General features: G+C 40.5%; 55 protein-coding genes and 1 tRNA gene (1 of these 56 running past the window's edge). 42 read left to right on the top strand and 14 right to left on the bottom strand.

Annotated features, from left to right (window positions below; genetic code table 11):
* Together CWB60_RS12190 and CWB60_RS12185 are read left to right on the top strand one after the other, a co-directional pair.
* Positions 1–648, top strand: partial view of a response regulator transcription factor gene (locus CWB60_RS12190; RefSeq protein WP_004586197.1) — the 3' portion only. Its footprint begins 3 nt before the window's first position; 648 of the gene's 651 nt are visible here — the last part of the coding sequence; its start codon lies off the left edge, out of view; it ends in the stop codon at positions 646–648.
* A 308-nt stretch (positions 649–956) separates the two neighbouring features.
* A complete protein-coding gene (locus CWB60_RS12185) occupies positions 957–2,552 on the top strand; it encodes an AbgT family transporter (RefSeq protein WP_138579014.1) in 1,596 nt (531 codons plus the stop codon).
* Between the two features lie 323 nt (positions 2,553–2,875).
* On the opposite strand, the gene purU is transcribed toward CWB60_RS12185, so the two are convergent.
* Both purU and CWB60_RS12175 read right to left on the bottom strand, forming a co-directional pair.
* Positions 2,876–3,706, bottom strand: coding sequence for a formyltetrahydrofolate deformylase (gene purU, locus CWB60_RS12180; RefSeq protein WP_138579016.1), 831 nt, complete (start codon positions 3,704–3,706; stop codon positions 2,876–2,878).
* Between the two features lie 297 nt (positions 3,707–4,003).
* A complete protein-coding gene (locus CWB60_RS12175; protein WP_138579018.1) occupies positions 4,004–5,890 on the bottom strand; it encodes a hypothetical protein in 1,887 nt (628 codons plus the stop codon).
* A 344-nt stretch (positions 5,891–6,234) separates the two neighbouring features.
* Between CWB60_RS12175 and CWB60_RS12170 the strand changes: the two genes are divergently transcribed.
* The 3 genes from CWB60_RS12170 to CWB60_RS12160 all read left to right on the top strand — a co-directional run bounded on the left by CWB60_RS12170 (position 6,235) and on the right by CWB60_RS12160 (position 9,757).
* Complete coding sequence (locus CWB60_RS12170; RefSeq protein ID WP_138579020.1) at positions 6,235–7,212, top strand: DNA topoisomerase IB; 978 nt, start codon at positions 6,235–6,237, stop codon at positions 7,210–7,212.
* Between the two features lie 211 nt (positions 7,213–7,423).
* Positions 7,424–8,740, top strand: a complete 1,317-nt coding sequence (locus CWB60_RS12165; protein WP_138579022.1) for a L,D-transpeptidase family protein — start codon at positions 7,424–7,426, stop codon at positions 8,738–8,740.
* 15 nt (positions 8,741–8,755) lie between these two features.
* Positions 8,756–9,757 carry a D-Ala-D-Ala carboxypeptidase family metallohydrolase gene (locus tag CWB60_RS12160; RefSeq protein WP_138579024.1) on the top strand — a complete coding sequence of 334 codons (1,002 nt, stop codon included), beginning with the start codon at positions 8,756–8,758 and terminating at the stop codon, positions 9,755–9,757.
* 103 nt (positions 9,758–9,860) lie between these two features.
* Here CWB60_RS12160 and CWB60_RS12155 read toward each other — a convergent pair whose 3' ends face one another.
* Entirely contained in the window at positions 9,861–10,178 is a 318-nt protein-coding gene (locus CWB60_RS12155; RefSeq protein WP_138579026.1) for a hypothetical protein, read from the bottom strand.
* Between the two features lie 385 nt (positions 10,179–10,563).
* Between CWB60_RS12155 and CWB60_RS12150 the strand changes: the two genes are divergently transcribed.
* From CWB60_RS12150 to CWB60_RS12135, 4 genes are all read left to right on the top strand, one after another.
* A complete protein-coding gene (locus CWB60_RS12150) occupies positions 10,564–12,231 on the top strand; it encodes a methyl-accepting chemotaxis protein (RefSeq protein WP_138579028.1) in 1,668 nt (555 codons plus the stop codon).
* Between the two features lie 306 nt (positions 12,232–12,537).
* Positions 12,538–13,011, top strand: coding sequence for a MarR family winged helix-turn-helix transcriptional regulator (locus tag CWB60_RS12145; protein WP_052026274.1), 474 nt, complete (start codon positions 12,538–12,540; stop codon positions 13,009–13,011).
* Between the two features lie 146 nt (positions 13,012–13,157).
* Positions 13,158–13,907, top strand: a complete 750-nt coding sequence (locus CWB60_RS12140) for a serine/threonine-protein kinase (protein ID WP_138579030.1) — start codon at positions 13,158–13,160, stop codon at positions 13,905–13,907.
* Between the two features lie 269 nt (positions 13,908–14,176).
* Positions 14,177–15,529, top strand: coding sequence for a magnesium transporter (locus tag CWB60_RS12135; RefSeq protein WP_024033089.1), 1,353 nt, complete (start codon positions 14,177–14,179; stop codon positions 15,527–15,529).
* Between the two features lie 42 nt (positions 15,530–15,571).
* Here CWB60_RS12135 and CWB60_RS12130 read toward each other — a convergent pair whose 3' ends face one another.
* The 4 genes from CWB60_RS12130 to CWB60_RS12115 all read right to left on the bottom strand — a co-directional run bounded on the left by CWB60_RS12130 (position 15,572) and on the right by CWB60_RS12115 (position 18,372).
* Positions 15,572–16,405, bottom strand: a complete 834-nt coding sequence (locus CWB60_RS12130; protein ID WP_004586209.1) for a mechanosensitive ion channel family protein — start codon at positions 16,403–16,405, stop codon at positions 15,572–15,574.
* A 37-nt stretch (positions 16,406–16,442) separates the two neighbouring features.
* Positions 16,443–17,162, bottom strand: coding sequence for an LrgB family protein (locus CWB60_RS12125; protein WP_138579032.1), 720 nt, complete (start codon positions 17,160–17,162; stop codon positions 16,443–16,445).
* Positions 17,155–17,508, bottom strand: coding sequence for a CidA/LrgA family protein (locus tag CWB60_RS12120; protein WP_138579034.1), 354 nt, complete (start codon positions 17,506–17,508; stop codon positions 17,155–17,157). Before CWB60_RS12120 ends, CWB60_RS12125 begins: the two co-directional genes overlap by 8 nt.
* A 72-nt stretch (positions 17,509–17,580) precedes the next feature.
* Positions 17,581–18,372 carry a crotonase/enoyl-CoA hydratase family protein gene (locus CWB60_RS12115; protein WP_054982702.1) on the bottom strand — a complete coding sequence of 264 codons (792 nt, stop codon included), beginning with the start codon at positions 18,370–18,372 and terminating at the stop codon, positions 17,581–17,583.
* A 249-nt stretch (positions 18,373–18,621) separates the two neighbouring features.
* On the opposite strand from CWB60_RS12115, the gene CWB60_RS12110 reads away from it, so the two are divergent.
* The 3 genes from CWB60_RS12110 (at position 18,622) to CWB60_RS12100 (ending at position 20,302) form a co-directional block, all read left to right on the top strand.
* Positions 18,622–18,951, top strand: a complete 330-nt coding sequence (locus CWB60_RS12110; protein WP_029771932.1) for an HI1450 family dsDNA-mimic protein — start codon at positions 18,622–18,624, stop codon at positions 18,949–18,951.
* A gap of 66 nt (positions 18,952–19,017) precedes the next feature.
* On the top strand, positions 19,018–19,797 hold the full coding sequence (locus CWB60_RS12105) for a DUF481 domain-containing protein (RefSeq protein WP_276537847.1): 780 nt from the start codon (positions 19,018–19,020) through the stop codon (positions 19,795–19,797).
* A 16-nt stretch (positions 19,798–19,813) separates the two neighbouring features.
* Positions 19,814–20,302: a hypothetical protein gene (locus CWB60_RS12100; RefSeq protein ID WP_138579036.1), complete on the top strand. Its 489-nt coding sequence runs from the start codon at positions 19,814–19,816 to the stop codon at positions 20,300–20,302.
* A gap of 41 nt (positions 20,303–20,343) precedes the next feature.
* Here the strand turns inward: CWB60_RS12100 and CWB60_RS12095 are convergent, their stop codons facing one another.
* Together CWB60_RS12095 and ygfZ are read right to left on the bottom strand one after the other, a co-directional pair.
* On the bottom strand, positions 20,344–20,829 hold the full coding sequence (locus tag CWB60_RS12095) for an FKBP-type peptidyl-prolyl cis-trans isomerase (protein WP_004586217.1): 486 nt from the start codon (positions 20,827–20,829) through the stop codon (positions 20,344–20,346).
* Between the two features lie 12 nt (positions 20,830–20,841).
* Complete coding sequence (gene ygfZ / locus CWB60_RS12090) at positions 20,842–21,753, bottom strand: CAF17-like 4Fe-4S cluster assembly/insertion protein YgfZ (RefSeq protein WP_004586218.1); 912 nt, start codon at positions 21,751–21,753, stop codon at positions 20,842–20,844.
* Positions 21,754–21,915: 162 nt separating this feature from the next.
* Here ygfZ and CWB60_RS12085 point away from each other — a divergent pair, with 162 nt between their 5' ends.
* Positions 21,916–22,167, top strand: a complete 252-nt coding sequence (locus tag CWB60_RS12085; protein WP_004586219.1) for an FAD assembly factor SdhE — start codon at positions 21,916–21,918, stop codon at positions 22,165–22,167.
* A complete protein-coding gene (locus CWB60_RS12080; RefSeq protein ID WP_138579038.1) occupies positions 22,160–22,579 on the top strand; it encodes a hypothetical protein in 420 nt (139 codons plus the stop codon). The genes CWB60_RS12085 and CWB60_RS12080 overlap by 8 nt, the downstream gene beginning before the upstream one ends.
* On the opposite strand, the gene nadB is transcribed toward CWB60_RS12080, so the two are convergent.
* A complete protein-coding gene (gene nadB / locus CWB60_RS12075) occupies positions 22,554–24,164 on the bottom strand; it encodes an L-aspartate oxidase (RefSeq protein WP_024033085.1) in 1,611 nt (536 codons plus the stop codon). The two genes, CWB60_RS12080 and nadB, sit on opposite strands and share 26 nt — an antisense overlap.
* Before the next feature lie 245 nt (positions 24,165–24,409).
* Between nadB and rpoE the strand changes: the two genes are divergently transcribed.
* The 10 genes from rpoE (at position 24,410) to pdxJ (ending at position 33,040) form a co-directional block, all read left to right on the top strand.
* Positions 24,410–24,991 carry an RNA polymerase sigma factor RpoE gene (gene rpoE, locus CWB60_RS12070; RefSeq protein ID WP_004586222.1) on the top strand — a complete coding sequence of 194 codons (582 nt, stop codon included), beginning with the start codon at positions 24,410–24,412 and terminating at the stop codon, positions 24,989–24,991.
* A gap of 1 nt (position 24,992) precedes the next feature.
* Positions 24,993–25,619, top strand: a complete 627-nt coding sequence (locus tag CWB60_RS12065; protein WP_138579040.1) for a sigma-E factor negative regulatory protein — start codon at positions 24,993–24,995, stop codon at positions 25,617–25,619.
* 4 nt (positions 25,620–25,623) lie between these two features.
* Positions 25,624–26,574: a MucB/RseB C-terminal domain-containing protein gene (locus CWB60_RS12060; protein WP_054982697.1), complete on the top strand. Its 951-nt coding sequence runs from the start codon at positions 25,624–25,626 to the stop codon at positions 26,572–26,574.
* 19 nt (positions 26,575–26,593) lie between these two features.
* Positions 26,594–27,043, top strand: a complete 450-nt coding sequence (locus tag CWB60_RS12055; protein WP_004586225.1) for a SoxR reducing system RseC family protein — start codon at positions 26,594–26,596, stop codon at positions 27,041–27,043.
* A gap of 189 nt (positions 27,044–27,232) precedes the next feature.
* A complete protein-coding gene (lepA, locus tag CWB60_RS12050; protein ID WP_029771928.1) occupies positions 27,233–29,020 on the top strand; it encodes a translation elongation factor 4 in 1,788 nt (595 codons plus the stop codon).
* Positions 29,021–29,036: 16 nt separating this feature from the next.
* Positions 29,037–29,972 (top strand): signal peptidase I, encoded by a 936-nt coding sequence (lepB, locus tag CWB60_RS12045; RefSeq protein ID WP_004586227.1) that lies wholly within the window; start codon positions 29,037–29,039, stop codon positions 29,970–29,972.
* A gap of 2 nt (positions 29,973–29,974) precedes the next feature.
* The gene (rnc, locus tag CWB60_RS12040) at positions 29,975–30,652 is read left to right on the top strand and encodes a ribonuclease III (protein ID WP_004586228.1); all 678 of its coding nucleotides are present in this window, start codon (positions 29,975–29,977) and stop codon (positions 30,650–30,652) included.
* Entirely contained in the window at positions 30,642–31,574 is a 933-nt protein-coding gene (gene era / locus CWB60_RS12035; protein ID WP_004586229.1) for a GTPase Era, read from the top strand. The genes rnc and era overlap by 11 nt, the downstream gene beginning before the upstream one ends.
* A gap of 20 nt (positions 31,575–31,594) precedes the next feature.
* The gene (recO, locus tag CWB60_RS12030) at positions 31,595–32,287 is read left to right on the top strand and encodes a DNA repair protein RecO (RefSeq protein WP_138579042.1); all 693 of its coding nucleotides are present in this window, start codon (positions 31,595–31,597) and stop codon (positions 32,285–32,287) included.
* 21 nt (positions 32,288–32,308) lie between these two features.
* On the top strand, positions 32,309–33,040 hold the full coding sequence (gene pdxJ, locus CWB60_RS12025; protein WP_004586231.1) for a pyridoxine 5'-phosphate synthase: 732 nt from the start codon (positions 32,309–32,311) through the stop codon (positions 33,038–33,040).
* A gap of 105 nt (positions 33,041–33,145) precedes the next feature.
* On the opposite strand, the gene barA is transcribed toward pdxJ, so the two are convergent.
* Positions 33,146–35,920, bottom strand: coding sequence for a two-component sensor histidine kinase BarA (gene barA, locus CWB60_RS12020; RefSeq protein WP_138579044.1), 2,775 nt, complete (start codon positions 35,918–35,920; stop codon positions 33,146–33,148).
* Positions 35,921–36,031: 111 nt separating this feature from the next.
* Between barA and rlmD the strand changes: the two genes are divergently transcribed.
* The 5 genes from rlmD to eno all read left to right on the top strand — a co-directional run bounded on the left by rlmD (position 36,032) and on the right by eno (position 43,545).
* Positions 36,032–37,357: a 23S rRNA (uracil(1939)-C(5))-methyltransferase RlmD gene (gene rlmD / locus CWB60_RS12015; protein WP_138579046.1), complete on the top strand. Its 1,326-nt coding sequence runs from the start codon at positions 36,032–36,034 to the stop codon at positions 37,355–37,357.
* A gap of 8 nt (positions 37,358–37,365) precedes the next feature.
* Positions 37,366–39,522 (top strand): GTP diphosphokinase, encoded by a 2,157-nt coding sequence (gene relA / locus CWB60_RS12010; RefSeq protein WP_096041286.1) that lies wholly within the window; start codon positions 37,366–37,368, stop codon positions 39,520–39,522.
* A 1-nt stretch (position 39,523) separates the two neighbouring features.
* The gene (mazG, locus tag CWB60_RS12005; RefSeq protein ID WP_138579054.1) at positions 39,524–40,321 is read left to right on the top strand and encodes a nucleoside triphosphate pyrophosphohydrolase; all 798 of its coding nucleotides are present in this window, start codon (positions 39,524–39,526) and stop codon (positions 40,319–40,321) included.
* Between the two features lie 177 nt (positions 40,322–40,498).
* Complete coding sequence (gene pyrG / locus CWB60_RS12000; RefSeq protein WP_004586236.1) at positions 40,499–42,133, top strand: CTP synthase; 1,635 nt, start codon at positions 40,499–40,501, stop codon at positions 42,131–42,133.
* Between the two features lie 113 nt (positions 42,134–42,246).
* Positions 42,247–43,545 carry a phosphopyruvate hydratase gene (gene eno, locus CWB60_RS11995; RefSeq protein ID WP_029771921.1) on the top strand — a complete coding sequence of 433 codons (1,299 nt, stop codon included), beginning with the start codon at positions 42,247–42,249 and terminating at the stop codon, positions 43,543–43,545.
* Between the two features lie 292 nt (positions 43,546–43,837).
* On the opposite strand, the gene mutH is transcribed toward eno, so the two are convergent.
* Positions 43,838–44,509, bottom strand: coding sequence for a DNA mismatch repair endonuclease MutH (gene mutH, locus CWB60_RS11990; protein ID WP_004586238.1), 672 nt, complete (start codon positions 44,507–44,509; stop codon positions 43,838–43,840).
* A gap of 577 nt (positions 44,510–45,086) precedes the next feature.
* On the opposite strand from mutH, the gene rppH reads away from it, so the two are divergent.
* The 12 genes from rppH to CWB60_RS11930 all read left to right on the top strand — a co-directional run bounded on the left by rppH (position 45,087) and on the right by CWB60_RS11930 (position 55,589).
* A complete protein-coding gene (rppH, locus tag CWB60_RS11985) occupies positions 45,087–45,605 on the top strand; it encodes an RNA pyrophosphohydrolase (RefSeq protein ID WP_004586239.1) in 519 nt (172 codons plus the stop codon).
* A 29-nt stretch (positions 45,606–45,634) separates the two neighbouring features.
* On the top strand, positions 45,635–47,899 hold the full coding sequence (ptsP, locus tag CWB60_RS11980; RefSeq protein WP_138579048.1) for a phosphoenolpyruvate--protein phosphotransferase: 2,265 nt from the start codon (positions 45,635–45,637) through the stop codon (positions 47,897–47,899).
* Positions 47,900–47,971: 72 nt separating this feature from the next.
* Positions 47,972–48,781 carry a sulfite exporter TauE/SafE family protein gene (locus tag CWB60_RS11975; RefSeq protein ID WP_054982694.1) on the top strand — a complete coding sequence of 270 codons (810 nt, stop codon included), beginning with the start codon at positions 47,972–47,974 and terminating at the stop codon, positions 48,779–48,781.
* Between the two features lie 10 nt (positions 48,782–48,791).
* Positions 48,792–49,595, top strand: coding sequence for a prolipoprotein diacylglyceryl transferase (gene lgt / locus CWB60_RS11970; RefSeq protein WP_004586242.1), 804 nt, complete (start codon positions 48,792–48,794; stop codon positions 49,593–49,595).
* 12 nt (positions 49,596–49,607) lie between these two features.
* The gene (locus CWB60_RS11965; RefSeq protein ID WP_004586243.1) at positions 49,608–50,459 is read left to right on the top strand and encodes a thymidylate synthase; all 852 of its coding nucleotides are present in this window, start codon (positions 49,608–49,610) and stop codon (positions 50,457–50,459) included.
* A gap of 19 nt (positions 50,460–50,478) precedes the next feature.
* A complete protein-coding gene (galU, locus tag CWB60_RS11960; protein WP_004586244.1) occupies positions 50,479–51,357 on the top strand; it encodes a UTP--glucose-1-phosphate uridylyltransferase GalU in 879 nt (292 codons plus the stop codon).
* A gap of 380 nt (positions 51,358–51,737) precedes the next feature.
* Positions 51,738–52,436, top strand: a complete 699-nt coding sequence (locus tag CWB60_RS11955) for an SPOR domain-containing protein (RefSeq protein WP_138579050.1) — start codon at positions 51,738–51,740, stop codon at positions 52,434–52,436.
* 211 nt (positions 52,437–52,647) lie between these two features.
* A complete protein-coding gene (locus CWB60_RS11950; protein WP_138579052.1) occupies positions 52,648–53,226 on the top strand; it encodes an SPOR domain-containing protein in 579 nt (192 codons plus the stop codon).
* A 159-nt stretch (positions 53,227–53,385) separates the two neighbouring features.
* Positions 53,386–53,979, top strand: coding sequence for a FlgO family outer membrane protein (locus CWB60_RS11945; protein ID WP_004586247.1), 594 nt, complete (start codon positions 53,386–53,388; stop codon positions 53,977–53,979).
* Positions 53,980–53,992: 13 nt separating this feature from the next.
* The gene (locus CWB60_RS11940) at positions 53,993–54,685 is read left to right on the top strand and encodes a FlgO family outer membrane protein (protein ID WP_004586248.1); all 693 of its coding nucleotides are present in this window, start codon (positions 53,993–53,995) and stop codon (positions 54,683–54,685) included.
* Between the two features lie 8 nt (positions 54,686–54,693).
* The gene (locus CWB60_RS11935; RefSeq protein ID WP_121637832.1) at positions 54,694–55,371 is read left to right on the top strand and encodes a FlgO family outer membrane protein; all 678 of its coding nucleotides are present in this window, start codon (positions 54,694–54,696) and stop codon (positions 55,369–55,371) included.
* A 143-nt stretch (positions 55,372–55,514) separates the two neighbouring features.
* Positions 55,515–55,589 (top strand) — tRNA-Arg (locus CWB60_RS11930).
* Between the two features lie 167 nt (positions 55,590–55,756).
* Here CWB60_RS11930 and CWB60_RS11925 read toward each other — a convergent pair.
* On the bottom strand, positions 55,757–56,272 hold the full coding sequence (locus CWB60_RS11925; protein ID WP_138580057.1) for a hypothetical protein: 516 nt from the start codon (positions 56,270–56,272) through the stop codon (positions 55,757–55,759).
* Positions 56,273–56,381: 109 nt separating this feature from the next.
* On the opposite strand from CWB60_RS11925, the gene CWB60_RS11920 reads away from it, so the two are divergent.
* Complete coding sequence (locus CWB60_RS11920) at positions 56,382–56,642, top strand: hypothetical protein (protein WP_138580056.1); 261 nt, start codon at positions 56,382–56,384, stop codon at positions 56,640–56,642.
* Between the two features lie 86 nt (positions 56,643–56,728).
* Here CWB60_RS11920 and CWB60_RS11915 read toward each other — a convergent pair whose 3' ends face one another.
* Positions 56,729–57,289 carry a hypothetical protein gene (locus tag CWB60_RS11915; protein ID WP_138580055.1) on the bottom strand — a complete coding sequence of 187 codons (561 nt, stop codon included), beginning with the start codon at positions 57,287–57,289 and terminating at the stop codon, positions 56,729–56,731.
* Positions 57,290–57,671: the final 382 nt, after the last annotated feature.

The following is a 57,671-nucleotide window of genomic DNA, read 5'->3' as shown; positions in this document are numbered from 1 at the left end:
AGTCAGTTTTTAATAGCGGATGATCATCCGTTATTTCGCGAGGCACTAAAAGGAGCATTAAGTGCTAAGTTTGATGATTTAGAGGTATTTGAATCATCAGATTTTGACAGCACACTGCAAGTACTTAGCGAACAAGAAGATCTTGATATATTACTGCTAGATTTACACATGCCAGGTAATGGCGATTTATATGGCCTGATCCGCATTCGCGAAGACTACCCAAGCTTACCCATAGCGGTTGTCTCAGGAAGTGAAGACATCAACATAGTGTCTAAGGTAATGGGTTATGGCGCAATGGGCTTTATTCCTAAGTCATCATCTTCAGATGATATTGCTAATGCTATAAACCAAATACTAGAAGGCGATACGTGGCTTCCAAAAGAGTTAAAAAATAAAGTAGCCGAAATAGAAGGAGAAGACAGAGAAATTGCCGCGCAGGTTGCATCGTTAACGCCGCAGCAATATCGTGTATTGCAATACCTTCATGAAGGGTTACTAAACAAACAAATAGCCTACGAACTACATATTTCTGAGGCAACAGTCAAAGCACACATTACTGCAATTTTTAGAAAACTTGGCGTTTATAACCGTACCCAAGCCGTTCTTATTGCAGCTAAATTACAGCTAGAACCAATAGAGCAAGCTTAAAATATTAAAAGCGCTAAAATCTGTTTATCGTTTAAAAATAAATTTACAGCCGTATGTTTGGTGTTTAGGCAAAGCCGTGCCTGGCTAATGTGCTTATTGCCTGTTTATAGGTGATAAGCGCTTACAAATACCAGATATTCGCTGCTCTAGGTAATATGGCAAGACTGAATAAACTTCAATCCACAAAAGCCAATACACTCAAGCAGCGCTTTTTAAACTTAAAACCTACACGTCATTTACCTTTTATACATGATCTCTTTTGCAAACAATGCTAGGTTAGCGCAATTTTGTAATTTATAGAGCCAAGTATGACAGACTCCACACACTCACCTAATAATCAACCTAAAGACAATAACGGCTTATTTAATCGCTTTTTAGCAACCGTTGAGTTTTTAGGAAATATGCTTCCTCATCCCATTACTTTATTTGCGATATTTGCGGTTTCAATTGTGCTAATAAGTGGTATTGCCGATTGGTTTGGGCTAAGCGCAATTGACCCAAGACCGATTGGGGCAGCAGGGCGTGCGCCTGATGGAGTAATTGAAGTTGTTAGTTTACTCAGTGCTGAGGGGCTACAGCGTATTATGGCTGGCTTGGTTACTAACTTTACCGGTTTTGCGCCTTTAGGCACTGTTTTAGTGGCACTACTTGGGGTAAGTGTTGCAGAGCATTCAGGGCTACTCTCTGCTGCTATGCGAGGCATGGTTATGGGCGCGTCAAAGCGTTTAGTTACCTTTATGGTGGTGTTTGCGGCCATAATGTCTAACACAGCTTCTGAGCTTGGCTATGTGGTTTTAATTCCGCTTGCAGCCATGATATTTCATAGTTTGGGGCGCCACCCTTTAGCTGGCTTAGCGGCTGCCTTTGCCGGTGTTTCTGGCGGCTATAGCGCTAATTTACTACTTGGCACAATAGACCCATTATTAGCAGGTATAACTACGCCTGCAGCACAAATGATTGACCCAACGTACGAGGTTGGCGCCGAGGCTAACTGGTATTTCATGATGATATCAGTATTACTTATTGCCGCACTGGGTACACTCGTAACCGAAAAAATAGTAGAGCCGCGTTTAGGTAAATATAACCCTGATGAAGCCAGTATCGACTTGTCACAAAACAATATTGATACACTTACCGCGTTAGAAAAAACCGGTCTAAAATGGGCGGGTGTTGCTCTATTAGTGGTGCTGTCGTTATTTGCTTGGACGATTATTCCTGCCGATGGTATTTTACGCCACCCAGAAACAGGCCAAGTGGCAGGCTCGCCTTTTTTAAAAGGAATAGTCGCAATTATATTTGTAACTTTTAGTGTGCCAGGCTTTGTTTACGGGCGTGTTGTTGGCAGCATGAAAAACGATAAAGACGTTATTAACGCAATGAGTAAAAGCATGAGCTCAATGGGTTTATATATAGTATTAGTATTTTTTGCAGCCCAGTTTGTGGCCTTTTTTAAATGGACTAATTTAGGCACTATTTTGGCAATTAATGGTGCAGCACTATTACAAGCGTTAAACCTTACTGGCCCAGAAGTATTTGTATTGTTTATATTAATGTGTGCAATGGTTAACTTGAGTTTAGGATCGTCATCGGCGCAGTGGGCGATTACGGCCCCTATTTTTGTGCCTATGCTTATGCTTATTGGTTACGCACCAGAAACCATTCAAGCGGCGTATCGTATTGGTGACTCTGTGACTAACTTAATCACCCCAATGATGAGCTATTTTGGCTTAATTTTAGCGGTGGCAGTTAAATATAAAAAAGACATGGGTATAGGAACGTTAGTGGCCACCATGTTGCCATACAGTATTGTGTTTTTTATCGGTTGGGTCATTTTATTTTACGTATGGGTGTTTGCTTTAGGCTTGCCAGTAGGGCCTGAGTCACCTATTTATTACACACCTTAATGGTGGATGCCAATTTACAATTAATTACGGTGAATTAATTACGGTGTCGGATAAAACACAGCTACATCTAATATCTGACTCTAATTAAGCTGTTAGGCACAAAAAAGCCAGCATAAGGGGAGAGCCCTGTTGCTGGCTTTATTGTATGTAAAAAGGGGTCTTATACCAATCCGCAATAATACTTAATCATTTTCAGGGGCTAAACGTGTCGCTATCTGCGTTAAAAAATTCTCATTTAGAGCAACTAAATAGCGAATTTTTTGCCTTGCTATCAACACGTTTATCCATCCTCAAAATAGATCACTTAATTATGCGGAATGGTATTAGCTAAATACCACGGTTTTATTACCGTTAATAAATAGTTTGTGTTCAGAAGCTAGTTGTAAGGCTTTACTAAACACGGTTTTTTCTACGTCTTTACCCATTTTAGCCATCATTTCAGCGGTATTAGCGTGCGTTACGCTGGTGACGTCTTGTAAAATAATAGGGCCTTCATCTAGCTCATTATTTACAAAGTGAGCCGTAGCACCAATAATTTTTACGCCGCGCTCAAATGCTTGATGATACGGTTTAGCGCCAATAAAGGCCGGTAAAAACGAGTGGTGAATATTAATAATTTTGTTCTCAAAGCGACCCACAAACTCAGGACTTAGTATGCGCATGTATTTTGCTAAGCCAATAATGTCAGGGTTATAAGAGGCAATTAAATCACCTACTTTTTCATCATGCTCGGCGCGACTTAGGCCTACGTGCGAAACAACATGAAAAGGCACATCAAAGCCTTTTGCTAATGGCTCTAAATCTGGGTAGTTGGCAATTACAGCTAATACTTCAATATTTAACGCTTGCTCAAACTGTTTAAGTAATACAGACCCTAAGCAATGTGCTTCTTTTGTTGCAAGCAGTACCACTTTAGTTTTTGTATCATCATGTAGAGCAAGTTGTGCACCCTCAGGTAATAAAGCGCGTAATTGCGATAAAAAGTCACTTTGTGGTTCGCCGGTTAGTTCAGTGCGCATAAAAAAGCGCCTGGCGTCTTTATCTACAAATTCGTTATTACGTGTAATATTTAAATTGTGCGCGTGGCAAAGCCCTGTAATTTTGGCAATTAGGCCTACATCGTCGGCACATTGGGTGGTTAGTATATAGCTCATTTTCCTCATTCTTACCCAGTTTATAATTGCTTCATTATTTGGTTTTTAACGCATAAAGCAAGGGGTTTATGCGTAAATTTAGAATTAATCGGTCAAATAGGTATAAATGATTCAATAAAGTGAAGGACAATTAAAAATACGTTAATAATAAGGCAGGTAAACACCATAAATTTTAACAAGCGGGTATTTAAAAAAGGTTTAGTGGTGTGTATTTAGTGCGCGCACGGTTTGTAACCTAGTTGCCTAGATTACAAACCGCGGCGCAGTTTAGCTTTTACAAATATAGCAAAGCGATTATTAAGCTTTAGGCTCTGGTGTTAAGTTCTCTTCTTGCCTTAGGTAACCAGCGGCCTCTTCATCCTCTTTTGTTATTGCTTGCTGAGTAGGTATTGCACGGGTTTGTTGGTTTAATTGATGTATTTGCGATGCATTGCCTAAATCGCGCTCACTGGTAATGGAGGCTATCGATTCGCGGTCTTTTAGAAAGGCAATTACATCATTTTTAATGGCTTGTAATTGACCTTCATCTTTGTGCATTTCCATTATATGGCGAGGATGTTCAAGGTTTTTCATACCGGTGGCAGCAAACGTGCTCGTAATAACACGAGAGACAATGACCCATGGCGTGATACTGCTGCGCACTAAGGTGTTTTCTGAGCGAGTGCTGTCGTGAATACCTGTACCCGTTGAAATTTTAGATTCGGTAAATGTACCTTCGCACTTAAAGTACACAAGTAATGATTCAAACTGCATTTCGGCAAAAAATAAATGAGCACAGTTAGCCAATAAACGAGCAAAGGCTTTAATAATCACTGCTATTATTAAAATATGAACACTGCTCATTAGTAAGCTACTAAACTGTATAACGTTTTGATTATTAAACGCTTGCTGTAAATTATTAATATTAGCGCTATCTATGTAGTAATAAATATCTATTAATGAATAGGCTAACAACACTGTTAATGCTAACGCCACAATATAAAGTAAATTAGCACTTATTAGCGCGACTAACCTGGCTAGGGTAAAGTTTTTACCTAGCTCCATAGCGTGTAGTTTAGGCTGAACCTCTTGAATCATTTCGCCTTTAAAACCGCCTTTACCCTCTATTTGCTCTTGCAATTTTGGGTCTAGCTCGCGGTAAACTCTATTAGGCACTTCTTTGTAGCGTCTATTTGCCATGACAAGATTATCAAGGTTTATAAATACTTCATCAGGGTGAACAGACTCTTGCCAGTTTTCACGTAATTCTGACACTTCGGCGGTAGGGGTCACTGCGTTTAAGCGTGCTTTGATCATTGTAAATACTAATGCGCAGCTTAACGTTGCTAATATAATAATTGCAATGAAGTATATGCCAGCATGCAAGTTTGGCAGTTGTGCCATCCACGCGTCTATTTCTTGTTTGCTGATATGTTGCTCTTGCATTAGCCACGACATAGAAAGGCCAATAACAATCGGCAAAATAAATGACAACGAAATAATTTTAGCTAATGTACCGCCTCCCAGCGCTTCAATGTTTCTTTCAGCATTGCGAGAGATAGGTTTGCTACTTGAGCGCCAAGAAAAAAGCACATAAAACATTAAAATAGCACTGTAAACCGGAAAGGCTAATTCGCCAGCTTCCCCAGTAAAGCCCGACAGCGAAACAAACGCTACAAGCCCATAAGCAATTAAGGCAACAAGCGTGCTCACCCATGAGCCAAATAATCGCTGCGCAACATTTCGGATTGGGTAAGGTAAAAATAACAGTTTGGGAATTAAGCTGTGTAACAAACGAGATAAAAACCCGTTAGGCTCTTTAAAGGTACTGTTTTTACGACCAACCAACATTTCTTCGAGTGATTGGGCGTTATAGGCTACTTCTTTTTTTTCTTCTTGCGCGGTAGAGCTTTCAGACTTACTAAAATTATACGCAAGCGACGTAGGGTGGTTTCTGCCTACAAAATATTTTAAGGTGGCATAAATACCTGACGATAAAGAGCGAATACCCAGCGCTAAAATAAACATGCCAAATAGCATTAAAATCCAGCCTGCGGTGGTACTTTCTTTCACCGAGCTTGCAGCTATAACAAGTAAACTTACGCCTGCTACCGACTCAATAATACCTCTTAGCGCGGTTACTTTACCTTCCAACTTAAAGGGGTTTTTTAACCCAAGATCAATAGAACCATAATCAAATGCCATTGTATGCTCCTTGTAAACAGCACATTATTTAAGGGGGGTTACCAGTTTTGCAATAATACTTAATCATTTGCGGGCCCAAACCTAGTGTTAGCTATGTTTTTCCGGGCTCAAATAGACTAATTAATTAAGCGAGTTGGTATTATTATCCGTGTATATTTTGGCCAAAACGAGCATAGCTAAACGATACCAAAAGGTGCAGTTTATATACTTAAGCAGGTAATTAAACTAAACGGATTTTTATATTATTGTTCAATTTTTGATTATATATCAATAACGTTGTTCAGTTTAAGGTTATTTTACAGTGATACATTTATTGATGGTGGTTTAAGTTGCTAGGAGCATAAATGAAACTAATCTACGTAGATGATAATTTACCCGGTATAACCCGTAAGCGTAAAAACAAAACGTGGCTGTACTTTGACCCAATAGGAAAGCAAATTACCGATCAAAAAGTGATTGATCGTTTAAATGCGTTAGCGTTTCCTCCCGCCTACAAAAATGCTTGGTTTTGCCCTGAAGAAAATGGCCATATTTTAGCAACGGGGATAGATAGTAAAGGCCGTAAGCAATACCGTTACCATGAAAATTTTAGAGCTCAACAAGAGGCGAAAAAATACCAAGCCTGTGGGGTGTTTGGCAATAAGCTGCCATTACTGCGTGCCCGTTTAGAAAACGATTTACAAGGGGATGAGCTCAGCGTAGAGCGCACATTAGCTGCGGTAGTTAGGCTTATGGACTTAGGTGCATTGCGGGTAGGTAACGAGCGAAATGTAAAGCAAAACAAAAGTTTTGGCGCCACAACCCTGCGCAATCGCCATGCTAAGCTTACGGGTAAAAATATACAGCTACGGTATCGGGCTAAATCGGGCAAAGAGCGCGAGGTAAACATAACCGATAGAGTGCTTAGCCATGTAATTAAAGACCTACAAGATTTACCCGGTCAGCATTTGTTTCAATATATAAGCGATGGAGAGCGCACAAACGTAACCTCTAGTGAAATTAACCAGTATATTCAACAAATTATGGGTGAGGACTTTAGCGCTAAGCACTTTAGAACCTGGCGAGCCAGTGTTATTGCCTTTAAGCAACTTGTAAAAGCAAAAGGCGCACTTAGTTTAAAGAGTATGCTCGAGAGTGTGTCTGAGCAGCTAGGTAACACGCCCGCTATTGCCCGTAAATCGTATGTTCACCCGGATTTAATTGCCTTGTGTAAAGAAGATGAACAAACTCAAACAGCGTGGCGAGAGTCGCTTTCTTTACCGCGAAAAACAAAATACTTGAGTCGTTATGAGCGTGGCTTTTTAGCCTTTTTAAAAGACTAATTGCTATAGCAACTTTACACACTACAGCAACCAAATTACATAATTGCGTAGTTGAAGTGTTTTTTAATTACCATGTAAAAGTTTAAAAAGTTATTAAATTTCAGTGTGTTGTGTTTTTGTTTTATTTTGGCACCTGCATTGCACCTTCAAATTACTGTTAAGCAGTAAGTACAAAAGCATTTATCAATGATATTTAGCGAGGAGGTACAAAGTGAAGGGGTTATTTTCAAAGGCATTGTCTACAAAGGTAAAACACATTACGTTACACGCTACGCTCGCAGGCTGCGTTAGCACCTTGCTAACAGGGCAAGCGCTAGGCAGTGCAGATCTTGAAAGTGTGGCACTTGCCAACTCTTCATTGACCACTTACAACTCGCAACAACAATTGCAAAATGGCGATTATTATTTTGATCAAAATGCATCACAGTTAATAGCGCGCACCGAAAAAGCAATTAACTGGTACACAGAAATAGTTAACAGTGGCGGGTTTACCCCTTTATACACCAATGAGTTGCTTGAACTTGGCAGCACCAGCAAGGCGGTGAGTCAGTTAGCACTGCGTTTGTATCAAGAGCGTGACTTAACCAGTAATGTATGTGACAGCGCAATGTGCACATTTGATAAAACCATAGAGCAGGCTGTGCAACAGTTTCAGCGTCGCCACGGTTTAAAGGTTGATGGGCGAGTAGGAAAGCACACCTTAGCTAAGCTTAATGTACCCGCTAAGAAAAAATTGGCTAAATTAAAGCTTAACTTTTACCGCATAACTAACTTCGCAGGCTCAAGTGATTCGCAGTATGTGTATGTAAACATACCTGAGTACACCTTGCGCTATGTAAAAGCAGGCGAAGTAAAACTACAAAATAACGTTATTGTGGGTAAGCCGAGTTGGGAAACACCTGCCTTTAGTGACGAAATCGAAAAATTTGTAGTAAACCCTGAGTGGCGCATACCAACCTCTATTGCAACCAAAGAAATAGCACCAAAGGTGGCAAAAGATCCTCAGTACCTTGCTAAAAATAATATCGAAGTTAGAAAAAGCAGCTACCTAGATTCTAAAACAGTTAATCCCAGTAATATTGATTGGCAGTCTATTAAGCCCTATCAGTTTGATCACTTTTTAGTTAAGCGTGCAGGGGATGAAAACCCACTTGGCGAAGTAAAGTATTTGTTTCCAAATCCTGAAGCCATTTATGTTCACGATACGCCAGCAAAGCAGCGTTTTAACCAAGCGCAGCGTGCGTTATCACATGGTTGTATAAGGGTTGAAGAGCCATTTTCATTGGCGCGTGAAATAATTAAGCACCAAGGTGAAGAGCGCACCCTTAAGCAAGTGGATAAAGCCAGAGATACCGATACCACTCAAACTTTTTATTTAAATGAGCCCTTACCTATTCATTTAGTGTATTGGACGGCGTGGGTTGATGAAGACATGCTCGTTAATTTTAGAGACGATATTTATCAACACGACGCAAAAGCATTACTTAAAAACGAAGATCAGTCAGTCATTGCTGCATTGATTAAATAGACTATGAGAGGATTTATGCCGTTTATACCGAGTATTTTAGGCTGCATATTAGCGCTTTGCGTAAGCGTAGGTAGTTATGCCGCCGAGCCCGTGAAAAAAGCACACCCAAGCGTTGATATTCAAAATAAAGCAAATTTTGAAGATGCAGAGTTTAGCCTAAAAATTAACGACATAGTAGTGCCGTATTCGGTGTTTTCTGTATTTGTGATGCCTAATGAGGCAGTTGAATTTGAAGTGCTTTACGCACAATCAAAACGATCCTATTCATTTATTAATAACCATAGCAACGCCACCTTAACGGATACAAACCGCTGGCAGTGGCAGGCGCCTAAAAAGCCTGGCTTAACACGGGTAATTATTGAATCCCCCGACAAAAAGCAACGTATGACAATTAATGTGTTTGTTAAAGTACCTGCAGATGAAGTACAAGGTGGAAAGCTTAAATATTACCACATTGGCCATTACCCAACGCCCTCACAAATTAAAGATAGTAAGCATTACATAGTGCCCGATGGTTTTGTAAAGGTGACCCCAGAGAACGAAAATATAAAAATATCACCGCATTTTTCTCTTAAAGAATTTGTGAGTAAGCAACGAAGTAAGCACCCTAAATACTTATTTTTACAAAACAAGTTGTTACTTAAACTTGAAAAAATACGCAAAGAGCTGATTTTAGAAAACATACCGGTTAAAAATATGGTGGTAATGAGCGGTTACCGCACCCCTTATTACAACAAAGCCATTGGTAACGTAAAGCTTAGCCGCCATGTTTTTGGCGATGCTGCCGATATATTTATAGATAATGACGGCGACTACCGTATGGATGATATAAACAACGACGGCAAGCACTCTATTGGCGATGCACAAGCTATGGCTAGCATAGTGGAGTCGCTCGCTAAGCGAGAATCATTTAAAGGTTTACTTGGCGGTTTAGGTGTTTACGGGCCAAAATCGCATCGCGGTGCATTTATACATGTTGATACGCGTGGTTTTAAAGCGCGCTGGGTGAGTAAGTAATATATGTTTCATGGTTAGTAATCACGTTAGCATAAAAAGTATTGGCAATTTTTTATTGCCAATACTAAGCAGGTCACTTTACTCAAAATTAAAGTGCAAAGATTCAACTCAATAACAGCCATGTTATTAAAACACATAAGGTATAAGACTCGTTCAAACCAATTAAGCGAAGGTTGAAGATGTCTGAAATTAAACGGTTCCAAACTTCTTTAAATAGTGCCGACAAAATACAGGCGCTTATAATCCACATTGCTAGCAATAGCGCCATTTTTACTGTGAATGTTTGTATATAAATATCAATAAGGCTATTCGTTTGATATGTACTCCCTACATCAAACGTCATTAACGTACACAACAAGCTAATAGCCCACAAAGCTATGGTTGCAAAGATATTAAAGCGCGTGGTAATTCCTTTTTTCATTAAAGATATGTCCTTTTTAATTAAAGTTAGCTTTACTTTTGTAAGTTACCATTAATGGTACAACGGTTCTACTGCAGCATAAAAGTTTCGTACTCAAGCTCTTCAAATTGTTTTGATAAAACCCTAGGTTATTAAATCTGATTTTATAGATAAAAATAGTTAGCATTAGACTAATGTAGCGCATCATTAGTATGTTCAAAGATTTATATAAAATTATAATATATCTAATAACGCCATTAACTTGGCAACACTTCACTTCTATCAAAACTATATGTGGGCGTTAATATTATATCCATATAGTGGGTTTAACCTTATTAAACCTGTTCTATAAGTATTTATTAAAGTTACTAAATTTAATGCTTTACGCATTTACACCGGAGAGTTAATGAGTAATTTGAGCTTGAGAAATAAACTTTTATTACTGGCTATTTTACCGTTGAGCTTGTTATTAATTAGCTTAATGGCCAGCTCGTACTATTTAGAATCGCAAAACCAGCGACAAAATTTTGAAACAATTAAATCTAAACTCATTAAAGACAAACACACGCTACTTGCCACCGAAGTGGAAATAGCAAGCAAGTTGGTACGCCATCAGTTGGATAACGGATCAACACAAAGTGTTAAAAATGTCCTTAGGGAGCTTACTTTTGGTGACGACGGTTACTTTTTTATTTACGACACACGCGGCGTTAGTGTGTTCCATGCCTTGTTAGGAAGTGCTATTGAAGGGCAAAATAAAATAGGGATGACAGACCCAAATGGTAAAAAAATAATTGTTGGATTATTAGAGCAAGCACGTAAAGGTGGCGGGGCATTTAATTACCATTTTCAAAAGCCAAATACCAACGGGTTAGTAGAGAAAATAGGCTATGCCGTAATGATACCAGGTACCGATTGGATGATTGGTACGGGTGCCTATATGGATGATATACAAACAGAGCTTGCAAATTATAAACAAACTATGCAATCGCATACTCGCGAAAAAATAACCACCTTGTTATTAATTGCCTTATTTTGGGTTGTGGTTAGCGTAGTGGGCGCACTTTTAGCGTCTAACGCTATGGTTAAACCTATCCAAATAATGGGCCAAAGCTTAGATGATATTGCTAAAGGTGAAGGCGACTTAACAAAACGCCTAGCTATACATACGCACGATGAAATAGGGCAGTTGGGCGAATCGTTTAATGTGTTTGTTAGCAAGCTGCAAAGCATTATAAGTAATGTGGCTGATGTTACTCACGATGTAAAAAACGCCTCAAGCGATATTAATTCGCAAACAAAACTGTTTGAAAATAAACTGCTTAATCATAACCACGAAACAGACCTAGTTGCCACAGCGATTACCGAAATGTCGGCTACTTCTCACGAAGTGGCTAAAAATACCACGCAAGTTGCTGAGTCTACTCATACGGCAACGCTAGAAGTGGCAAAAGCGCAAGAGTGCGTAGATATTTCACTAAGTGAAGTTTCTGACCTTATGGGCGAGATTAACCTAGCTGCGGATCAGGTAAATTCTTTAAGTGAGCAATCTAAAAAAATAGACAGTGTACTTAGTGTAATAGGTGGCATTGCTGAGCAAACTAATTTGCTTGCACTTAACGCCGCCATAGAAGCCGCACGTGCCGGCGAGCAAGGTCGGGGTTTTGCCGTGGTGGCAGATGAAGTAAGAAGCTTAGCGAGTCGTACACAACTTAGTACCCATGAAATTAGTGAAATGCTAAGTGAATTACATAACCTAGTGGGCGCCGCGGTAAATGCCATGCAGGCGAGCCAAGCAAGTTGTAATCGCTCAGTTGAGTCATCGCGCGATATATCGCAAAGTTTAGGCGCTGTGACTACGTCGGTTACCACCATTAACGACATGAGTACGCAAATTGCAACCGCTGCAACAGAGCAAAGCTCAGTGACAGAAGAGATAAACCGTAATGTGTTTGCCATTCAAGAAATTGTTAATGAACTAACCCAAGCAAGTAAGGCCACCTCTGAGGTTAGCCAGCATTTAGCAGGGCGCGGTGAAAACTTAGGACAATTAATAGGGCAGTTTAAGGTTTAAAACGTCATTGCATAAACCACTACTAGCCGCAACTTATGTTGCGGCTTTTTATTTTAAATACAAAATGGTTTAGAGGCTGTTTGCTTTTTGAGGTTGAATTTTTAGCAACGTACTTTTATTTGGTAAAGCTGTGCTTATATTTTAAGGTTGCTGCACAGGCATAGGCGATAACGCAGTATTAACGCCAAACATGCCAGACCCTAGCTAGAGCAAATTTTTATTTTTGAAAGTACGCTAACCCTAGGGAATTTTATTAATTATGTGTAGTCTATTACACGCATTTTGAATAAACAGAGTAACCCTTATATGCAACAAAGTATGCCTTCAGTACAAAACGCCGACCCCGAAACGCTCGTAGCAGAGCAAGACCTAGGCCGGTTGATATCGTTTTTACGTTCAAAAATTGCCACACACATTGATGCCCAACTCGATTGTATGGACTTAACCTCTGCGCAATATATTGTGGTAGTGCTATTAGCGCGTGGCTCAGTAAACACATTAGCCGGACTGAGCGATCATATGGTGTACGATAAAGGGGCGATGAGCCGTTTGTTAAAGCGTTTAGAAGAAAAAGACTTAATTGAAAAAACACAATGTGAGTTTGATAAACGCTCTACACTTTTAAGTTTAAGTGATAAAGGCAAAGCGCTTTATCCGCAAATAATGCCCTTAGTAAATCAAGTGTACGAAAAAGCACTTAGCGGTTTTTCTGAAAATGAAAAACACAGCGTTATGGACTTACTAAACCGAGCAATAAACAACCTAGATACACCTTCTTAAATCTCTAAAAAAGATTATCAACATTTTAGCGATACTGTTTCAATAAAAACTTAGCCTGCTAAGTACTAGATCTAATTGTGCGGCAAATCCAACTTTGCTAATATAGTTGCCTAGGCAATTAAAGTTATCATCTTGTTAGGTTTGTTATGATTGAAAATAAGTTGTTATCACAATTACAGCAGCAGTTTCCTGAACATGTATTTATGCAACAGTATTTAAGTGTTGTTCATAAAGGGCGTTTTGCGAACGCAATTGTATACAGGTACAAAGATGATACGTTTGACTTAATAGTAAAAGACTTTAGCCAAAGCCCGTGGTTTATTCGTAAAACCTTTGCCAAGCTTTCTGTAAATCAAGAATTTAAAGGGTTGAGCCGCTTAGCACAGCTTGATGCAGTTGCTAATCGGTTTAGCCGTTTATCGCCGATAGCGGTGGCGTATGACTACATAGAAGGCACGCCGCTTAGGAGCTTAATACACCAGGGTGAGACGTTGCCTGTTGAATTTTTTATTGAGCTTGAACGCCAAGTTGCAAAAATGCACCGCCTAGGCATTGTGCATTTAGATTTACGTAATATGGGCAATATATTATGTGGTAGCGATGGCAAGCCTTATATCATTGATTTTCAGTCAACCATTAGCTTTTCGCGCTTTGCGCGTTGGTTGCAACGTTTTATGCGCGGCTCTGACATGTCGGGCGTATATAAAGCGTGGGATAAGCTAAGTAGTACACCTTTGCCGCGTGCTAAGCAGCAGTATTTACAGCGTTTTAACCATGTTCGTAAACGCTGGATATTTAAAGGCTACCCAATACAACGTGCATATGCATGGGGTGCTGCAATGGTCACGCAGTTTGTAAACTCTGACCTAATACGTAACTTAACCGATAGATTTTAATTCCCCTTTTTTCATTGTGTGACTTTGCCCATAACAGCTTAGCGTTATGGGCTTTTTTTTGGCTAAAAATAAGGCCAAAAATTTTTTTTTAATTTTTAAAATAAACAGTAGTATCGCTGGTGTTTTTACCCCTACAATGCGCAAAAATAATGAGCGCAGTTTCAACCATCAAAGCTTAAAGCGTCTTAATAAGTTTAGGTTTTTTCTGCAATTTTTTATTGTTCAAGTAAACTATAAGCAATGTGCATTTTTAAATTTAAGGTTTCAAGATGATTGAGTATCCAGTCGACCAACTACCGCAGCTAATAAACGATTTATTACAATGCGAAACACACACGCAAAAAAGCCAGCTTTTAGCCGATGCACAGCTTAATTTATCTACTGAGCACCTATCGCTACTTTTTGAAGCCATCCCAAAAGAACAGCGTCTAGAAATTTGGCAGCTATTAGATAAAGACACGCAGCATGAAATATTTGTCACCCTGAGCGATGACAGCTGCTTATGGTTACTACAAACCTTAGATGATAGCGAGGCATACGCGCTATTAGATGAAGTGAATGTTGAAGAATTACTTGAGCTTGAAGAGGTTATTCCTGAGCGCTTTGTTGATTATGCTAAAAAGCAACTCGATGAAGCACAAACGAAACAATACGATCTTGCTCAGCAGTATCCGCCTGAGCAATTAGGTCACTGGGTTGGTTTCGACTTTCTAAAAATAACTGAAAAAGCAACAATTGCAGGCGTTAAAAAATTACTGCACAAAGGTTTGCCGCAATACAGCGAAGTTGTGTATTTAGTTAGCCGCCAAGGCAGCCTAATAGGTGAACTTGCAGTAAATGATTTAATAAAAGCCGATGAAGGCGATAACCTATTGGCGCTGGCAAACTATGATTTTTCATCATTGCATGCTGATGATGATTTATACGAAGCGGCAGAAGTGGTTATTCACAGTGAAAAAATGGCCATGCCGGTGGTTAATACCGATAACAAATTAGTCGGGCGTTTAACCATTAGCTCGGCATACGAACTACGCCAAGAAATTGCCGACGAAGCTGCGGCCAAAGCTGGTGGTTTACGCGAAGACGAAGACCTGTTTGCCAGTGTAAGAAAAAGTGCTAAAAACCGGGGAATTTGGCTGGGTATAAATTTAGCCACTGCGTTTTTAGCATCTTGGTTTATTGGCTTATTTGGCGCAACAATAGAGCAGGTTGTGGCACTGGCGGTACTTATGCCTGTGGTGGCCTCTATGGGCGGAATCGCCGGGAGTCAAACTTTAACGGTAATAGTGCGCGGTTTAGCGCTTGGCCAGGTAACCGACTCTAACCGCAATGCACTTTTAAAAAAGGAGCTACGGGTGGGTGCGGTGAACGGCTTAGTGTGGGCATTAGTGATTGGCGCGCTCACCTTTGTTTGGTTTAGCGACATAATGCTAAGCATTACAATTACCGTTGCTATATTGCTTAACTTAGTGGCTGCGTCGTTAGCTGGGGTTGTTATACCGTCTATTTTAGACAAAATGAAAATAGACCCTGCGCTTTCTGGCTCGGTAATATTAACCACGGTTACCGATATAGTTGGGTTTGTGACCTTTTTAGGGTTAGGCAGTTTATTACTGCTTTAAGCTATAAAACAACAAAGCCGCATTAAGCGGCTTTGTTTTTTATTAAGAAAGGTCGCGTTCTTTAATAGTAACCACCCGCTGCGGAAAGGGTATTTCTATCTCAGCGCTATTAATGGCTTTATAAACGCCTGCGTTAATAGCAAGTTTGGTTTCTATTATTTTGGTTGTAGGCACCCAATAGCGATAACTAATGGTTACGCCGCTATCGGCAAAGCGCTCTATGCCTACTTGAGAAATAGGGTTTTGAGCCACCTGGTCATGAGCCTTTAACACTTCTTCAATAAGGCTAACAGCGGTATCAGCGCAAGCAGTATAGGCTATGTCTATTTCTCCTTTAACTAACGAGTAGCTAAACGAGTTGTGAATAATTTCACCCACTATGTGCTTGTTAGGAATAGTGATTTCTACCTTTTCTTCATCAATTAAAATGGTGTAACCCAGTTCAATTGTTTTTACTTGGCCGCTGACCCCTTTTACTTCAATGGTATCGCCTACCACAAAAGGGCGCGTGGCAATAATAGCAAGGCCTGCGCCGTAGTTTGAAAGCATCCCTTGTAAGGCCAAACCCGCACCTAGAGAAGCAGCACCTATAGCCGCTACAAAGGGGGTAACACTAATGCCTATTTTGCCAAGCGCTATCACTACAACCATCACAATAAGCAATACTTTTACCACGTTACTGACAAAGCTGGTAAGCGTGATATCGATGTTGTGACGAGCCATCAATTTAGCGACTAAATTTGAGAGTTTTTTAGCCACCCACAAACCCAGTATAAGAATAAAAACGGCACCCACAATTTGCATGCTGTAGGTAACTAAATACTCAGTGAGCATGGTGTAGTATTTTTCAAATTGTTCTATTTCAGAACTGATCATAGTGGGCTCTTTATATTGCGTAATCATTTTTTGCTAACTATAGCAAAGTGTTGACTAAAAAAGGATATAGCACGGGGACTATTATGGCGGTTAATAATGCGCTTAAAGCCATAGCAACCGAGGAAAACGCGCCTATTTTTGAGTGCTCGTCCAGTGCTGCTGCGGTGCCTATAGCATGGCACGCAGTTCCCATTGCTATTCCTTGAGCTTGGTGGTTATTAACACCTATCCACTTAATGAGCATTAACCCAAAGAGTGCACCTAGTAAGCCAATAAATATAACTAATGCTGCGGCAAGAGAACTAATCCCCCCTAAAGACTCAGTAACTATTAACGAAATAGGCGTAGTTACACTTAATGCAGCTACGGAGGCGCTTAAATTGGCGGGTACATCAAATAAAATACTTAAAATAAAAGCCACCACAGTGGCGTTAATAATGCCTAAGCTACACGTGCTTACTATTAACAGTAGATTTTTTCTGACATGTATAAACTGCTGATACAAAGGTAAGGCCAGTGCCACTATAGCAGGCTCTAATAGCCAACTAAGTAGTTGGCTATGCGTGGAAAAATCAGCATAAGGTAATTTTAAATTAACAAGCACTAAGGCAATAATCGCAATACTTAAAAACACCGGGTTGGTGAGCGACTTTACTATGCTGTGCTGCCAGTGTTTATTAAACGCTCTTAATAATAAAAACAGCAAAATAATAGCGGGAGTTGTTAAGTACCATAGCGTAAGGTGCAGCTCAGTCATTGTTATTTTTACCTTTAACATAGCCAACAACGCTGCTTACCAGTAAAAGCGTACTGGCAGGGACGAGCAAAATAACCAAAACCAAATAGGGCCAATGCAGCTTAATAAGTGCAATGTGCTCGATAAATCCTACCCCCGCGGGTATAAAAAATATTGGCATAATATTTAAAATAGGGGAGGCCGAGGGCTTAATATAGTGCTCTTTCACTACACCTAACAGTAATAAACTCAGTAAAATAACCATGCCAAGGAGCGGCGCAGGGAAGCTGCCACCAATTAAGTGCATTATTAATTTAGCACACCCTAAGCACAGTAAAATAATTGCACTGCTAAGCAAGTACTTCATGATAATGGCTCATTAATATAGAAAGAAATTAACGTTAGCAAATACGCACTATTATTAAATGCTAATTTAGTCTTACCAGCGCTTTGAATTTGCATAGCTTATATCTGTTTTCCCTTTTGCTTTGGCAATTGCTTTTTTAGTATTAGGATTGAGTAACAAGCGAATTTGGCTAAACGTTTCTTTAGCTAAAATTTGTCGTTGGTTTGTTGTGTAGCTTTGTTGAGTAACGCGCTTTATCGCTGCCAGTGTATCGGGGGAGCGTTCACGTAATATATTTAACATGCGCTGTGTGGCCTGTTCGGTATTGTCTGTAAGCTCTGTGACTAACCCCAGCTCGTAGGCCGTGTGTGCACTAATAGGATTGGCATGGCTTGCCAGCCACAGCGCTTGGTCGCGCTTTAATAAACCAGCAAGCACTACATTAGCGCCCATATCGGGGCATAGCCCCCAACGCGCTTCCATAATGGCCAGTTTTGCTTGGGTATCAACAATTCTATAGTCGGCGCCCAATGCTATTTGTAGCCCACCCCCTAAACAGTTTCCGTTTATTTGCGCAATCACAGGTACGCTTAACGATTGCCAGCCCAGTACCACTTTTTGCGCTAGGTTTTGATTGCCAGGTAGCCATTTTAGCAACAGCCTAACAATGTTTAATGGTGAGGCCATCACTGCAGCCACATCAAGCCCTGAGCAAAAATGCTCACCATCACCTTTTATTACTACGGCGCGAACACTTTTATCTTTTTTGATACGTTTAATAGTGCTGTTTAATTGCATGAACATATCAAAGCTAAGTGCATTTTGTTTTTCTGCGCGGCTTAAAATAACGTTAGCAATGCCTTGTTGTATTTCTAGTTTTATCATTGCGCTCTCCTATTATTATGTGTTTGAGCTTATGATGTACGCCTTACTAAGTAAAGTAACGGTTTGTTTTATAATAAAAAATAAATTGAATTATTTTTAACTTTTTTAGTCAAAGCACTTTGAATCTTATTTAAGCTTAACTGCGCATGAGCTGGTAACAAAAAAGTCATTATTTTTAGCTGTTTTTTCTCAAAACACAGATGAGTTTTGATATTATGTGCGCACTTAAAATGCATTGAGGTTTTACCCATGTCAGGCCCACGTTTATATAGCGAAGAAGAAGTTACCCATCAAGCGTACGATATTTTTTTAGAGCTGGCGCCAAATAATCTTAGCGAACAAGATGTTGAAGACTTTAACGAATACCGAGAAGAGCTTGGGTTTATTGAAGAAGGCGAGCCTGATGAGCAATGGCAAAACTTTGTTGCACTTGAAATAGAGCCGGAGTTATTTGTGCAAGTGCTAGTGGGGTTAGAGTTTGAAAACGAAGATGTGTTATTTGCAAAAATTTTAATTAGCCGTGATAAAGACGCGCCGTTTTGTCATATTTTGTGGAAAGAAACAGAGCACGCTGAGTAAGCAGTTTTGTTTGTATGTGCAAGAGAGTTTACCGTGCATAAGTATTTACTATTCGTGTTTTTAATAATGAGCAGCCGATGTTGGGCTGTTGATCCATTTGAAGACTTTCATGAATATGGACAACTCTCTGATGAAGAAATTCACGAGCTACATAAAGGCGAAATGCTCTATGGCGATACGGAATTTGGCTTGATTTTAAGTAAGGGTAATACTAACTCTACCAGCTTTAAGTTTAGAGGAAATTTATACCAAGACTTCGAAAATTGGCGTAACCAATTTAAATTAGACACCCTGTATAAACGAGATCAAAACGAAGATACAGGGCAAACCGATGTAACGGCAGACCGTATTTTTGTCTCTGCACAGGGTAACTACAAAGTGGGCGTTAAAAACTCTTCATTTTTTATTTACGGTGACTACGAAGAAGATAAATTTAGCGGCCTAGATTACAAAAGTACGGTGGCTACAGGCTATGGTGCCAGAGTTTACCAAGGTGTAAAAAATAAAGTAGATATTGATATTGGCCCAGGCTTATATCGCTCTGTCGCTGATGATGAATCAGAGGTAAGCGAAGAAGATGAAAACAAAACCGGTTATTTAGTACGTATTGCAATGCAGTGGGAGCGTTTGGTATCTAAGCGCACGCGCTTTAATCAAGATGTGAGTATTGAGCAGTCTTTGTCGGGGTTAAATTCGCGTTTGAAGTCAGAAACCGCTTTGATTAGCCAAGTCATAGGTGCGGTATCGTTAAAGTTTGCCTATATGTATCGTTATAATTCAAAACCTGAAGACGATAACCTTAAATACGACTCAGAATTAAGCGCCACGTTGGTGTACAGTTTTTAATAATAAAGAGAGCGTTATGTATCAGCATAAACAATATGCGATGTTTATATTTTTTGTTTTAGCATGGATAGGCGGCTTTGTAGCCCTAGCCTGGAACTTAATGGGCGCTGATGTGCCATTAATGGTATTTGCCGGTGTATTGGTTTTAGTCGGTTTTTTGTTTCATGGTTTAACTGTAAAAGTTGACGAGCAAACAATTAGTTGGGCTTTTGGCCCTGGCGTTGCGGGGCAACGTTTAGCACTTGCGGACATAGTAGAGGCTAAAGCGGTGCAAAACTCTTACCGTCATGGTATTGGTATTCGTATTACACATGATGGGTGGGTGTATTCTGTATCCGGGTTTAGTGCGCTACAGTTAACCTTAAAAGACGGTACTAAGTACCGAGTGGGAACAAACGATCAGCAAGGCTTATTACGTGCGCTTGAGGGTAAAATAACACCCTGTGAAACCCCTTTAGAGGAACCGGCGCCAATAAAAACCGCGACCTACAACAATATGTTATAAAAAAAGCGCCTTAGGCGCTTTTTTTATAAACGGCGGTATGATTAGTGATCGTGACCACAGCCGCCTTCACCGTGCACGTGGCCGTGCGCAAGCTCTTCTTCGGTTGCTTCGCGCACCTCTAAAATTTCTACATCAAAATTAAGGGTAATACCCGAAAGCGGGTGGTTGCCATCAACTATAACGTCTTCATCTTGAATCTCGATAATCATCACAGATTGATCACCATCATCAGTTGACGCTCTAAATTGCATACCTACTTCAATCTCCATGCCATCAAACATCGACTTAGGCACCGCTTGCATTAGGTTATCGTGACGTTCGCCGTAGCCTTCTTCAGGTTCTACTTTTACATTTAATGTATCACCGGCTTGCTTGCCTTGGAGTGCATTTTCAAGCCCTGGGATTAAGTAGCCTGTGCCAATAATAAAAACCAGTGGCTCGCCATCAAAAGAGTTATCAATGGTATTGCCATCGTTATCCAGTACTGAATAATGCATTTTTACTACTGTGTTTGGTGCAACGATCATAGTCATTCCTATTTATTCATCTTCAAGAGAGTAAGGTAGAGGCAGAATGCTTAGCTCTACCTGAGGGGTGTGCTTTGCACGAAGTACGTGTGTACTTGGTGTATCGTTTGGCAGCACAACAAGGCCAAATAAGGTTTGGCTATTTTCGTTATAGCTTTGGGCAATTAGTTTACCAGCGCGGCGCCAGTTTTCGCCCACTTGGGTTTCAAGCTCTGGCTCTTCAAGTAGGCCATCGCTTTTACCTGTAACAATATACATAGCGCGTTTGTTTTTACCTAGGTACTTCATACGGGCAACCGTTTCTTGGCCGGTGTAACAGCCTTTTTTAAAACTAATGCCGTTAATCGCTTGAAGGTTTACCATTTGTGGTACGTATTCGCCAATGGCGTCACTATTTAATTGTGGCTCGCCCGCTTTTATTGCGGCTTCTTGCCATAGTGCGCAGTTATCTAATGTAGAGACATCATCTGGCATACTAAATTGGCTATCAACCATTAGTAAAACGCGATTTGGCGCTAACTTAAGGGCTTTACCGCTTGGGAAATCACAGGCCGTTTGGTCATCAGAAAAACGAATATCAAGTTTTTCTAGTACAGGGGTTAAATCGTCACTGATCAACCCGATTAATCTGTTCGTAGAAACATCAATATCTACTTTGGCAAACACAGCGTATTTTTTTAGCTCACTGAGCGACTTCTCTACCTCAGGCTGTGAACCTGCTAAGTAGTAGCTATCTTGGTGAGAAAATAATTTAAACACACCCCACAACTTGCCTTTGGCGCTGCAGTGACCAGCCCATAAATAATTGCTGTTAGATAGTTTATTGAGATCTTGAGTGATTTGTCCGTGAAGATAAGACAATTTATCCGCACCGGTTAGGCTAATAAGTTGGTGAGATAACGGACATGCATAAACGCTCGACATAAAAACCTTCTGTGCAATACAAATGAGTAGACATAATAACGCAGTTATAACCAAGGGTACAGCAACGAAGGCGGGCAGTTTTTTATTATTTGAACACAGATTAATAGCTGCTAATTAGGCGGGTATTTGTTAAACTCGGGACAATTAAGTATGAGGTTTAAAATGACTGAAATTCATAGTAAAGCACGTATACGCTGGGCTTGTCGCCGCGGCATGTTAGAGTTAGATGTTTTGTTTATGCCATTTGTAGAGCAGGCGTATGATTCGTTAAATGCACAGCAACAGGCTGTATTTCAGCGTTTGCTAACCCAAGAAGACCCTGATTTATTTGCATGGTTTATGGGCCATGAAGAATGTAAAGATGCTGAGCTTAATACCATGGTATCGCTAATTTTAGACCGAGTTCGTGTATAGGTTTACGGTAGTAAATAACAAAGCAGAACAGCGGCCTGTGGTGCTGTTTTTCTGCTTATTAAGTGTGGTATTAGGGCTTTATTTAAGCTCTTTTTTTAGCATTGTTGTTTGTATAACTGTAAATACAATTGCGTTTTACTGGGTATGGCAAAAAATAGTGGCTATTCACCCTGAAAGTGGCGTTATTATTTTAGAGCCTAAGCAAATACGCTTTGAAAACGAAAATTTAAAGGTTCAGGGGCAAATAACCCCTAAAACAAAAATATTAAATACCAGTGTGTGGTTACACATTAAAGGTTTTAATAAACGCCAATGGCTTATTATTTCAGCTAATGGTGTAAATAAGCAAAGCTACGCACGTTTAAAGCGCGTAGCATTGATTGCCATTAATGGCGAGGTGGAATCAAAATAGTGGGTGTTGGGTTTTCATTTTGCTCAGGATAGTCAATCGTATAGTGAAGGCCGCGGCTTTCTTTACGCTGCATTGCACTTCTAATTATCAGCTCGGCTACTTGCACTAAATTACGAAGCTCCAATAAGTTATTACTTACTCTAAAGTTTGCGTAATAATCATGTATTTCTTGTTGTAATAACTCAACACGGTGCAGTGCTCGTTCTAGGCGTTTAGTTGAGCGCACAATGCCTACATAATCCCACATAAATAACCGCAGTTCGTGCCAGTTATGGGTAATAACAATTTCTTCATCAGAATTACTGACTCGGCTTTCATCCCAGCTTGGCAGCGCAAGTGGTGCTGGCGCATGCTCAAGTTTACTTAAAATATCTTTTGCGGCAGCGTGAGCAAACACAATGCACTCTAATAATGAATTGCTCGCCATACGGTTAGCGCCGTGCAAACCTGTGTAGGCTACTTCGCCTACAGCGTATAAGTTATCTAAATCGGTTTTACCGTTAAAGTCGCTCATTACACCGCCACACGTATAATGCGCGGCAGGAACAACCGGGATGGCTTCTTTGGTTATATCCAGCCCTACACTTAAACACTTTGCGTAAATAGTAGGGAAGTGCTCAATAATAAAGTCTTTATCTTTGTGGCTAATATCTAGGTATACACAATTTGCACCTAAACGCTTCATTTCAAAATCGATAGCACGGGCTACTATGTCGCGCGGTGCCAGCTCTTCTCTATCGTCAAAGTCTTTCATAAAGCGAGTGCCGTCGGGGCGCTTTAAATACGCTCCTTCACCGCGCATAGCTTCGGTAATTAAGAAGTTTTGTAGCTCTGGATGATAAAGGCTTGTGGGGTGAAACTGGTTAAATTCCATATTGGCTACCCTACAGCCTGCACGCCACGCCATGGCAATACCGTCACCGCTAGATACATCAGGGTTTGAAGTGTACAAATACACCTTGCTTGCCCCCCCTGTTGCGAGCGCTACAAATTTAGCTGAAATAGTTTCTACTTTTTTTGCTTTTTTATTCCACACGTACATGCCATGAATATGCGAACCCGGCTTACCTAAGCTTTTATCACTAATCAAATCGATAGCATTGTATTGCTCGAGCAAGGTAATGTTTTTATGCGCTTTAACTTGGCTAATTAACGTGGTTTGTACGGCCTTACCTGTGGCATCGGCTGCATGTAAAATACGGCGATGGCTGTGTCCGCCTTCGCGGGTTAAATGAAAGCGCTCTTTTCCTTTGCTATCAAACTCCATATCAAAAGGAACGCCTTGCTCAATGAGCCATTGTAAACACTGATGCGCATTACTTGCAGTATAATGCACAGCTTCTCGGTCACATAAACCACCGCCGGCATCAAGGGTATCTTCAACATGTGATTCTATGCTGTCGTTTTTTTTATCAAATACTGCGGCAATCCCGCCTTGTGCATACAGTGTAGAGCCTTCGGTGAGGGCACCTTTACTGATCACAGTAACATTACAATAGTTAGCTAAAGACAATGCAAGAGATAAGCCCGCCGCGCCGCTACCGATAATAGCGACATCAGCAATATGATGTTTATTTTGGTTCATGTCAGAGGTACTTTGCGGTTACAATGCTCAAATTAGAGCAATATTTGTTTTTAATAGTGTAGTTGTATCATATTTGTCATATTACTACGTAGTGATTTTAATGGCTTAGCGCCGTTATTTACGACTATTTTATAAAAAAATAATATTAAGCAGAACTTTTTATTCATAAAGAGGTCAGAGTATTTGTGAACAATGGCGACACTATGAATAACCAGCAAGAATCAAACAGAGGAGTACCGGCTCGAATGAGCGAGCAGGAATTAGATTTAGCGCTTGTAAAAAGGGTCCAGCAAGGAGATAAAAACGCCTTCAACCTATTAGTAAAGAAGTATCAGAACAAAATTGCAGGGTTAATTTCACGTTATGTGTCTAACCAAGGCGATATTGCAGATGTAGCACAAGAGGCATTTATTAAGGCCTACCGTGCACTTCCAAACTTTAGAGGTGATAGTGCCTTTTATACGTGGTTATACCGTATTGCCGTTAATTGTGCTAAAAATTATTTAGTAGCTCAGGGCCGTAAACCGCCAGCAAACGATATAGACGCTGAAGATGCCGAGTTTTATGACGGTGCGGATTCGATGCGTTCAAACGCATCGCCTGAAAACTTACTGTTAAGCGACGAAGTACGCGCTGTTATTTTTAATACGATTGATAGTTTGCCTGAAGACCTTAAAACCGCGATTACCCTAAGAGAAATCGAAGGGATGAGCTATGAAGAAATAGCCGTGGTAATGGATTGCCCTGTTGGGACAGTACGTTCGCGTATTTTTAGAGCCCGAGAAGCAATAGATAATAAATTAAACCCATTAATAGGCGAGTCTTAGTATGACAAAAGCACACGTTAACAAGTTGGATAGCGAAACGTTATCAGCATTACTTGACGGCGAACAACACCTTGCAGAGGGTAAAATTTCTGATCAGGATGTTGCTACGTTTGGTCGATATGCGCTAATTGGTGATGCGATGCGTGCTCAAAAAAATAACAACGACATACACATCGATATAAGCGATAACATCGCCTTAGCACTTGAAAGTGAGCCTGTGTATGCCGATTTCACCCAATCGACAGCAAACAAAGCTCCAGATACCGAGCACAGTGAAACGCAGCAAGACAACAAAGTAGTGGCGTTTAATTGGCGTAAGCCGGTTGCACAACTTGCTATTGCTGCAAGCGTAGCTATGTTTGCCATTGTTGGCGTAAATACCTTGCCGCAAGGTGCGGGCGAGCAAGAAAGCGAAATTCCGCTTTTACAAACTACCCCATTAACAGGTATGGCGTCGCCGGTGAGTTATTCATCAGAACCTGCTCTTGAAAACGCTGAGCAAGGTTTACGCGAATTACAGCAACAACGCATTGGCGCGTTAGTTTTAGAGCATCAACGTCAAGCACGTGTTGCACACTCTTTGCAAACAGCGCAAAATAGTGACAAAGCGCAAGAGGAAAAAAACTAATTAAATGAAAGTAATCACTTTTGTTCTGTCGTTGGTATTAAGCTTTAATGTTTTTGCTAACGACACAAATCCCGCCAAAGATTTATTACTAAACATGGCGAACGCAGTGCATACCCGCAATTTTGACGCCTCTTTTGTGGTGGTAAAGGGTAAAGCCATGGAACCTTACCGTTGGGTGCATGCAAAGCAAGGTGAAACAGAGCTTGAGCATTTAAGTTTACTTAATGGCGCGGGCTTAGAAATGGTGAGAATTAACGACCAAGTAACCTACTTTGAACCGCAATCGCAGCCATATTCTATAAATACAGACTCCATTGCTGGGCCAATACCTGAAGTATTATTTAAAGATATTGAAGCGCTAAGCAGCCAATATGATTTTGTGCTAGGTGGTAAAGGCCGTATTGCAGGGCGAGCGGCGCAACTGGTGAGAATAGAATCAAAAGATGAATACAAATATAACTATTGGATTTGGCTTGATACAGAGTCATCGCTGTTATTAAAAGCCGCTTATGTTAACCACCAAGGTGAAGCATTAGAGCAGCTACAGTTAACCCATATTAGCGTAACAGAGCAACCAGCACCGATGATTTTAGAAGTGCTCAACCGTAATTTTCCAACGCCGTTACCAGGTAACGCACTGGAAGGTGAAAAAAGTAATGCAACAAACTGGCGCATTGGTTGGTTACCTAATGGCTTTAAATTACTAAAATCAGACCGCCATAAACTTGATTTAAACAACGAACTTACTGACTATTATTTATATTCTGACGGGTTTGTTGAAATTTCTGTTTTTGTACAGCGCCCCTTACCAGGTCGCCGCTTAAGCGGATCATTAACTTCTGGCGCAACGACAATTTATGTGCATAATGGCGGAAACTTTGATGTATCCGTTGTTGGTAATGTGCCAAGCCAAACCGCAAAGGCAATTGCTGAGTCAGTGACTCGCGCATTATAAACAATTCGTAAGGGTTGTTATGATTGAACAAACACTTACAGTGGTTGCCCTAGATGGCACCACTGCCCACTTAGAAGCCCAGCAAAAAAAAGCCTGCGAAGGGTGTAATGGTCGCTGTGGCTCGCAAGTCTTTGCCAAACTCTTTGGTAGCGATAAAAAAACCTTTCCATATCAATTTGATACTCCTGTAGAAGTGGGCCAAAAAGTAACGCTCTCATTAGATGATTCGCATCTAGTCAAACATGCTTTTGCTGTATACATGCTGCCTTTATTTTTAGGATTAACGCTTGCATTTATTAGTGCCGAATTACTACTTTTAGCGCAGGGATGGCAAATATTATTCGCCGCTTTGGGCGGTGTAGGTGGTTACTTTTTAGCTAAAAGCAAAGTAAAAACACTCAGGCATGATGTAAAAGTGATAAAAATTCATCCAATTAGCCTTCCTTTAACGCAAATAGATGGTGATTAAGGCCAATTAAATGTAAAATTGCCGTTTTATACCAGAGTAACTTGGAAATACAGGGTAAAAAGGCAATCAAAAATTTGATTATCTAAAGCGCATTTAGCCACTTATATAGCACTTATACCCAATAAGTATTTTCAAGTCACTCAGGTGTTCGTACTTAGCCTATTAAAATAGAAGTTTAGAATCCAGTTTATGAAGCATATCCGTAATTTTTCGATCATCGCCCATATTGACCATGGTAAATCGACCCTTTCAGATCGTTTGATCCAGGTTTGTGGTGGCTTAACAGACCGCGAAATGCAAAAGCAAGTGTTAGATTCAATGGACATCGAGCGTGAGCGCGGTATTACCATTAAAGCGCAAAGTGTAACGCTTAACTACACTGCTAACGATGGCGAAACCTACCAACTTAACTTTATCGATACACCAGGGCACGTTGACTTTACTTATGAAGTTTCTCGCTCTTTAGCGGCATGTGAAGGTGCGCTTTTAGTTGTTGATGCCGGACAAGGTGTTGAAGCACAAACGCTGGCAAACTGTTATACCGCCATCGAAATGGATTTAGAAGTAATCCCTGTTTTAAATAAAATAGATTTACCGCAAGCCGATCCGCTTCGTGTAGCAGAAGAAATTGAAGACATTATTGGTATTGATGCCCTAGACGCTGTGCAATGTAGTGCAAAAACTGGTGTTGGTATTGCTGAAGTACTTGAAATGATTGTAAAGGATATTCCACCACCGGTAGGTGAAAAAGATCAACCTTTGCAGGCGCTTATTATTGACTCGTGGTTTGACCCATACCAAGGTGTTGTATCACTAGTGCGTATTAAGCACGGTGAACTACGTGCCGGCGACAAAATAAAAATAATGTCGAACGAGCAAGTACATACAGCTGATCACGTGGGTATTTTTACCCCTAAACAAACCAACACGGGTATTTTACGTACCGGCGAAGTAGGGTTTGTTATTGCCGGTATTAAAGAAATACACGGCGCCCCAGTGGGCGATACGATTACGCATCAAAAAAATGCGGCACCAGTGCGTTTACCAGGCTTTCAAAAAATTAAGCCGCAAGTATATGCAGGTATGTTCCCTATTGCCTCTGATGATTATGAATCGTTCCGCGATGCGCTTAATAAACTAAGCTTAAATGATGCGTCGTTATTTTTTGAACCTGAAAATTCAACAGCACTGGGTTTTGGTTTCCGCTGTGGCTTTTTAGGTATGCTACACATGGAAATTATTCAAGAGCGTTTAGAGCGTGAATACGATATTGATTTAATTACCACGGCACCTACTGTAATCTACGAAGTAGTAACCAAAGAAGGTACGAGTCAAATTGATAACCCGTCTGACTTACCGGCGGTAAATGATATTGTTGAAATACGCGAACCAGTGGTAGAGGCAAACATACTTGTACCGCAAGAGTTTTTAGGTAGCGTTATTACTCTGTGTGTAGAAAAACGTGGTATGCAAACTAAAATGAGTTATCACGGCAAGCAAGTCGCTGTAACTTATGAGCTACCTATGGCTGAAGTGGTTATGGACTTTTTTGATAAATTAAAGTCAACCAGTCGTGGTTTTGCATCGCTTGATTACAACTTTAAGCACTTTCAAACATCAGACATGGTACGTGTTGATATACTTATCAATGGTGAACGTGTTGATGCGCTCGCTATAATTGTTCACCGCGACAGTGCACAATCACGCGGCCGCCAACTTGCTGATGCGTTAAAAGAGCTTATTCCGCGTCAAATGTTTGATATTGCGATTCAAGCTGCAATAGGACAACATGTTATTGCCCGCACCACGGTTAAGCAATTACGTAAAAATGTAATCGCTAAGTGTTACGGTGGTGATGTGAGTCGTAAGAAAAAGCTACTGCAAAAGCAAAAAGATGGTAAAAAACGAATGAAGCAATTGGGTAACGTAGAAGTACCGCAAGAAGCGTTTCTAGCTATTTTGAAAGTTGGTAAATAAAAACAAAGGATTATAGATGGCTGGTTATTTCTCAGTTTTATTGGTGTTATTAACGTTAGGCTCAGGTTTAATATGGTTAATTGACCACCTAATGTATGCGCCAAAAAGGCAAGAGCGTTTGGCGCTTGCCCAAACATCTGCCGGTGGCCAGCTTGATGAAGAAACAGCGGCGTTAATAGCACCTGAGCCGGCAATTACAGAAACTGCAAAGTCGATTTTTCCGATGATTGCAGCTATTACTATTTTTAGGTCGTTTATTTTTGAGCCTTTTCAAATACCGTCAGGTTCAATGATGCCAACCCTGTTGGTGGGCGACTTTATTTTAGTACAAAAGTACTCGTACGGGATTAAAGACCCAGTATGGCGCAGCCAGCTTGTAGATGTAGGCGAGCCTGAACGCGGCGATATTGTTGTTTTTAAATACCCGTTAGATGAGCGAGTAGATTATATAAAACGTGCTATTGGTTTACCGGGCGATAAAATTGTTTATCGTGATAAGCGTTTATATATTCAACCTAATTGTAAAGAAGGCGAGACCCAGCAGGGTGACCTACTTTGTAATGAGTTTAATAAAATTGATTTTAAATTAATTAACGATAATGAGTTTAAACAAGGCCAAATGTCGCTTGCCCGAGTAAATGAAGATTTAACGACACTCAAGCACGACATTTTAATCAACCCACGCGCTCCTGAACGTAAAGGGCGTTACTATCAGCAACCAGGGACTCCTTCGGATGAATGGACTGTACCAGCTGATCATTATTTTATGATGGGTGATAACCGCGACAACAGCCAAGATAGTCGCTTTTGGGGCTTTGTACCAAAAGAAAACTTGGTGGGTAAAGCTGTCTTTATATGGATGAGTTTTGAATTTGAGAATGGCCCAGATGATGTTTTACCAGGATGGGTTCCAACTGGTGTTCGTTTTGAACGCCTAGGTAATATTCAGTAACAATGAAAAAAAATGTAACAGAATTATATAAACGAATTGGCTACGAATTTGCTGATCAAGGTTTACTTGAACAGGCAATGACGCACCGCAGTCATAAAGGTCAACACAACGAACGCTTAGAGTTTTTAGGCGATTCAATTTTGAGCTTTGTTATTGCCAATGCTTTGTACGACAAATTTCCAAAAGCGCGTGAAGGCGATTTAAGCCGTATGCGCTCTACGCTTGTGCGTGGCCAAACACTTGCTGAATTTGGGCTAGAGTTTGGTTTAGGTGACTACTTGCGCCTTGGGCCGGGTGAGTTAAAAAGCGGTGGTTTTCGTCGTGAATCAACATTAGCTGATGCTGTAGAAGCCATTATAGGGGCTGTGTTTTTAGACTCAAACATAGACCGCTGTGGCGAGCTGATTTTAGCGTGGTACGAATCTCGACTTGATGCTATTTCACCAGGGCTTAATCAAAAAGATCCTAAGACCTTGCTGCAAGAGTATCTACAAGCGCGTAAGTTATCTTTACCGGGCTACACCGTTGTTGATACCAAAGGTCAAGCGCACAATCAAACGTTCACGGTTGAATGTATAGTTGAAGGTATGGATAGCATTATTTCTGTTGGTAGCTCGCGCCGTAAAGCCGAACAAAAAGCTGCTGAAAAAGCATTGAAGATACTAAAAAATGAATCTTGATACCTTAATACAGCCTCATGAAGGTGATATTGATACGTTTTGTGGCATGGTTGCCATTGTTGGCCGCCCTAATGTAGGTAAATCAACATTGCTTAATGAAATCATTGAGCAAAAAGTAAGTATTACCTCGCGCAAGCCACAAACAACTCGCCACCGTATTATGGGTATTCATACAGAAGGGCAACACCAAGCTGTTTATATTGATACGCCGGGCTTACACGTTGAAGAAAAGCGCGCTATTAACCGCTTAATGAACCGTGCTGCATCGAGTTCAATTGGTGATGTAGAGCTTATTATTTTTGTTGTTGAGGGCACTCACTGGAATGCCGATGACGAAATGGTACTTAATAAAGTATCGCAAAGTGGTAAGCCCGTTTTACTTGTTATTAATAAAATAGACCAAGTAAAAGACCGCGATTTAGTATTACCGCATATGAAGATGCTTGGCGACAAATTTGATTTTGTGGGCATTATGCCGGTATCGGCAACGCAAGGTAAAAACGTTGATTTAATTAAAGCCGAAGTAACTAAACGCTTACCACCGTGCGAATTTTACTTTCCTGATGACTATGTAACCGACCGCTCAATGCGTTTTATGGCGGCAGAAGTTATTCGTGAAAAGCTAATGCGCTTTATGGGTGAAGAGCTGCCGTATTCTGTTACTGTAGAAATTGAGCAGTTTAAATGGCAAGAAAACGGTGTGTGGCATATCAACGGGTTAATTCTTGTTGAGCGTGAAACCCAAAAACGCATGGTAATAGGTAACAAAGGCGAAAAGCTTAAAGTGATTGGCCGTGAAGCCCGTAAAGACCTTGAAGAAATGCTCGATAACAAAGTGTTTTTAGAGCTTTGGGTTAAAGTTAAATCGGGTTGGGCAGATGATGAACGTGCCTTAAGAAGTTTAGGCTATGGCGAAGATTAACCAGCATTTAACCAACTAATATGGATAGCGACTTCTACACAGCGTACCTATTACATCGGCGTCCTTATAGCGACTCCCAAGTAATGCTCGATATGCTGGTAGAAGGCGTAGGCCAGCTTAGAATGCTAGCCAGAGTGAGTGGTCGCCAGGCCACTAAACACAAAGCACAATTACAGCCTTTTCAGGCACTGCTTGTTCATTACAGTGGCAAGTACGATTTAAAATACATTAATAAATTTGAGCTACATGGTAATCCTTTATATTTAACAAAGGATAAGCTTTACTGTGGCTTTTATTTAAATGAGCTGACTAACCGCATTGTGCCGGTAAACGAGCCACTTGAACAAGTGTTTGAGCTCTACAAAACTCACCTAGAGAACTTAAATAGCGATGTCGATTTACAGTCGGTGCTGCGCTCATACGAATTTCAATTATTAGAGTTGTTGGGCTATGGCGTCGACTTTAGCTTTGATGCCAGTGGTGAGCCAATTGATGAAAGACAAACGTATAGTTACTTTCCTGAGTTGGGTTTTTTGATGCAACAAGATACACGCTCAGGGTTTAGCGGCGCGCAGCTCAAAGCGATTGCTAATCATGATTTTAGCCAAAACGATGTACTCTATATGGCAAAACAATTAAGCCGTTATTTACTAAAACCTTTACTGGGTAATAAACCATTAAAAAGCCGTGAATTATTTATGGCCTCTCAATAAACATATTTTACAGGTAACAAAATGAAAGACATTCTTTTAGGCGTAAACGTTGATCATATTGCAACGCTTCGCCAAGCGCGTGGTACATCATACCCAGACCCAGCACATGCAGCCAGTGTGGCAGAGCACGCCGGTGCAGATGGTATTACTATTCATTTGCGTGAAGACCGTCGCCATATTCAAGACCGCGATGTATACGTAATGGCTAAAACGATTCAAACGCGTATGAATCTTGAAACAGCGGTTACAGATGAAATGATTAATATTGCCCTTGAAGTAAAGCCTGAGTACGTATGTTTAGTACCTGAAAAACGTGAAGAGCTTACGACCGAAGGCGGCCTAGATGTGGCTGGTAATGTAGATAAAATTAAAGCGGCCACTAAAACACTAACTGATGCGGGTATTAAAGTGTCATTATTTATTGACGCCGATAAAGCACAGTTAGATGCAGCTAAAGCGTGTGGTGCACCGTATGTAGAAATTCATACCGGCGCGTATGCAGATGCCACTAATGATGAAGATTTACACAAAGAGCTTGAGCACATACGAGAGGGTGTGAAATACGCGGCGAGCTTAGGCTTAATTGTAAATGCAGGGCATGGCCTTCATTATCATAACGTAAAACCTATTGCTGCAATGCCTGAAATTTATGAGCTTAACATTGGCCACGCTATTATTGCGCGCGCAGCTATTGATGGCCTTGAAAAAGCAGTACGCGACATGAAACGTCTTATGATTGAGGCAAGGTTATAATTTAACCCTATGGTGGCACCATTTCATAGAAATACTTAATTAAGTAAAATGGTATCAAAACCTGTTAAAAGCGCATTTACTGCGCTTTTTTATTACGTGTTTTTATTAGCGTTGATGCTCGGTAACACTTGCATCTGACATAAGGTTTTCCAGCTCATCCTGTAGCTCAAATAGTTCAGGCTCAACGTTATCTAGCACGCAATCACTTTTAAGTGAGGTTTCTATGGTTTCTGCCAGTGATTTAAGCTTAGGCACACCGGTATAACAGCACGCGCCATGGAATTTGTGAATAACACTTAATACCGTTTGGCAATCGTTTTGCTCAATAGCTTCGTTGAGCTGCGAGAGCGTCTCTGGCACACTTTGTAATAGCATATTGAGCATTTCCAGCGCCAGCTCACCTTTGCCCCCTGCACGTTGTAGCGCAAGCGACCAATCTAAGCAGTTACTTTCAAATGGAGCAGGGCTTTGTGACGTTACACTTTTAATTTTGTCGCGGCTTACGGGCGATTGCGGACTATGATCGCATATAATTTGGCTCAGCATGTCCTCATCAATAGGCTTAGTTAAATAGCCTTTAAAGCCATCTTTTAATAGCTGCTCTTTTTCACTGTGCAGTGCATGCGCGGTTACCGCAATAATAGGTGTGTCTTCGTTTAAAGAAGACTCCTTAATAAGTTTACACGCGGTAATGCCATCCATAATCGGCATTTGTATGTCCATAAAAATAACATCGTACTTATGGCTTTTACTTAAGCTGTAGGCTTGCGAGCCATTATAAGCGGTGTCTATAAATTCAACTTGCTCTTTTAACAAGGTGCAAATAAGTTTTAAGTTTGCATCGTTGTCATCTACCACCAGTACTTTTAATGGCAATAATGTTTGATCGCTTGGCTCAATATTTAAGGTTGGATGATCAAGGCGATATGGCGCAGCCAGTACTTCACATAATTTACGATGATTAAGCGGCTTACTTAAACATACATCTGCACCACTACCAATGAAAGACTCTCTCATACTATGAGAAATAGTATTAAGCATTAAATATAAATAATCAGTTGACTCACGTACGCTATTTATATAACCCTTTAAACGTTGCATGTCATCTACCGATGCCATATCACCAATAATACAAATATCGTATTTAAACATTTTATGTTTAATAGCGTCTCGAAATGCACCTTCATTAAAACAAGCGGTTACTACAGTTTCCCACTCGTTTAATACAGAAAGCACTGAGTGATGCGTATGCTCGTGTGGCTCTAAGTATAATATGCGTTTACCAATAAGTGATTTAGAAGGTAAGTCGTTACTAAAGGTATGATCAGGCAACCTAAACACACCATTAAAGGTAAAACAGGTGCCGCTTCCCGGGGCTGAATTTAGCGTTATTCGGCCATTCATAGCCTCTACAATGTGTTTGGTAATAATGAGACCTAAACCAGTGCCGCCAAATTTACGGGTGATAGATGAATCTGCTTGGCCAAATGCTGTAAATAACGCATCTTGCTTATCCATTGGAATACCCACACCGGTATCGGTTACTGATACTAAAATAGAGGCGCGGTCTTCATCTAATAAGCGGTAGCTTATATCAACTTTTATAGAGCCTTTTTCAGTAAACTTAATGGCATTACTTAACAAGTTAATAAGGACTTGTTTAAGACGAGTGGGGTCACCGGTTAAATCATCAGGCACTTGTGGGTTGATATAAATAGATAGCTCAAGTTGTTTTTCATGTGCCGAGGGAGCTAATAATGTCATAACCTCGTTTACGCTATCGCGAAGTTGAAACTGGATTGATTCAAGCTCCATTGCGCCTGCTTCAAGTTTAGAAAAATCTAAAATATCGCTAATAATCGTCAATAAGCTATTGGCAGAAAGTTCTATGGTATCGAGGTAGTCTTTTTGATGTTTATTTAAAGGTGTTTTATACAATTGGCGCGTAAAGCCAATAACCCCATTAAGTGGGGTGCGTAACTCGTGACTCATTTTAGCTAAAAAGTCGGACTTAACGCGGTTAGCATCTTGCGCCTCTTTTTTGGCCATGGTTAGCTGAATATTTGAGGTTTCGTATTGCTCTAGGGTTTCGCGGTAATCACTCGTGGCTTGATCAATATTTTTCTGCATTTCGTCTTTTTGCATAACCATAGTGTGGGCTATGGTATTAAGCCCTTCACGCAAAAGTTCAAACTCGCCCATCATGGTGTCGTTTAAACCCGTGTCTCTTTTACCCTCAACTAGTTTGTCGGTGGCAAGTACTAACTTATTAAGCGGGTTCATGAACATACGGCTAAGCTTAAGCGCTAAAATAGATGCCAATATTATTGAAAATAAAATAACAATGCCGCTTATTAAAACCGCTCGCTGCTGGCCTATAATCGCTTGGTCTTTATTAAGTTGTAAAATAACGGTGCCAAGCGGGGTTTGAAAATCATTAATATCCCATTTTGATACCGGCGCAGAGTGATTAAAAATTGGGGTGTAGAACGTGATTAACTCTTCTGATTTATTAATTTTTGTTGTGTGAAGATTTTCAATTTGTTCTTTTTGAGTTAGTTCATCAAACGAGCGATGATAGTTGCTGGTCATAATAAGCTGATTGCTGGTATCAAAAATAGCAATCGATTTAATGGTTGGGGAGTGCTTATTGTGTGTGTAACTAATCAGACGGTTGAGCAGCTTTTTATTTTTTTCAAGTAAAGGCTGCTCTAAAGCAATTGCTAAGGGTTCAGATATTGAGCTGCCTTGTTGATATAAAATTTCATCAAGCTCAATGTAACGATTTATTGTAAAATAGCCGCCAAGTAACAAACCAATGATCACTGTGGGGATCAAGGTTAAGGTTAAAACAGAATCACGTAAGCCTAATTTGGTCATAATGGAAGCGTTATTATCATTATTAGTATGGATCGAGTATATACGGTTCATCGGCTATTCTCAAAGCATCTGATTTGCTTATACGTAATACAAAATTTAAGGTAATGCCGCATGGCGCAAATTTTTAAAGCAAAGAAAAAACCACTTAAACAGCAAACACTCACACTTAATATTACGGCCATGGATCATCAAGGGCGGGGCGTTGCCAAACACAATAATAAAGTGTGCTTTGTAAGCGGCGCTTTAATGAATGAAAAAGTAACGGCAAGCCTAATAGAAGATAAAGCCAAATACAGTAGTGCAAAGCTGGTTAAGGTTATTAATCCAAGCGATGCACGCACGCAGCCTTTTTGTCAGCATTATAATCACTGTGGTGGTTGCCAGTTGCAGCACCTAGAAATAAATCAGCAAGTGGTTGAAAAGCAAAATGCAGTGACGCAATTGTTTCAAAAATTTGCCAAATTAAGCGACTTAAATTGGCAAGCGCCTCTTTTAAGTAAGCCCACTCATTACAGACGCAGTGCGCGTATTGCCGTAATGTATGATAAAGCCGCTAAAAAAATGCGAGTTGGGTATCGTGCGCCTAGCTCTAAAAATGTGATTAGTATTGAGCAATGTGATGTGCTTAGTAAGGCATTTACTAACGTATTTAGTATTTTTGAAACGCTTATTAATCAATACAAAGCGCTACACAGTATAAGTCATTTGCAGTTGTGCCAAAACGAAGCTGGGAGCTTTATTGTTATTCGCCATACTAAAGCGATACCAGATGAAGCGAAAAGCTACGTACAAGAAGCGGCAAACGCACAGCAATGGTTAATTACCTGGCAAGACAACAGCGATGTTATAGAGCAGGCTCATTTGCCTACGCCGTATTATTTTTTAGAAAAGTTTAAATTAAAATTTGAATTTGGCCTTGGTAATTTTATTCAAGTAAATGATGATGTTAACCAAGCTATGTTAGCTCAGTCAGTAAATTGGCTTAACTTGCAAGGAAACGAGCAAGTATTGGATTTATTTTGTGGTATTGGTAACTTTTCATTAGTGCTAGCCCAGCATGCTAAATCGGTTATTGGAGTAGAAGGGGTTGCATCGGCGGTTGCAATGGCGACGCAAAATGCGCAAACTAACTCTATCACTAATGCGCACTTTCATTGTTTTGATTTAACGCAAAAAATTGAAACAGCACAATGGTTTAATAAGGCGCTAGACGTATTAGTATTAGACCCTTCTCGCACAGGTGCTATGGCTGTTTTAGAGCAACTACCTTTAAAGCAGTTTAAAACCATTTTATATGTCTCTTGCGATCCTGTTACTTTAGCCCGTGACAGTGCAATTATTTCGCAAGCAGGCTTTGAAGTTACTAAAATTGGGCTAATGAATATGTTTCCACATACAGGACACATAGAAACAATGGCGTTATTTCAACGGAGGTAAAGCGTTTTATGGTCGCTACACGTCAATCACATCAGCAGGACGACACAGGTGACTTTGCTACTAGCCTAAAGCAGTTAGCGTTATCACAAGAGAAAATAACGCTACTAAACAAAGCGCAAGCATTGTGTGTTACATGTGACAACCAAGCACGGCAAAACACGGCCATAGAAATGGTCGAGATTTTAGCCGAGCTAAATTTAGATGCAGAATCTCTCGCAACCGCGTATCTCACGCATTACTACTTAAACGACTTAGTAGACCTTGAAACCGTAGAAGCACAACTTGGCAAAAATGTAGCCATGCTTTTAACAGGGGTTGCGCAAATGGCTGCTATTAGTACTTTATCGCACCAAGGTAAAGGCACTATGCAGGTAGATAACATTCGTAAAATGTTACTTACCATGGTTGAAGATGTGCGCGCTGTGGTGATTAAACTTGCTGAGCAAGTGTGCCATTTACGCAATGTAAAAAATGGCGATGAAGAAGAGCGTGTTATTGCCGCTAAAGAAACCGCAGATATTTTTGCCCCGTTAGCAAACAGGTTAGGTATAGGCCAGCTTAAGTGGGAACTAGAAGATTTATCGTTTAGGTATTTACACCCCGACACCTATAAAAGTATTGCTAAACAACTTGATGACAAACGCCTTGCCCGTGAAGCCTATATGGAAGATATGGTTGCGCAAGTAAAAGCTCGCCTAAGCGAAGCCGGTATTGAGGCGCAAGTGTATGGCCGCCCTAAGCACATTTACAGCATTTATAAAAAAATGCAGCAAAAAAACTACGAGTTTGATCAGCTGTTTGATATCAGAGCAATGCGAATTGTTGTAGAGCGCCTGCAAGATTGTTACGGCGCGCTAGGTATTGTGCACACTAATTGGCGCCATCTTAATAAAGAGTTTGACGACTACGTTGCTACACCTAAACAAAATGGCTATCAATCAATTCATACCGTGGTATTTGGCCCTGAAGGGAAAACCGTTGAAATACAAATACGCACCAGCGAAATGCACCAAGATGCAGAGCTAGGCGTAGCCGCGCACTGGATGTATAAAGAAGGCGCTTTACCTGGGCGTGGCTCAGGCTATGAGCAAAAAATTAGCTGGTTGCGCAAATTACTGCAATGGCAAGAAGAAGTGGTTGATGGGGGCGATTTAGCCGAAGAGCTTAAAAACCAAGTTGTAGAAGACCGCGTTTATATATTTACCCCAAGTGGCGATATCATCGATTTACCTGTTGGCGCTACACCGCTTGATTTTGCTTACTACATCCACTCAAATGTAGGGCACCGCTGTATAGGGGCTAAAGTATTTGGCAAAATAGTGCCGTTTACACATCAGCTATCAACGGGCGATCAGGTAGAAATTCTCACGCAAAAGCAGCCTAATCCAAGCCGCGATTGGTTAAATCCATCGCTTGGTTATATTAAATCGTCGCGTGCAAGGGCTAAAATCCATCATTGGTTTAAACAGCTCGACCGCGATAAAAACTTAAGCGCCGGTAAAGAGATTCTTGATAACGAACTGCAAAAGCTAGATTTAACCTACAAAGATTTAGACCCAGCTATTAAGCGCTTTAATTTTAAAGAACTAGATGACTTAATGGTTGCCATAGGTGCCGGCGATGTTCGCTTAAACCAAATGCTTAACTTTGTCAGTGATCGTACCGAAGAAGAACCCGTAATTCGTTTTAAAGCGCCAAGTAAAGTAACTGGCGATAAAAACGGCATTGTGGTGGATGGCGTGGGCAGCTTAATGAGCCACGTTGCTAAGTGTTGTCGCCCAGTACCTGGCGATAAAATAATTGGCTATATTACACAAGGCCGTGGCATTGGGGTACACCGCGAAGATTGCGATTCATTTAACAACTTAAAAGAGCTGCACCCAGAGCGTGTAATATCGGTTAGTTGGTCAGATGAAATAAACGGCTCTTATGCGCTAAGTATAAAAATAGAAGCCAGCGATCGCTCAGGTTTAATTCGCGATATTAGCTCTGTACTGGCTAACGAAAAAGTAAATGTGATCAACATGAACGTTAATACTGTTGGGGCTGATCAGTTAGCGGTATTTACTATGCAAATAGAAGTGCATGATTTATCGGGCACAAACCGGGTTTTGTCTAAACTGCATCAAATTGAAGGTGTTCACAGTGCCAAGCGAAACCAATAAAATGGCAAACAGTAACGCCCTTGAGCAACTCCTCGATATTATGGCGTTGCTTCGCGATCCTACCGACGGTTGCCCGTGGGATCGCAAGCAAAACTTTAAATCGATTGTTCCGCACACGCTAGAAGAAGCCTTTGAAGTGGCCGATTGCATAGAGTCGGGTAATTTAAACGAGCTTAAAAATGAGCTGGGTGATTTACTGTTTCAAATCGTTTTTTACGCACAACTTGCCAAAGAGCAGGAGCTATTTGATTTTAACGACGTGGTTAGTGAGCTAAATAGTAAACTTACCCGCCGTCACCCTCATGTTTTTAACACCAAGCAAGCATTAACCGACGAGCAATTAGCAGAGCAATGGCAAGCAATTAAAGCACAAGAGCGTGCAGCAAAAGTACAGCCAAGCAAAGCCTCACTTTGGCAAGATATACCCACCAATATGCCAAGTCTAACTAAAGCTAAAAAAATTCAGCAGCGTGTTGCCGCACTTGGTTTTGATTGGCCAAGCTACCACGGGGCACTTGATAAAGTAAGTGAAGAGGTACTTGAAGTAAAAGAAGCGCTTGAGCACGACCCTTCATCCGATCATACAGCAGAAGAAATAGGCGACTTATTATTTGCCACAGTAAATGTGGCTCGCCATGTTAAACGCGACCCAGAGCAACTACTCAGACAAGCCAACGATAAGTTCTCGGCGCGCTTTGAAAAAGTGCAAGGTTATTTAATTGCAAAAGGTAAAAGTTTAGAGCGCGCAACGCTTGAGGAAATGGAAGAAGCATGGGAAGCCATTAAAAAAGCGAAATAAGATTAGCTCAGTACAACCTAATGTTAATCAACGAACATTTTTTGTGCGTCTAAACGCTATTTTTAGCTGGATTGCTCAACGCTGTTTTGGTACAATTTCGCCCCGTCTTGATGATATACCCAGAGTCTCTTTCTCGGGTGTTATATTCCTTTTAATTCCTGATATTCTAGGGTTCGCATGAGTACAAAATTTATCTTCGTTACTGGCGGGGTTGTTTCTTCGTTGGGTAAAGGTATTGCAGCAGCGTCATTGGCAGCTATTTTAGAGGCCCGCGGTTTAGATGTTACCATTTTAAAGCTGGATCCTTACATAAACGTTGACCCAGGCACAATGAGCCCAATTCAACACGGTGAAGTATACGTTACAGAAGACGGCGCCGAAACGGATCTTGATTTAGGTCACTACGAGCGTTTTATTCGCACCAAAATGACCAGCCGCAACAACTTCACACAAGGGCGAGTGTACGAAGATGTACTACGTCGTGAGCGCCGTGGTGAATACTTAGGTGCAACCATTCAGGTTATTCCACACATCACAAATGACATTAAGCAACGTGTATACGACGGTGCTGAAGGTCATGATATTGCGATTGTAGAAATTGGTGGCACAGTAGGTGATATTGAATCACAACCATTTATTGAAGCAATTCGTCAGTTAGGTACAGAAATTGGCCGCGAACGCGCGCTATTTATTCACCTAACGCTAGTGCCATTCTTAGGCCCTGCAGGCGAAGTAAAAACTAAACCAACACAGCACTCAGTTAAAGAGTTACGCTCTGTAGGTATTCAGCCAGATATTCTTATTTGTCGCTCAGACCGTAAATTGCCTAACAACGAACGTGCAAAAATTGCATTGTTCACAAACGTTGAAGAAAAAGCGGTTATTTCGCTTCCTGACGTAGACAGCATTTACAAAATTCCTGCGCTATTAAAATCACAAGAGCTAGATAACTTTGTATGTCGTCGTTTCCACCTTGACGCACCAGAAGCTGATTTAGTTGAATGGGAACAAGTACTTTATCAAGAGTCTAACCCGACTGGCGAAGTAACGATTGGTATGGTTGGTAAGTACATTGAACTACCAGATGCATACAAATCAGTTAACGAAGCACTAAAGCATGCAGGTCTTAAAAACCGTTTAACCATTAATATTGAATACGTTGACTCGCAAGACTTAGAAAGCAAAGGGGTAGAACTGCTTTCTCATCTAGACGCTATTTTAGTACCAGGTGGTTTTGGCGGCCGTGGTGTTGAAGGTAAAATTTTAGCAGCTAAGTATGCCCGTGAAAACAAAGTACCTTACCTAGGCATTTGTTTAGGTATGCAAGTAGCGCTTATTGAATATGCACGTAATGTTGCAGGTTTAACCGACGCTAACTCAACTGAGTTTAATATACACTCAAAAGCGCCAGTAGTGGGCTTAATTACAGAGTGGTTAGATGCTGAGGGTAACATTGAAATACGTGATGAAAAATCTGATTTAGGTGGCACCATGCGTTTAGGCGCACAAAAATGTCACTTAACGCCGGGTTCTAAGGTGCACGAAGTGTACGGCAATACAGAAATTATTGAACGTCACCGTCACCGCTACGAAGTAAACAACAACTTTGTAGAGCAATTAGAGCAAGCAGGTTTAAGCTTTACCGGTTTATCAGAAGATAAAAAACTAGTAGAGATCATCGAAAATAAAGATCACCCATGGTTTATTGCCGCGCAATTCCACCCGGAATTTACGTCAACACCACGTGATGGTCACCCGTTATTTGAAGGGTTTGTAGCAGCCGCTCATACTCACCAAAAAACGTCTTCGTAATTAAAAAAAGCCGTGCATATTGCACGGCTTTTTTGTCTAAAGGGCTGACTAAAAGATATAAAACGTAGTAAAGTTAGCTGAACTCACCATTTTGGGAATATAGAGGAATCAAGATGTCAGAAATCGTAAAAGTAATTGGTCGCGAAATTATGGACTCGCGTGGTAACCCTACTGTTGAAGCTGATGTATATTTAGCTGATGGTTCTTGGGGCCGCGCTGCCGCTCCTTCAGGTGCATCAACAGGTACTCGCGAAGCACTAGAGCTACGTGATGGTGACAAAGCCCGTTACTTAGGTAAAGGCGTATTAAACGCAGTTGGTTTTATTAACAACGAAATTGCGGATGCGCTAAAAGGCCAAAATGCATTAGAGCAAAGTGCTGTAGATAAAGTAATGCTAGATTTAGATGGCACCGAAAATAAAGAAAAACTAGGTGCAAATGCTATCTTAGCGGTATCACTAGCAACTGCAAAAGCCGCTGCACAATTTAAAAAAGTTGAGCTTTACGAGCACATCGCAGACCTAAACGGTACACCAGGTGTTTACTCAATGCCGTTACCTATGATGAATATCATCAACGGTGGTGAGCACGCCGATAACTCTGTAGATATTCAAGAATTTATGATCCAACCTGTTGGCGCTGAAAACTTCCGCGAAGGCCTACGTATGGGCGCTGAAGTATTCCACAGCCTTGCTAAAGTATTAAAAGCAGACGGCCACTCTACAGCGGTAGGTGATGAAGGTGGTTTTGCACCAAACCTTGCATCAAACGAAGCGGCACTTGCAGCTATTAAAACAGCTGTAGCAAACGCAGGTTACGAGCTAGGTAAAGATATTACACTGGCTATGGACTGTGCAGCCTCTGAGTTTTACGACAAAGAAGCAAACATTTACGATCTGAAAGGTGAAGGCAAAAAGTTCACTTCAGAAGAGTTTAACTACTTCTTAAAAGATCTAACTGAGCAATACCCAATTGTATCTATTGAAGATGGCTTAGATGAGTCAGATTGGGATGGCTTTGCACACCAAACTAAATTAATGGGCGATAAAATCCAATTAGTAGGCGATGATTTATTCGTAACTAACACAAAGATTTTAAAACGCGGTATTGATAACGGTATTGCTAACTCAATCCTAATTAAATTCAACCAAATTGGTTCACTAACTGAAACGTTAGCAGCAATCAAAATGGCTAAAGATGCAGGCTTTACAGTTGTTATTTCGCACCGTTCTGGTGAAACAGAAGATGCAACTATTGCTGATTTAGCGGTAGGTACTGCTGCAGGTCAAATTAAAACAGGTTCATTGAGCCGTTCTGACCGTGTTGCGAAGTACAACCAACTTCTTCGTATTGAAGAAGCGCTAGGTTCTAAAGCACCTTACAACGGTCTTAAAGAAGTTAAAGGTCAGTAATTCTATTTTATATAGAATCTTATTTTTAATTTTAGATGATAAAATCCTCGCTAATGCGGGGATTTTTTATGCCTGATAATTTATCAAAGAGATGAGAATGCTTTGTAGGCGTTAAGCTTGCTGACGCGCGCAAGTAGTGCGAAAAGAGGGTACAAGAAAAGCGAAAACTCTTTATTTAAACCTCAAATTGTTTTATTAACAAAGGTGAAATATCTTGTAGGCGTTAAGCTCGCTGACTCGAGCAAGTAGTGCGAAACAGGATTTGCTTAACTCATAATATTTTCTGCACAGCTCAGAGCTGAAACTGCTGCTTTAAAATAGCCCCTGTAAAACTGGTTTTTAAATAAAAACCACGCGGTAAGGTTTTTATTGTTTGCCCATTTGGGCCAATAGCATCGGTAACCACTTTGCTATTAGCTGCTTTTGGCCTAATTTGAATGGCATCCCCTAAATGGCCCGATATTTCATCAACTCGCCCAAGCGCTATTAACTCCATTTGCTCTTCCCAATCACGTTGTAGCAATGCATCTTGCTCAGGCGTAGGCTGCCATAAAAAACCACTGCCTATGGTTCTATCAAAAGGCGCAATATCGCGCTCACTCAATATAGGCAGCCATAAAACATGATTGAGTTTTTTACGCACAGCGCTTGTATGCCACGTCATGCCGGTTACGTTTATAAGGGGGGTAACCGACACAAAAGTGGTTTCTAAGGGTTTTCCTTTATACGAAATAGGCAGTGTTTTTAATTCAATGCCTAAATCTTCAAAGTCGGGGAGGGGTTTTGAGCCTGCAGTAGCGCCTAACACGTATTCAATAAGTTGCCCGGTCCAGCCTTTTTCGCGTAATAGGTCGTCAGGGGTTTTAAAGCTGTATTGAGAGGCTAATTGCCCTAATGTTAAACCGGCAATAGCGTTTACGCGTTGCATTAAGTCATTAATTGAATGGGGTTTTGTTGGTCGCATGCTACTCATTTACCTTGAATAATTAACAGCACCATGATAGCAAAACCCCCGTAAGGTGGATATCTTTGCTTTTGGTTGTTTTTTATACGCACTGTGTTTGGCGTAATTTTGCTCACCCCAAAAAGTCACAGTTTAACTGTAAGTGACTGACTAGCTTTAATATTTTCAATTAACTCATTCAGCTTTAATTAAGTTAGTAAATTCTATATGGGATAAATACAACTATATAAACATGTTTATCCACAGAATCTGTGGAGAAAGCGAGTTTTTAGATCTGCTATTGTGGACTTGTTTGCAAAATAGCCTTGTTTATCAAAAGTTATACACAAGCTGTGAGTAAATAGCACTAAACATAATAATCAAGGCATAGCTTAGCTTTTTTTGCTAAAAGTTGCGTCAATTAAGGGTTATTTTATCCTTGTAATTACTCAGTGCTCATTTAAGGTTAAGTCGTTATGCACATAGTAAATAGTAAACGTGCGATTAGGGCGTGATGACTTTGGGGATAATAGTGTTTGCCGAATTGCAGCTAATGTGGAACAATCATTAAAAATCGACTTACAAATGAGGCACTAAGGTGATTGATGCCGAAGGTTTTCGTGCCAATGTCGGAATTGTAATTTGCAATAATCAGGGGCAGGTTTTTTGGGCTAGACGTTACGGTCAACATTCTTGGCAATTTCCCCAAGGCGGTGTTGATGACGGAGAAACACCCGAACAAACCATGTACCGTGAATTACACGAAGAAGTAGGTTTGCGACCAGAAGATGTAGAAATAGTTGCAAGCTCAAAACATTGGTTACGCTATAAATTACCCAAGCGATTAATTCGCCGCGACTCTAGTCCGGTGTGTATTGGGCAAAAACAAAAATGGTTTTTATTAAAACTGCGTTGCAAAGATGAAGATGTAAACTTGCTTAAAACACATCATCCCGAGTTTGATGATTGGCGCTGGGTGAGTTATTGGTACCCAGTAAGGCAAGTGGTATCGTTTAAACGCGATGTATACAGACGGGTGATGAAAGAGTTTGCACCGTTTGCAATGCCTTTTAATAAAAGAGAACATCATAAAGAACAGTGGCGACACAAAAGGTAGTAGCATAATTATAAAATAAGGAGCAGGTAATGCTGGCAACACTTAGAACTATTGCTGAGTCTGTTTCGCAACAAGCGAATTTAGACAGTGCCTTAGTGTGCTTTGTGAAAATGGTAAAAGAGGCCATGAAAACCCAGTGCTGCTCTATTTATTTTGCCGACTACAGCCAAGATAACTTTGTACTTATGGCAACCGAAGGCCTAAATCCCGATGCCGTAGGTAAGTTTAGAATTGGCTTTACCGAAGGGCTTGTAGGTTTAGTAGCCCAGCGTGAAGAGCCCATTAATATAGCTTTTGCAAAATCTCATCCGCGTTTTAAGCTCTCCCCCGAAGTAAACGAAGAAGGTTATAATGCCTTTTTGTCTGTGCCTGTGGTGCATCAAAAAAAGGTATTGGGCGTTATTGTTGTACAACAAAAAATGGCGCGGGTTTTTAGCCAAGACGAAGAGTCGTTTTTAATTACCCTTTCAGCGCAGCTAGCCTCGCAACTTGCGCATGCTGAAATAAAAGAGCTTTTACGCCAAGACGAATCATCACACCAAACCTCAGTGCTCAAAGGGGTATCGAGTGCCCCAGGTATTGGGATTGGCCAAGCCTTTGTGGTACTGCCCAAGCTTGATTTTAAATCTATAGAGCTAAAAAAAGATCCTGATAGCGCCGAGCAACGCCGTTTGTTTACACAAGCCGTTGCTGCCACCCGCAAAGAATTTAATACCCTGTCTATGACCTTGAGTGACTCAATCCCGCGTGAAGCACTCGCGGTATTTGATGTATACCAACAATTACTTGATGCCAAAAGTTTAGGCCACAATGTTGAGGTACAGTTACAAGAGGGCTGGTGTGCAAAAAGCGCCTTAAAAATTGTTATTGAGCGGCTTATTTCGCAGTTTAATGCCATGCAAGACCCCTACATAAAAGAGCGCGCAGTTGATGTAAAAGACATAGGTTTAAGGGTATTACACCACCTTGTAAACACAGAGCACGCAGTAAAAGATTACCCACCCAATACCATATTAATTGCGAATACCTTAACGCCCGCCATGCTGGCTGAAGTACCTAACGGGCATTTAGCCGGTGTAGTGAGTGTGAATGGCTCAGCCAATAGCCATGCCTCTATATTAACCCGAGCGATGGGAATACCGGCTATTTGGGGTATTGAAGATTTACCCTTATTGCAATTTGATGCTAAACCAATGATTTTAGATGCCTTTGCTGGGCGTTTATATATTTCTCCTTCGCAAGTGTTACTCGATGAATACGCACAGTTAAAGCACCAAGATAAACTACTCAATAATCGCTTTTTAGCAGAGCAAAGTGCACAGTCGATTACCTTAGATGGTGAGCAAATAAATTTAATGCTAAATGCAGGGCTTGAGCTTAATACCGAGCAAAGCAGTGCGCATATTTGCGATGGAGTAGGGCTTTATCGTACCGAAGCATGGTTTATGCAAAAGGGGCAATTTCCATCGCAAGCTGAGCAAGAAAACTGGTATAGGGAGGTGCTAAAAAGTTACCACCCAGCGCCAGTGGTTATGCGAACCCTAGACATTGGTGGCGACAAGGTTTTAGATTACTTTAATATCACCGAAGAAAATCCCTTTTTAGGGTGGCGCGGCATACGCATAAGCCTTGACCATCCAGAGCTGTTTTTAGATCAGCTCAAAGCTATGTTAAAAGCAAACATGGGCTTAGGTAATTTAAAAATAATGCTGCCTATGATCAGCGGTACAGAAGAGGTAGACGAAGCGCTCGCTTTATTTGAACAAGCTTATTTTGAACTGGCAGAAAAACACCCAGAGCAAAACTTGGAGCGCCCAGAAGTGGGCATTATGCTTGAAGTACCCTCAAGTATATTTATGCTCGACGAGTGGGCTAAAAAAGTAGATTTTTGCTCAGTAGGCAGTAACGATTTAACGCAATACTTACTTGCTGTCGATAGAGCAAATGCGCGCGTGGCTCAGTTATTTAACCCATATCACCCCGGTGTGTTAAGGGTATTAAATAAAGTAGCGAATGAATGTAATAAACACCGTTTACCCTTTAGTTTATGTGGCGAGCTAGGCGGCGAGCCAGAGGGCGCTATTTTACTCATTGCCATGGGCTATAGGCATTTAAGTATGAACATGTCGTCGTTAACTAAAGTAAAGTGGATTTTAAGGCGCTTAAATATTAACGATATGCAGCAATTACTCGCAGAGTGCTTAGTGCAATCGAACGCTAAACAGGTACTGCGCTTAACGCGCAATTTTATGATTGAACACCAATTAGGCGATCTATTCTACACCGCCAAATAATGCAGCGCTTAAAGATGCTATTAACTTTATAATCCTTTAATATAGGCGCACGAAAAGGTATTTGAGAACACTATGTATGACTTAGCTTTACTCGTGGCCAGTTGTGCGCTACTTGGCTGTGTAGTTGGCTTTTTAGCTGGGCTATTAGGGATAGGCGGCGGTTTAATTATTGTGCCTGTTTTAAGTAGCTTATTACTGATGTTTGACGTTACTTCACCTGATCACGTATTAGTTATTTCTATTGCAACATCGCTTGCCTCTATTTTATTCACTTCTACTTCTTCAGTCTTGGCTCATCATAAAAATGATAATGTGCCGTGGCAAATTGCACCGTGGGTTATGTCGGGTGTAGGCTTAGGCGCGTTAATAAGTGGCTTTGCCGCAAGTTTAATACCCGAACAAGCATTACGCAGCGTGTTTGCAATTAGTGTTGTGTTTATTGCAGGCAGAATGGTGTTGGCATCACGTAGTAAATCGCTGAAAGAAAAACCGCTACCAAAAGGGATTATTTTAGGGAGCATTTCTGCTCTTATGGGCGCGCTTTCTGGTTTAATAGGTATTGGTGGCGGCGCACTTATTGCCCCTATGCTTAATTACTTTTCAGTTGATATGAAAAAAGCGATAGGCTGTGCATCAGCGAGCGGCATTGTTATCGCGCTATTTGGCTCTATTGGTTATATAAGCGCAGGCTGGCAGGTAACCGATTTAGCCCATGGGTTCGCAGGGTTTGTATACTTACCTGCATTATTTGGTATTGTAATAACATCGTGGTTTGTGGCGCCCTTAGGGGCTAAAGCAACTCATTATTTACCTGTTAATATAATAAAGAAAATTTTCGCGGTGTTGCTTGTGCTCATCGCACTTAAAATGGTTTTTAGCTAAAGGTTTATTTATGGCACTTGAGTTTCCTCAAATCGATCCAATAATTTTTTCTGTTGGACCGCTAAGCGTACGTTGGTACGGTTTAATGTATTTAATTGGTTTTGCGTTTGCGATGTGGTTTGCTAATCGTCAAGCCGAAAAACCAAACTCTGGTTGGACTAAAGAGCAAGTTAGCGACTTGCTTTTTTACGGCATGCTAGGGGTTATTTTAGGCGGCAGAATTGGCTATGTATTGTTTTATCAGTTTAGCTACTTTTTAGAAAATCCATTATATTTATTTAGAATTGACCAAGGCGGTATGTCGTTCCACGGCGGAACATTAGGGGTTATTACCGCTATTATACTATTTGCAAAAACCCGCAAAAAATCACTATTTGCAGTGGGAGATTTTGTGGTGCCGCTGGTTCCGGTAGGCTTATTAGCAGGGCGTATTGGTAACTTTATAAATGGCGAGTTATGGGGCCGCGTAAGCGATGTGCCATGGGCAATGGTATTTCCAACGGGTGGGCCGCTTGCGCGTCACCCATCGCAGTTATACGAAGCCTTTTTTGAAGGGCTAGTCCTGTTTTTAATTTTATTATGGTTTATTAAAAAGCCTCGCCCTGCAGGCAGTGTAGCCGGTGTATTTTTATTAGGGTACGGCGTATTTAGATTTTGTATTGAATACTTCCGCCAACCAGATGCGCAGCTTGGCCTATTTGCCGATTTTATCTCAATGGGTCAAATACTCTCGTTACCTATGATAATTGGTGGCCTAGGGCTATTAATTTGGGCGTACAAAAAACCGCAACCTGTAACCGCAGCAAAGGCATAGTAAGAACAGATCATGAAACAATATTTAAAATTATGTCAGCGCATCGTTGACGAAGGTGTATGGGTAGAAAACAAACGCACAGGCACGCGCTGCTTAACCGTTATTAATGCCGACTTAGAATACGATGTAGGTAATAATAAATTTCCTATGATCACCACTCGTAAAAGTTACTACAAAGCCGCTATAGCAGAGCTTTTAGGTTATTTACGAGGGTACGATAGCGCAGCGCAATTTCGCGATATAGGCTGTAAAACTTGGGATGCAAACGCAAACGATAATAACGCATGGCTAAATAACCCTAACCGCAAAGGCGAGGACGACATGGGCCGCGTTTATGGCGTGCAAGGGCGTAATTGGCAGCGCCCAGATGGCTCAACGCTCGATCAGCTTGCTAAAGTAATAAATAACTTAAAAAACGGGATTGATGACAGAGGTGAAATAATTACCTTTTATAATCCTGGTGAGTTTGAGCTTGGTTGCTTGCGCCCATGTATGCACACGCATACGTTTTCGCTGCTTGGCGACACGCTGTATTTAACATCGTATCAGCGCAGTTGCGATGTGCCTCTAGGGCTTAATTTTAATCAAATTCAGTGCTTTGTATTACTGGCATTGGTAGCGCAAATTACCGGCCATAAAGCAGGTAAGGCGTATCATAAAATTGCTAACGCGCATATTTACGAAAACCAGTTACCGTTAATGCGCGATGTACAGCTAACACGTGAGCCGTTTGACTCACCGCAATTAAATATTAACCCAAACATAAAATCACTAGAAGATATAGAAACATGGGTAACACGAGACGATTTTGAAGTAGTAGGCTATCAATGCCACGAACCAATCCAATATCCGTTTTCAGTATAATAAGATTAAGGAGAACAAGATGAAAGCAGTGATCCCAGTAGCAGGCCTTGGAACGCGTATGTTACCTGCCACAAAAGCTATCCCTAAAGAGATGCTCCCAGTGGTAGACCGCCCGCTTATTCAATATGTAGTAAATGAAGCGGTAGCAGCAGGCGTTAAAGAGATTGTACTTGTAACGCACTCAAGTAAAAACTCTATCGAAAACCATTTTGATACCAGCTTTGAACTAGAAGCCACGCTTGAAAAACGCGTAAAGCGGCAATTACTTGCCGAAGTACAGGCAATTTGCCCTAAAGATGTGACCATTATTCACGTACGCCAAGGCGAAGCCAAAGGCTTAGGCCACGCAATTAACTGTGCAGCGCCAATTATTGGCAACGAACCCTTTGTGGTTATTTTGCCAGATGTAATTGTTGATGACGTAGAGAGCGACCTTAAAAAAGACAACCTAGCAGAGATGATCGCCCGTTTTGAAGAAACTAAGCACAGCCAAATTATGGTTGAGCCAGTACCAATGGACGAAGTAGACAAATTTGGTGTTGTTGATTTAGGTGACGTAGAGCTTCACCAAGGTGAAAGCTCGCCAATTATAAACATGGTAGAAAAACCGCCAGTAGATGAAGCACCTTCAAACCTATCTGTAGTAGGGCGTTATGTATTGAGCGAAAACATTTGGCCACTTCTTGCTAAAACGCCGCAAGGGGCTGGCAACGAAATTCAACTTACAGATGCAATTGCCATGCTAATGCAGCAAGAAAAAGTAGACGCGTACGCAATGAAAGGCCGCAGCCACGATTGTGGTAGTAAAATAGGCTACTTAAAAGCAACGATAGAGTTTGCTCTGCGCCGCGACGAGTTTGCAGATGATTTAAAAACATTTATTAAATCGTTAATTTAGTTTTTATTAAATTACCCACCAAGGCGCCTGTTTAGGCGCCTTTTTTAGTGCTAAATTATTAATACAAAAATAGGTATGGGTTTACTTAATTTTAACCACGCCAGTAATAAAGATGGTCTACGCTTAATTATGTTCTGAATTTGACTTGCGTTATATAGCAACATAACGTAATTTATATTGTAAAGTTTATGTTAATTGGCATCAAAGTTGTATTAAAAGCCAAACTCACGGAAGGGTCATGTTAATTTTATCTAAGCAGGTAAATTAGCGTGCGGGAGCAAAAATCGCTCATTGTTTAAATTGCTAAGTTAAACGCTTTCTTGTGAGAATGTTTAACTGAAATGTAAGTGCACAGGCACTGCTTTCAGGATAACGGGTACATGCTTAAATTAAAAAAATACTATAAACACTTTTTTGTATGCCTTTTTACGCTTACGTTTGGCACGGCGTGCTCTATTACGCCTACCGCTAAACCTGCTGTTGATAATGAAATACCTAACACCACGCCCGATTACGTATCGATAACTGCACTAGAGCTTGCGCAATTAAAAGATGCCGCAATGCAATGGCAGCAAGCACGCGCCGGTATAGAGCGTATTTTAAAGCTTGAAAAAGAAATTACTTACCTGGTTAATCATATAGATATAATAAACTCTAAAGCTATTGCACAATCTAATGCAAGCCCTGCCTACAGTAGCCGTTACACTCGCACGCCTTCGCGTACAACCAGTAACAAGCCGCGTCGTCAGCAAACTTACAAAGCCGCTAACAATAACCAAAAGCAAACTCTAAAACTTAATACCCCTAAACATGTATTTGCATTACAAGTTGCCTCGGTTGATTCTAAGCAAGATGTAGCCAAAGCCTGGCAAGAACTAAATACCAAAGCAGCGCCACTATTTAGAGATAAAATATTAACTAACGTAGAAACCGCAAAAATAAATGATAAAACCTTTTATCGCTTAAAGCTTGGCTCTTATAAAAACCTTAAAAATGCCAAAGCCGACTGTGAAGTATTTAAAATGTATAAGCTCGACTGCATTGTAAGTAACTACACCGATAAGCCAATTAAACTTTAATAGTGATACCAACCCGCAATAATAAATAATCATTTTATGGGCCTAATCGTGTTGCGTTCTGCGTTAAAAAATTCTCATTTAGAGCAACTAAATAGCAATTTTTTTGTCTAGCTATCAATACGTTTTACTATCCTCATAATAGATTACTTAATTAAGTTAATTGGTATAAAAGCGCAATAGGTCCTAGCACGCGTGACTTGCTAAGCGTTGATTGGCTGTTAAAATAGCGCCCACTCTTACCCAAATTAACAACATACTTATGCTGCACTACAAGGATTTTTTAGCCACATTAGTTTTAGGCTTTGCATTAGCAAACAGTGCTCACGCACTCGCAACGGCCCAAAAGCAGACGGTGCTCATTAAAAAAGATGATTTAGCCGTATTAAAAGAGTCAGCGCAGCAGTGGCAACAAACCAAGCCTCAACTAGAAAGACTGTTAAAGCTAGAAAGTGAATTACAGCGCACAGTAGATAAATTAAAACAACTTAACGCGCACCCAAAACCACAGCAAACTAACCACTTAGCTGTTGTTAATACAAATGCGCTGTTTGCTGTGCAAGTGGGGGCGTATAAAAATAAAGCGGTACTTGAAGCGGCTATAAAGCAATTTCAATCGGCCTCAAATAAGCTTGAAGTAAATACCGAGCAAGTACTGATTGACCAGCACACCTTTTATAGATTAAAGCTTGGTGCGTTTAAAACAAAAAAAGCAGCTGAAGATGCATGTAAGTCATTAATAAACAATAATACCTGCTTTGTCACTTACTACGTCAAAACGCCTCAAAGTTAATTAACCTGAACTCTGGTTAAGAGCCTTACTAGCATATTGAACTATCTTGATACTTAAATTTATTATCTCTGGCTAGAGATAGGTTTATTATCCAGAGTTTAGGTTAATTAGGCATAATAATTGCTTTATCCTCGGTATGTTTTGAAGAGGACGGCAACTATGCGCCTTTTACTGCCTTTAGTATTGTTAAATTTAACTGCTTGCAACTTGGTTCCGCCCCCAGAGCCGAGTGTGCCTACTGACGCGCCAAAAGCAGCAATGGCACCCTATACCGTTAACGAGTATGTAGCAAATCTAACCTCGCAGCTTAACCATGTAAATGGCGCTTTAAATGCCAATGCGCGCATTGGTGTGAGTAGCTTTTTTTATGCAGATGCTTTAGATACTAAGCTAGTAGCAGGGCAGGCCTCGGGTTTGAGCTTACAAATTCAAGAAAGCTTATTAACGCAATTTACCCAGCTTGGCTATCATACCGTTGAGTACCGCCTAGGTAATAACCTTATATTAGCGCAAAACGCAGACAGCATATTAAGCCGCGACTTAAGTAAATTACGCAATCGCCAAAATATTGACTTAGTCATCACCGGCACTGTAACGCGCCAACAGCATGCTTATATAGTTAATGCACGACTCGTTAATATTGAAAACAAGCAAGTACTGTCGGCAGGCAGTACAGAGATCCCTATAAATGTAATGTGGGGAAATGAAAAAATTCAGCAGCGTGACGGCTCTTTGTACCGCAGCGAATATTAATCAGGAGCACACCATGAGAAACCTATTAATTACCCTATGTTTGCCATTAGGCTTTGGCTGTTCGCAAATGTTAAATTCGCTACATTCAGAGCCAGAGCAAGTTGAGCAAGATAATGCAGCCCAGCTTGTTTCAGAGCAACGTGCGGTAAAAGCACCTGCACCAAATGAAGCGTTATTTCAGTCTAATTTAAACAAGCAAAGTAACTACACCAAAAGTGCCCCCGCAAAACGCAAAAATATAAACCATTATGTGCGCGGTATAATGCAAGACATGGTCGAAAACCTGCAATACGTAAACGACAAAACGCCACTTGCCGTTTCTAGCTTTGTATTTTTAGATGATGACTACAGCGATGGAAGCCTGTTAGGTAACCAAATAGCCGAAAGCTTTATGCACGAGCTGCATAGTTTTGGAGTACCGGTTATCGATTTTAAAACCACCGATTATATGCGAGTAACCCCCGCAGGCGACTTTGTATTTAGCCGCGACTACCTGGAGCTAAACCAAGATCAAAACTTTAATTACGTATTAGCAGGAACACTTGTGAGTCACCAAGGTGGCGTACTGGTAAATGCACGAATAGTGGGCATTAAAAGTAAAGCGGTAGTGGGCAGTGCGCAAGGGTTTATCCCTCAATCAGTGGTTGATGCGCTAAACAGTAGCTATCGCACCGACGGAATTATGCTTAAACAAGCCAGCGAGTGAGGTTGACCATGTTTTACAAACTATCTGCTATAGCAGGGCTAACGGCAACGTTAGCATTAACTGGCTGTTCAATAACGCAAAATAATGAGCATAACGAAAGCATAAACACACGCTCAGACTACACCGTGGTAACGCAAAGTAGCCAACCAAAGCCTATGTATGCCAACCAATCTGTGCAGCAGCAAAGTGAGTACGACACAGCAAGGCAGTTTACACCGCTTAAACACCACAAAACGCTGGCAAACTATGTAGAGCAAATGGCGCTGGATTTAGTCGATACGCTTGAAGCCGAAGCGCCCGATAACAACAGCATCAACATAGCGGTTACCACCATTGTAGATTTAGACGCATCGCTTAATAAAAGTAATCAGTTGGGTAATCAATTAGCAGAGACGTTTATTCATCAGCTGCAAAAATTTGGCTACGGCGTGGTAGATTTTAAAACCATGGACAACATTGATGTATCAAACAGAGGCGACTTCGTGTTATCTCGCGATATAGAAAAGCTAAGCGAAAGCAGCATGGCTAACTATGTATTAGCAGGTACGTTAATTTACCGCCCAAATGGCGTAGCAGTAAATACCCGCGTTATAAATGTTCACAGCAAACATATTGTAGCAAGCAGCCGTAAGCTCATACCGCTGTACGTGTTAAACAAAGAAGATATATATTTATCAAGCAATTAAGTTAATTTTAGCTTGATATGAAAAACAAGATGCCGTTATAATTTTTGTAAGCTGTAAGCTGTAAGCTGTAAGCTGTAAGCTGTAAGCTGTAAGCTGTAAGCTGTAAGCTGTAAGCTGTAAGCTGTAAGCTGTAAGCTCGATGCGGCCTCTTAGTTAAATGGATATAATGGCCCCCTCCTAAGGGGCAGTTGCAGGTTCGATTCCTGCAGGGGCTACCAACCAAAAAAGCTAATGCAATATTAGTAACTCTTTTGTGCCTGCGTAGGTCGGATAAGCGAAGCGCCATCCGACACAGTAAAATACCTTATCAATTATTATCAATATTTTATGCTGTCGAGTGGCTGGAGAGTGCCAATTGCGGACAGTCGTAACCTTGTTAGGCATTTTAATGTGGGCCAAAAGCCCAATTACATGAAACCCAAAAACTATAATCTTCTTTATATTCTTTATATACACTCAGTACAGAATAAACCTGAGCGGGTAACACGTATTTATTAAATGCTTCTTCTGGTAATTGTAAAACTGAATAGTTATAAGGAATAGCTAGCTCATTTATATTCTTAAGGTTCAATTTGGCAAGAGTTTTTTTAATAATATCGTCAGGGAAATCTGCAACAAATGAGAATATTTTTCCATCGGAAATAGAATTTGAATAAATATCAAAGGAAGTTGTTTCGCCATCAATAGAAAAGCTAGGTTTCCCATTGGAGTTAGGGTAAGTGATTTTAACAAAGTTCCTAATCACTTTCGGAATATCAGACATTTCAATACAAATTAAATGGCTTTTATACAAATCAGATATAATAACAATTGCAGATTCAACTAATTTAGATTTAGCGATTAAATTATCAGATTTCGATTTTTTATAAAACCTTACGTCATCGTTATCAGATTGATTCATCGAATCTTTTTTAAATCTTGATGCATCTAGATTAGTACATTTAAATAAAACATTTTCTCCCAAACATAACGGTCAAATTATTTCTAATATTTTTTCATCTGTGTCTGATATGAGTCCATTTTCAATAAAAATTTTCTTTGAACGAAAAGCATTGATTTTATTTTTGATACACTTTCTAACATGGTTTTTGAAGGATATCATTGCTGAAAAACTAGCTATTGAAAATAATGAAGGCTCCCAACCTGGTTCAAAGAATACCCAGCCTAAAGATCCAATAAAAATAATAACAGTAAATATAAACAATGTAGCCTTCCTAAATATGATGCCTAACGCCGCGTTAAGTGGTGAGCAATGCAGACCCCCTACTTAAACCATTGTGCCGTAAATACTTAGACTGAAGAAAACCGAAAATGCCGAGCGTTGGGAATCCGTCTTAAACACGTTGTTATGACGCTATTATCTATGGTTTTCTGCTTTCAACATATCTCGGAACAAATCTTCCATTTGATCAAAGACCTTTATGCGTAATACTTGTAGCTGCTCTTCGTATTTTTGTTCTGATTTTTCATGGACTAATTTATAGCCTAGATTCATAACATTATTTATTTCTAGAGCAATGTCTTTTGGAAAATACAATCGATGATGGTCAAAGTAATCATTTAATGCACGAAAATCAGTCTCTAAATTGATACTGAAATCTTCCAGCTTTTTATCAGCTAAACTCAGACAACCCAACATTAAACGATATAGCTCAGTTATGCAGTCTTCCCGCTTTTTATAGAGGCTTGTAAATGTCACTTCATGTTCTTTTTGAAGTTGGGAAAGTTGAGATTTGAGACTTTCAATTTCTTTCTGATATTCAGCCTTTTGCGTCTCAAGTTTAGTTTGGTTGACCAGCTCGTACTTCTTAATCACGCCTTTAGCGATCGTATTTGCGAACAGTTTCGCTACAATACCTAAAGCTGCTGAACTGCCGATAGCTGCAAAAATCGTTGTAAATGCTGACTCTAAACCCATTTAATTTTCCTTAAAGTTGAATAACCGTCATAACAACTTTATCGAAGGATGCTCTCCCTATTTAAGCGCCAAAACGTCCTTATTTTATGTACTTATATTAATAGCAAATAGCGTAAGCTATTGCCAACTATAAATATTATGCTTTATGTAGCTTATATAAACATGTAAAAAAGAGGAAAGTGTCCCTGACTCTTATTAAGTTAATGATAACTCACCTGAATGACTATATATCGCTCAAAGCCGCCCTTAAAAAACCAAAGATACCAATAACTACTGAGTTGAAGTGTTAGTAAAACAGTAATTTTAGTAACTACACATAAAAAAGCGAGTAAATAAAAATCTACTCGCTTTAAAATTTTGACAGCTTACAGCTTACAGCTTA

The organism is Pseudoalteromonas sp. S327, assembly GCF_005886415.1.
Lineage (GTDB): Bacteria > Pseudomonadota > Gammaproteobacteria > Enterobacterales > Alteromonadaceae > Pseudoalteromonas > Pseudoalteromonas atlantica.
Note: the sequence above shows the minus strand (reverse complement) of the source record. Positions and strands in the feature narration are given on the sequence as shown.

Bases quoted from the DNA above. Each gene is read 5' to 3' on its own strand.
- eno (WP_029771921.1), top strand. From the start codon at position 42,247: ATGTCAGAAATCGTAAAAGTAATTGGTCGCGAAATTATGGACTCGCGT.
- mutH (WP_004586238.1), bottom strand. From the start codon at position 44,509: ATGCGACCAACAAAACCCCATTCAATTAATGACTTAATGCAACGCGTA.
- CWB60_RS11935 (WP_121637832.1), top strand. From the start codon at position 54,694: ATGTTTTACAAACTATCTGCTATAGCAGGGCTAACGGCAACGTTAGCA.
- CWB60_RS11975 (WP_054982694.1), top strand. From the start codon at position 47,972: ATGTATGACTTAGCTTTACTCGTGGCCAGTTGTGCGCTACTTGGCTGT.
- lepB (WP_004586227.1), top strand. From the start codon at position 29,037: ATGGCTGGTTATTTCTCAGTTTTATTGGTGTTATTAACGTTAGGCTCA.
- CWB60_RS12130 (WP_004586209.1), bottom strand. From the start codon at position 16,405: ATGATCAGTTCTGAAATAGAACAATTTGAAAAATACTACACCATGCTC.
- pyrG (WP_004586236.1), top strand. From the start codon at position 40,499: ATGAGTACAAAATTTATCTTCGTTACTGGCGGGGTTGTTTCTTCGTTG.
- CWB60_RS12185 (WP_138579014.1), top strand. From the start codon at position 957: ATGACAGACTCCACACACTCACCTAATAATCAACCTAAAGACAATAAC.
- CWB60_RS12095 (WP_004586217.1), bottom strand. From the start codon at position 20,829: ATGATCGTTGCACCAAACACAGTAGTAAAAATGCATTATTCAGTACTG.
- ptsP (WP_138579048.1), top strand. From the start codon at position 45,635: ATGCTGGCAACACTTAGAACTATTGCTGAGTCTGTTTCGCAACAAGCG.
- purU (WP_138579016.1), bottom strand. From the start codon at position 3,706: ATGAGCTATATACTAACCACCCAATGTGCCGACGATGTAGGCCTAATT.
- pdxJ (WP_004586231.1), top strand. From the start codon at position 32,309: ATGAAAGACATTCTTTTAGGCGTAAACGTTGATCATATTGCAACGCTT.
- ygfZ (WP_004586218.1), bottom strand. From the start codon at position 21,753: ATGTCGAGCGTTTATGCATGTCCGTTATCTCACCAACTTATTAGCCTA.
- lgt (WP_004586242.1), top strand. From the start codon at position 48,792: ATGGCACTTGAGTTTCCTCAAATCGATCCAATAATTTTTTCTGTTGGA.
- CWB60_RS12065 (WP_138579040.1), top strand. From the start codon at position 24,993: ATGACAAAAGCACACGTTAACAAGTTGGATAGCGAAACGTTATCAGCA.
- relA (WP_096041286.1), top strand. From the start codon at position 37,366: ATGGTCGCTACACGTCAATCACATCAGCAGGACGACACAGGTGACTTT.
- rlmD (WP_138579046.1), top strand. From the start codon at position 36,032: ATGGCGCAAATTTTTAAAGCAAAGAAAAAACCACTTAAACAGCAAACA.
- CWB60_RS11940 (WP_004586248.1), top strand. From the start codon at position 53,993: ATGAGAAACCTATTAATTACCCTATGTTTGCCATTAGGCTTTGGCTGT.
- CWB60_RS12160 (WP_138579024.1), top strand. From the start codon at position 8,756: ATGCCGTTTATACCGAGTATTTTAGGCTGCATATTAGCGCTTTGCGTA.
- CWB60_RS12155 (WP_138579026.1), bottom strand. From the start codon at position 10,178: ATGAAAAAAGGAATTACCACGCGCTTTAATATCTTTGCAACCATAGCT.
- CWB60_RS11955 (WP_138579050.1), top strand. From the start codon at position 51,738: ATGCTTAAATTAAAAAAATACTATAAACACTTTTTTGTATGCCTTTTT.
- recO (WP_138579042.1), top strand. From the start codon at position 31,595: ATGGATAGCGACTTCTACACAGCGTACCTATTACATCGGCGTCCTTAT.
- CWB60_RS12060 (WP_054982697.1), top strand. From the start codon at position 25,624: ATGAAAGTAATCACTTTTGTTCTGTCGTTGGTATTAAGCTTTAATGTT.
- CWB60_RS12170 (WP_138579020.1), top strand. From the start codon at position 6,235: ATGAAACTAATCTACGTAGATGATAATTTACCCGGTATAACCCGTAAG.
- CWB60_RS12110 (WP_029771932.1), top strand. From the start codon at position 18,622: ATGTCAGGCCCACGTTTATATAGCGAAGAAGAAGTTACCCATCAAGCG.
- CWB60_RS12055 (WP_004586225.1), top strand. From the start codon at position 26,594: ATGATTGAACAAACACTTACAGTGGTTGCCCTAGATGGCACCACTGCC.
- CWB60_RS11920 (WP_138580056.1), top strand. From the start codon at position 56,382: ATGAGTCCATTTTCAATAAAAATTTTCTTTGAACGAAAAGCATTGATT.
- barA (WP_138579044.1), bottom strand. From the start codon at position 35,920: ATGACCAAATTAGGCTTACGTGATTCTGTTTTAACCTTAACCTTGATC.
- rpoE (WP_004586222.1), top strand. From the start codon at position 24,410: ATGAGCGAGCAGGAATTAGATTTAGCGCTTGTAAAAAGGGTCCAGCAA.
- CWB60_RS12105 (WP_276537847.1), top strand. From the start codon at position 19,018: ATGAGCAGCCGATGTTGGGCTGTTGATCCATTTGAAGACTTTCATGAA.
- CWB60_RS12125 (WP_138579032.1), bottom strand. From the start codon at position 17,162: ATGACTGAGCTGCACCTTACGCTATGGTACTTAACAACTCCCGCTATT.
- era (WP_004586229.1), top strand. From the start codon at position 30,642: ATGAATCTTGATACCTTAATACAGCCTCATGAAGGTGATATTGATACG.
- nadB (WP_024033085.1), bottom strand. From the start codon at position 24,164: ATGAACCAAAATAAACATCATATTGCTGATGTCGCTATTATCGGTAGC.
- mazG (WP_138579054.1), top strand. From the start codon at position 39,524: ATGGCAAACAGTAACGCCCTTGAGCAACTCCTCGATATTATGGCGTTG.
- CWB60_RS12175 (WP_138579018.1), bottom strand. From the start codon at position 5,890: ATGGCATTTGATTATGGTTCTATTGATCTTGGGTTAAAAAACCCCTTT.
- CWB60_RS11945 (WP_004586247.1), top strand. From the start codon at position 53,386: ATGCGCCTTTTACTGCCTTTAGTATTGTTAAATTTAACTGCTTGCAAC.
- CWB60_RS12100 (WP_138579036.1), top strand. From the start codon at position 19,814: ATGTATCAGCATAAACAATATGCGATGTTTATATTTTTTGTTTTAGCA.
- CWB60_RS12150 (WP_138579028.1), top strand. From the start codon at position 10,564: ATGAGTAATTTGAGCTTGAGAAATAAACTTTTATTACTGGCTATTTTA.
- CWB60_RS12135 (WP_024033089.1), top strand. From the start codon at position 14,177: ATGATTGAGTATCCAGTCGACCAACTACCGCAGCTAATAAACGATTTA.
- CWB60_RS11915 (WP_138580055.1), bottom strand. From the start codon at position 57,289: ATGGGTTTAGAGTCAGCATTTACAACGATTTTTGCAGCTATCGGCAGT.
- CWB60_RS12145 (WP_052026274.1), top strand. From the start codon at position 12,538: ATGCAACAAAGTATGCCTTCAGTACAAAACGCCGACCCCGAAACGCTC.
- galU (WP_004586244.1), top strand. From the start codon at position 50,479: ATGAAAGCAGTGATCCCAGTAGCAGGCCTTGGAACGCGTATGTTACCT.
- CWB60_RS11965 (WP_004586243.1), top strand. From the start codon at position 49,608: ATGAAACAATATTTAAAATTATGTCAGCGCATCGTTGACGAAGGTGTA.
- CWB60_RS12085 (WP_004586219.1), top strand. From the start codon at position 21,916: ATGACTGAAATTCATAGTAAAGCACGTATACGCTGGGCTTGTCGCCGC.
- lepA (WP_029771928.1), top strand. From the start codon at position 27,233: ATGAAGCATATCCGTAATTTTTCGATCATCGCCCATATTGACCATGGT.
- CWB60_RS12140 (WP_138579030.1), top strand. From the start codon at position 13,158: ATGATTGAAAATAAGTTGTTATCACAATTACAGCAGCAGTTTCCTGAA.
- CWB60_RS12115 (WP_054982702.1), bottom strand. From the start codon at position 18,372: ATGATAAAACTAGAAATACAACAAGGCATTGCTAACGTTATTTTAAGC.
- CWB60_RS11925 (WP_138580057.1), bottom strand. From the start codon at position 56,272: ATGAATCAATCTGATAACGATGACGTAAGGTTTTATAAAAAATCGAAA.
- rnc (WP_004586228.1), top strand. From the start codon at position 29,975: ATGAAAAAAAATGTAACAGAATTATATAAACGAATTGGCTACGAATTT.
- CWB60_RS12120 (WP_138579034.1), bottom strand. From the start codon at position 17,508: ATGAAGTACTTGCTTAGCAGTGCAATTATTTTACTGTGCTTAGGGTGT.